Origin of the sequence: Marinococcus halotolerans DSM 16375 (assembly GCF_000420725.1) — a bacterium.
Lineage (GTDB): Bacteria > Bacillota > Bacilli > Bacillales > Marinococcaceae > Marinococcus > Marinococcus halotolerans.
On the sequence record NZ_ATVM01000002.1, the window covers coordinates 1 to 57,671 of the forward strand.

The 57,671-nt window shown below is 50.6% G+C and carries 55 protein-coding genes and 2 pseudogenes (1 of these 57 running past the window's edge); 31 read left to right on the forward strand and 26 right to left on the reverse strand.

Annotation, left to right across the window (positions count from 1 at the left end):
• The first annotated feature begins 330 nt into the window (after nt 1-330).
• From G548_RS17015 to istB, 4 genes are all read left to right on the forward strand, one after another.
• Nucleotides 331-807 carry a transposase family protein gene (locus G548_RS17015; protein WP_022792367.1) on the forward strand — a complete coding sequence of 159 codons (477 nt, stop codon included), beginning with the start codon at nt 331-333 and terminating at the stop codon, nt 805-807.
• 37 nt (nt 808-844) lie between these two features.
• Nucleotides 845-1,762 (forward strand): transposase, encoded by a 918-nt coding sequence (locus G548_RS0101435; protein WP_022792368.1) that lies wholly within the window; start codon nt 845-847, stop codon nt 1,760-1,762.
• Between the two features lie 211 nt (nt 1,763-1,973).
• Nucleotides 1,974-2,468 (forward strand): hypothetical protein, encoded by a 495-nt coding sequence (locus G548_RS0101440; RefSeq protein ID WP_022792369.1) that lies wholly within the window; start codon nt 1,974-1,976, stop codon nt 2,466-2,468.
• A complete protein-coding gene (gene istB, locus G548_RS0101445) occupies nt 2,458-3,201 on the forward strand; it encodes an IS21-like element helper ATPase IstB (RefSeq protein WP_022792370.1) in 744 nt (247 codons plus the stop codon). Before G548_RS0101440 ends, istB begins: the two co-directional genes overlap by 11 nt.
• A gap of 83 nt (nt 3,202-3,284) precedes the next feature.
• Here istB and G548_RS18950 read toward each other — a convergent pair.
• Nucleotides 3,285-3,428, reverse strand: a pseudogene (locus G548_RS18950) (helix-turn-helix domain-containing protein); the annotation flags it as partial.
• Nucleotides 3,429-3,594: 166 nt separating this feature from the next.
• Nucleotides 3,595-3,792, reverse strand: a pseudogene (locus tag G548_RS18955) (transposase); the annotation flags it as partial.
• A 399-nt stretch (nt 3,793-4,191) separates the two neighbouring features.
• Between G548_RS18955 and G548_RS0101455 the strand changes: the two are divergent.
• From G548_RS0101455 to G548_RS0101490, 8 genes are all read left to right on the forward strand, one after another.
• Nucleotides 4,192-5,526 (forward strand): ABC transporter substrate-binding protein, encoded by a 1,335-nt coding sequence (locus tag G548_RS0101455; RefSeq protein WP_022792372.1) that lies wholly within the window; start codon nt 4,192-4,194, stop codon nt 5,524-5,526.
• A gap of 59 nt (nt 5,527-5,585) precedes the next feature.
• A complete protein-coding gene (locus G548_RS0101460) occupies nt 5,586-6,497 on the forward strand; it encodes a carbohydrate ABC transporter permease (protein WP_027847127.1) in 912 nt (303 codons plus the stop codon).
• On the forward strand, nt 6,494-7,342 hold the full coding sequence (locus tag G548_RS0101465; protein ID WP_022792374.1) for a carbohydrate ABC transporter permease: 849 nt from the start codon (nt 6,494-6,496) through the stop codon (nt 7,340-7,342). Before G548_RS0101460 ends, G548_RS0101465 begins: the two co-directional genes overlap by 4 nt.
• Nucleotides 7,343-7,414: 72 nt before the next feature.
• Nucleotides 7,415-9,454: a beta-galactosidase gene (locus G548_RS0101470; RefSeq protein WP_027847129.1), complete on the forward strand. Its 2,040-nt coding sequence runs from the start codon at nt 7,415-7,417 to the stop codon at nt 9,452-9,454.
• A gap of 11 nt (nt 9,455-9,465) precedes the next feature.
• Complete coding sequence (locus G548_RS17020; RefSeq protein ID WP_022792376.1) at nt 9,466-12,510, forward strand: glycoside hydrolase family 2 TIM barrel-domain containing protein; 3,045 nt, start codon at nt 9,466-9,468, stop codon at nt 12,508-12,510.
• A gap of 85 nt (nt 12,511-12,595) precedes the next feature.
• On the forward strand, nt 12,596-13,795 hold the full coding sequence (locus G548_RS0101480; RefSeq protein WP_022792377.1) for an ROK family transcriptional regulator: 1,200 nt from the start codon (nt 12,596-12,598) through the stop codon (nt 13,793-13,795).
• A gap of 86 nt (nt 13,796-13,881) precedes the next feature.
• Entirely contained in the window at nt 13,882-14,235 is a 354-nt protein-coding gene (locus G548_RS0101485; RefSeq protein WP_022792378.1) for a hypothetical protein, read from the forward strand.
• 149 nt (nt 14,236-14,384) lie between these two features.
• On the forward strand, nt 14,385-15,551 hold the full coding sequence (locus tag G548_RS0101490; RefSeq protein ID WP_022792379.1) for an MFS transporter: 1,167 nt from the start codon (nt 14,385-14,387) through the stop codon (nt 15,549-15,551).
• Between the two features lie 20 nt (nt 15,552-15,571).
• Here G548_RS0101490 and G548_RS17025 read toward each other — a convergent pair whose 3' ends face one another.
• The 3 genes from G548_RS17025 to G548_RS0101505 all read right to left on the reverse strand — a co-directional run bounded on the left by G548_RS17025 (nt 15,572) and on the right by G548_RS0101505 (nt 17,878).
• The gene (locus tag G548_RS17025; protein ID WP_022792380.1) at nt 15,572-16,585 is read right to left on the reverse strand and encodes a CobW family GTP-binding protein; all 1,014 of its coding nucleotides are present in this window, start codon (nt 16,583-16,585) and stop codon (nt 15,572-15,574) included.
• A gap of 15 nt (nt 16,586-16,600) precedes the next feature.
• Nucleotides 16,601-16,927, reverse strand: a complete 327-nt coding sequence (locus tag G548_RS0101500) for a hypothetical protein (protein WP_022792381.1) — start codon at nt 16,925-16,927, stop codon at nt 16,601-16,603.
• 72 nt (nt 16,928-16,999) lie between these two features.
• Entirely contained in the window at nt 17,000-17,878 is an 879-nt protein-coding gene (locus G548_RS0101505; protein WP_022792382.1) for a polysaccharide deacetylase family protein, read from the reverse strand.
• A gap of 377 nt (nt 17,879-18,255) precedes the next feature.
• On the opposite strand from G548_RS0101505, the gene G548_RS0101510 reads away from it, so the two are divergent.
• From G548_RS0101510 to G548_RS0101520, 3 genes are all read left to right on the forward strand, one after another.
• Nucleotides 18,256-19,509 (forward strand): L-lactate MFS transporter, encoded by a 1,254-nt coding sequence (locus tag G548_RS0101510; RefSeq protein WP_027847130.1) that lies wholly within the window; start codon nt 18,256-18,258, stop codon nt 19,507-19,509.
• Nucleotides 19,510-19,566: 57 nt separating this feature from the next.
• Nucleotides 19,567-19,923 carry a Na-translocating system protein MpsC family protein gene (locus tag G548_RS0101515; protein ID WP_022792384.1) on the forward strand — a complete coding sequence of 119 codons (357 nt, stop codon included), beginning with the start codon at nt 19,567-19,569 and terminating at the stop codon, nt 19,921-19,923.
• A gap of 126 nt (nt 19,924-20,049) precedes the next feature.
• On the forward strand, nt 20,050-22,410 hold the full coding sequence (locus G548_RS0101520) for an FdhF/YdeP family oxidoreductase (protein WP_022792385.1): 2,361 nt from the start codon (nt 20,050-20,052) through the stop codon (nt 22,408-22,410).
• Nucleotides 22,411-22,470: 60 nt separating this feature from the next.
• Here the strand turns inward: G548_RS0101520 and G548_RS0101525 are convergent, their stop codons facing one another.
• Nucleotides 22,471-23,553, reverse strand: coding sequence for a GGDEF domain-containing protein (locus G548_RS0101525; RefSeq protein WP_022792386.1), 1,083 nt, complete (start codon nt 23,551-23,553; stop codon nt 22,471-22,473).
• Between the two features lie 298 nt (nt 23,554-23,851).
• On the opposite strand from G548_RS0101525, the gene G548_RS17030 reads away from it, so the two are divergent.
• The 5 genes from G548_RS17030 (at nt 23,852) to G548_RS0101555 (ending at nt 29,927) form a co-directional block, all read left to right on the forward strand.
• Nucleotides 23,852-26,281, forward strand: coding sequence for a bifunctional diguanylate cyclase/phosphodiesterase (locus tag G548_RS17030; RefSeq protein ID WP_022792387.1), 2,430 nt, complete (start codon nt 23,852-23,854; stop codon nt 26,279-26,281).
• Nucleotides 26,282-26,545: 264 nt separating this feature from the next.
• Nucleotides 26,546-27,016 carry a hypothetical protein gene (locus G548_RS0101540; RefSeq protein WP_022792389.1) on the forward strand — a complete coding sequence of 157 codons (471 nt, stop codon included), beginning with the start codon at nt 26,546-26,548 and terminating at the stop codon, nt 27,014-27,016.
• Between the two features lie 24 nt (nt 27,017-27,040).
• On the forward strand, nt 27,041-27,832 hold the full coding sequence (locus G548_RS0101545) for a hypothetical protein (protein WP_022792390.1): 792 nt from the start codon (nt 27,041-27,043) through the stop codon (nt 27,830-27,832).
• A 40-nt stretch (nt 27,833-27,872) separates the two neighbouring features.
• A complete protein-coding gene (locus G548_RS18670; RefSeq protein WP_022792391.1) occupies nt 27,873-28,772 on the forward strand; it encodes a hypothetical protein in 900 nt (299 codons plus the stop codon).
• A 120-nt stretch (nt 28,773-28,892) separates the two neighbouring features.
• Nucleotides 28,893-29,927, forward strand: coding sequence for a hypothetical protein (locus G548_RS0101555; RefSeq protein WP_022792392.1), 1,035 nt, complete (start codon nt 28,893-28,895; stop codon nt 29,925-29,927).
• A 68-nt stretch (nt 29,928-29,995) separates the two neighbouring features.
• Here the strand turns inward: G548_RS0101555 and G548_RS0101560 are convergent, their stop codons facing one another.
• Nucleotides 29,996-30,484 carry a cupin domain-containing protein gene (locus tag G548_RS0101560; RefSeq protein WP_022792393.1) on the reverse strand — a complete coding sequence of 163 codons (489 nt, stop codon included), beginning with the start codon at nt 30,482-30,484 and terminating at the stop codon, nt 29,996-29,998.
• Between the two features lie 117 nt (nt 30,485-30,601).
• Here G548_RS0101560 and cypC point away from each other — a divergent pair, with 117 nt between their 5' ends.
• On the forward strand, nt 30,602-31,858 hold the full coding sequence (gene cypC, locus G548_RS0101565; protein WP_022792394.1) for a CYP152 family fatty-acid peroxygenase CypC: 1,257 nt from the start codon (nt 30,602-30,604) through the stop codon (nt 31,856-31,858).
• 18 nt (nt 31,859-31,876) lie between these two features.
• Entirely contained in the window at nt 31,877-33,037 is a 1,161-nt protein-coding gene (locus G548_RS0101570) for an alpha-hydroxy-acid oxidizing protein (protein ID WP_022792395.1), read from the forward strand.
• A gap of 46 nt (nt 33,038-33,083) precedes the next feature.
• Here G548_RS0101570 and G548_RS0101575 read toward each other — a convergent pair whose 3' ends face one another.
• Nucleotides 33,084-34,523, reverse strand: coding sequence for a DUF2254 domain-containing protein (locus G548_RS0101575; protein WP_022792396.1), 1,440 nt, complete (start codon nt 34,521-34,523; stop codon nt 33,084-33,086).
• Between the two features lie 168 nt (nt 34,524-34,691).
• On the opposite strand from G548_RS0101575, the gene G548_RS0101580 reads away from it, so the two are divergent.
• Both G548_RS0101580 and G548_RS0101590 read left to right on the forward strand, forming a co-directional pair.
• Nucleotides 34,692-35,480: a carbon-nitrogen family hydrolase gene (locus G548_RS0101580; RefSeq protein ID WP_022792397.1), complete on the forward strand. Its 789-nt coding sequence runs from the start codon at nt 34,692-34,694 to the stop codon at nt 35,478-35,480.
• Nucleotides 35,481-35,964: 484 nt separating this feature from the next.
• Entirely contained in the window at nt 35,965-36,345 is a 381-nt protein-coding gene (locus G548_RS0101590; RefSeq protein WP_022792399.1) for a DUF488 domain-containing protein, read from the forward strand.
• A gap of 13 nt (nt 36,346-36,358) precedes the next feature.
• Here the strand turns inward: G548_RS0101590 and G548_RS17040 are convergent, their stop codons facing one another.
• The 5 genes from G548_RS17040 to G548_RS0101615 all read right to left on the reverse strand — a co-directional run bounded on the left by G548_RS17040 (nt 36,359) and on the right by G548_RS0101615 (nt 40,276).
• Nucleotides 36,359-37,249, reverse strand: a complete 891-nt coding sequence (locus tag G548_RS17040) for an alpha/beta hydrolase (RefSeq protein WP_022792400.1) — start codon at nt 37,247-37,249, stop codon at nt 36,359-36,361.
• Between the two features lie 121 nt (nt 37,250-37,370).
• Nucleotides 37,371-37,841 carry a thioesterase family protein gene (locus G548_RS0101600; protein WP_022792401.1) on the reverse strand — a complete coding sequence of 157 codons (471 nt, stop codon included), beginning with the start codon at nt 37,839-37,841 and terminating at the stop codon, nt 37,371-37,373.
• Complete coding sequence (locus G548_RS0101605; RefSeq protein ID WP_022792402.1) at nt 37,831-38,802, reverse strand: 3-hydroxyacyl-CoA dehydrogenase NAD-binding domain-containing protein; 972 nt, start codon at nt 38,800-38,802, stop codon at nt 37,831-37,833. The genes G548_RS0101600 and G548_RS0101605 overlap by 11 nt, the downstream gene beginning before the upstream one ends.
• Nucleotides 38,803-38,819: 17 nt before the next feature.
• A complete protein-coding gene (locus G548_RS0101610) occupies nt 38,820-39,701 on the reverse strand; it encodes a beta-keto acid cleavage family enzyme (protein ID WP_022792403.1) in 882 nt (293 codons plus the stop codon).
• Nucleotides 39,701-40,276 (reverse strand): GbsR/MarR family transcriptional regulator, encoded by a 576-nt coding sequence (locus G548_RS0101615; protein ID WP_022792404.1) that lies wholly within the window; start codon nt 40,274-40,276, stop codon nt 39,701-39,703. The genes G548_RS0101610 and G548_RS0101615 overlap by 1 nt, the downstream gene beginning before the upstream one ends.
• 273 nt (nt 40,277-40,549) lie before the next feature.
• Between G548_RS0101615 and G548_RS0101620 the strand changes: the two genes are divergently transcribed.
• From G548_RS0101620 to G548_RS18675, 5 genes are all read left to right on the forward strand, one after another.
• A complete protein-coding gene (locus tag G548_RS0101620) occupies nt 40,550-42,031 on the forward strand; it encodes a BCCT family transporter (RefSeq protein WP_022792405.1) in 1,482 nt (493 codons plus the stop codon).
• A 91-nt stretch (nt 42,032-42,122) separates the two neighbouring features.
• Entirely contained in the window at nt 42,123-42,962 is an 840-nt protein-coding gene (locus G548_RS0101625; RefSeq protein ID WP_022792406.1) for a YitT family protein, read from the forward strand.
• 1 nt (nt 42,963) lies between these two features.
• Entirely contained in the window at nt 42,964-44,508 is a 1,545-nt protein-coding gene (locus G548_RS17045; RefSeq protein WP_022792407.1) for a CocE/NonD family hydrolase, read from the forward strand.
• A gap of 72 nt (nt 44,509-44,580) precedes the next feature.
• On the forward strand, nt 44,581-45,030 hold the full coding sequence (locus G548_RS0101635; RefSeq protein ID WP_022792408.1) for a universal stress protein: 450 nt from the start codon (nt 44,581-44,583) through the stop codon (nt 45,028-45,030).
• Nucleotides 45,031-45,188: 158 nt separating this feature from the next.
• A complete protein-coding gene (locus G548_RS18675) occupies nt 45,189-46,235 on the forward strand; it encodes an HD-GYP domain-containing protein (RefSeq protein ID WP_022792409.1) in 1,047 nt (348 codons plus the stop codon).
• A gap of 77 nt (nt 46,236-46,312) precedes the next feature.
• Here G548_RS18675 and G548_RS0101645 read toward each other — a convergent pair whose 3' ends face one another.
• Nucleotides 46,313-46,999, reverse strand: a complete 687-nt coding sequence (locus G548_RS0101645) for a DUF2306 domain-containing protein (RefSeq protein ID WP_022792410.1) — start codon at nt 46,997-46,999, stop codon at nt 46,313-46,315.
• Nucleotides 47,000-47,358: 359 nt separating this feature from the next.
• On the opposite strand from G548_RS0101645, the gene G548_RS17055 reads away from it, so the two are divergent.
• The gene (locus G548_RS17055; RefSeq protein ID WP_022792411.1) at nt 47,359-48,060 is read left to right on the forward strand and encodes a peptidoglycan-binding protein; all 702 of its coding nucleotides are present in this window, start codon (nt 47,359-47,361) and stop codon (nt 48,058-48,060) included.
• 44 nt (nt 48,061-48,104) lie between these two features.
• On the opposite strand, the gene G548_RS0101655 is transcribed toward G548_RS17055, so the two are convergent.
• The 12 genes from G548_RS0101655 to ureA are packed head-to-tail and all read right to left on the reverse strand — an operon-like array spanning nt 48,105 to nt 56,403.
• The gene (locus G548_RS0101655; protein WP_022792412.1) at nt 48,105-48,518 is read right to left on the reverse strand and encodes a hypothetical protein; all 414 of its coding nucleotides are present in this window, start codon (nt 48,516-48,518) and stop codon (nt 48,105-48,107) included.
• Nucleotides 48,511-49,323 carry an energy-coupling factor ABC transporter ATP-binding protein gene (locus tag G548_RS0101660; protein ID WP_022792413.1) on the reverse strand — a complete coding sequence of 271 codons (813 nt, stop codon included), beginning with the start codon at nt 49,321-49,323 and terminating at the stop codon, nt 48,511-48,513. Before G548_RS0101660 ends, G548_RS0101655 begins: the two co-directional genes overlap by 8 nt.
• Nucleotides 49,320-50,069 carry a CbiQ family ECF transporter T component gene (locus tag G548_RS0101665; RefSeq protein ID WP_022792414.1) on the reverse strand — a complete coding sequence of 250 codons (750 nt, stop codon included), beginning with the start codon at nt 50,067-50,069 and terminating at the stop codon, nt 49,320-49,322. The genes G548_RS0101660 and G548_RS0101665 overlap by 4 nt, the downstream gene beginning before the upstream one ends.
• Nucleotides 50,070-50,089: 20 nt before the next feature.
• Complete coding sequence (locus tag G548_RS0101670; RefSeq protein WP_281163390.1) at nt 50,090-50,722, reverse strand: CbiM family transporter; 633 nt, start codon at nt 50,720-50,722, stop codon at nt 50,090-50,092.
• Entirely contained in the window at nt 50,722-51,363 is a 642-nt protein-coding gene (locus G548_RS0101675; protein ID WP_156847893.1) for a hypothetical protein, read from the reverse strand. The genes G548_RS0101670 and G548_RS0101675 overlap by 1 nt, the downstream gene beginning before the upstream one ends.
• A gap of 23 nt (nt 51,364-51,386) precedes the next feature.
• Nucleotides 51,387-52,187 (reverse strand): urease accessory protein UreD, encoded by an 801-nt coding sequence (locus G548_RS0101680; RefSeq protein WP_022792417.1) that lies wholly within the window; start codon nt 52,185-52,187, stop codon nt 51,387-51,389.
• Nucleotides 52,180-52,821, reverse strand: a complete 642-nt coding sequence (ureG, locus tag G548_RS0101685; protein WP_022792418.1) for an urease accessory protein UreG — start codon at nt 52,819-52,821, stop codon at nt 52,180-52,182. Before ureG ends, G548_RS0101680 begins: the two co-directional genes overlap by 8 nt.
• A gap of 23 nt (nt 52,822-52,844) precedes the next feature.
• Nucleotides 52,845-53,531 (reverse strand): urease accessory protein UreF, encoded by a 687-nt coding sequence (locus tag G548_RS0101690; protein ID WP_022792419.1) that lies wholly within the window; start codon nt 53,529-53,531, stop codon nt 52,845-52,847.
• A complete protein-coding gene (locus tag G548_RS0101695; RefSeq protein WP_022792420.1) occupies nt 53,521-53,976 on the reverse strand; it encodes an urease accessory protein UreE in 456 nt (151 codons plus the stop codon). The genes G548_RS0101690 and G548_RS0101695 overlap by 11 nt, the downstream gene beginning before the upstream one ends.
• Before the next feature lie 30 nt (nt 53,977-54,006).
• Nucleotides 54,007-55,722, reverse strand: a complete 1,716-nt coding sequence (gene ureC, locus G548_RS0101700; protein ID WP_022792421.1) for an urease subunit alpha — start codon at nt 55,720-55,722, stop codon at nt 54,007-54,009.
• Complete coding sequence (locus tag G548_RS0101705; RefSeq protein WP_022792422.1) at nt 55,722-56,087, reverse strand: urease subunit beta; 366 nt, start codon at nt 56,085-56,087, stop codon at nt 55,722-55,724. Before G548_RS0101705 ends, ureC begins: the two co-directional genes overlap by 1 nt.
• A gap of 13 nt (nt 56,088-56,100) precedes the next feature.
• Nucleotides 56,101-56,403 carry an urease subunit gamma gene (gene ureA, locus G548_RS0101710; RefSeq protein WP_022792423.1) on the reverse strand — a complete coding sequence of 101 codons (303 nt, stop codon included), beginning with the start codon at nt 56,401-56,403 and terminating at the stop codon, nt 56,101-56,103.
• A gap of 358 nt (nt 56,404-56,761) precedes the next feature.
• Between ureA and urtA the strand changes: the two genes are divergently transcribed.
• Nucleotides 56,762-57,671: the 5' portion of an urea ABC transporter substrate-binding protein gene (urtA, locus tag G548_RS0101715; protein WP_022792424.1), read on the forward strand. Its footprint extends 392 nt past the window's final position; the window shows 910 of its 1,302 coding nt (coding positions 1-910); the start codon lies at nt 56,762-56,764; the stop codon falls past the right edge of the window.

Sequence of the window (57,671 nt, forward strand, 5' to 3'; positions counted from 1 at the left end):
ACCAGATCCCCCTCGGGGATCATGGGTTCCAAACTCATTGGAATCGGGAAGCTCTGTGTGTTATCATCGGTAAACATAAGAAATCATCCTTGTCGTATGGAAAGTGTCGTGACTTCACCATATCATCGAAGGATGATTTCTTTCTTTATTTGCGCACAGAAAAGGGGGCTGTCCTATTTTTGGGACAGCCCCGATGATAAACTGGTTCTCCCGAACTTTTGGTGAAGGAAAACGTAAGTGTAGACGTCAAGTCGAATTGGCTCTTACGTAGTTTTGGGGAGAGTGAAAATAAACAGTATCGGGAAATAGTAACAAAAAGGGGTATAGACGATGGAAACCTTGCCTGCTTTCTACGAACCGATCAAAGGATTGCAAGTCGTGGCTTCCCAAGAAAAGGCCGAAGGGATCGAAGTGATTGCCTTTTCAATGAAAAAAGCAGCGGTTTGCCCGCGCTGTGGTTGTACCAACAACCATAAACACAGTCGCTATTGGCGGACGTTACGAGACCTGCCGGTCTCTGGAAAACAAGTGACCCTCGTTCTCCGATCGAATAAGTGGTTTTGTCTGCACCGTTCTTGTCCCGTTCGTGTATTTACCGAACGACTGGAAGGCATCTCTTCCTCGAAACGAAATACCGACCGCCTGCAGCTGGTGCTGCAGGAACTGGCTTTTTCGATGAGTGCCAAAGCGGCCGAACGATGCAGCCGAGCCATGGGCACTCCCACGAGCCACGACACCTTTCTTTATTTGATTCGCGCTGCGCCGGAAGCACCGATCGAAGAGAGTCCCTTTCGTCGCTATCGATGATTTTGCGCTGCGAAAAAGGTTTCGTTACGGTACCCTGGTGGTTGATTTACGTACCCATCAGCCCATCGATTTATTTTCCGGACGGACGGAGGAAGCAACAAAAGCCTGGCTGAAAAATCATCCTTGTATTCAGGTGGCAAGCCGGGATGGATCGAGAGCGTATGCAAGAGCCCTTCGGGAGACTTCCGAACAGATTATCCAAGTTACAGACCGATGGCATATCTTAAAGGGATTATTTGAAGCGGTCAAGGAAGAAATCTATCTCCACTTCCCGGCTAAACTAGCGAACCCGCCGATTACCCCTCGATCTCCCCCTTTTTCCTCGAAGAGGAAAAGCGAGCGTGTTCGAGAAGAAAATGAAGCCAAGCGCTGGAAAGTGATCCAGCAGGTCCAGGAACGACGGGAGGGTGGAGAGTCCATTATGGGATTAAGCCGTGCTTTTCACCTTTCCCGGGGGACGATTTATCAGTATTTAACCATCAAACATCCGCCAAGTCATCAACGAGGATCTAAGTACGACTCCTATCGTGCTCAAGTCCATGATCTGATCCAGCAAGGGAAAAAAGCACAAGAAATCGAGGTAATATGTCAACAATCCGGTTATACTGGTTCTCGTTCCACCCTTAATACCATGATTGCCGAGGAACGGAAAAGGGTGGCTCCCCCAATGCTTTTTATCAAACCTGGAAAGGTGTTTAACCAGTTATGGAAAATGTCTCATCCTGGAACACCTACAGGACATATTGAAGAAGCATGGAAAGCTTCCTGGCCTCCTATTCAGGATCTTTCTCGTTTTCTGATTGCTTTTCGACAAATGCTGGCGCAGGCAGATATCTCTCCTTTTGATTCTTTTCTCGGCCTGGAACATTATGTCCTCTTTCCGGCCGTGCAACGTTTTATCCGTGGTCTGAAAAAAGATAGACAGGGCGTGTACAATGCCGTCCTGCTTCCCTAGAGTAATGGAGTGGCAGAGGGGCATGTGCATCGCCTGAAAGTTCAAAAAGCCATGATGTATGGTCGTGGATCCTTTGATCTTTTGCGGAAACGAGTATTGTACCGTTCGGCCTTTGTATAACATGCGGAAATCATTATGGTAAAAAAGAAAGATAACGACATAGAAATACAGCACTAGGGCTTCCCCAAAACTACGTAAGAGCCTATTCTACTTGACGGTTACACAAACACTGGTCGTGGAAAAACGTTGGAAGGATGTCACCTTTTATCCCCCTTCGGGGGAAGCCCTCTACTGCACCGAACGGGCGTATATGGGCAAACGCCAAGCGCTGCCGTGGTCGAATATTTTGAGCCACTGGAAACAAAAACCGCGGGCTGTGCCTTATTCCCGGTATATTTCCTACCTTCCGGAGCCGGTCCAAACGTATCTTCTCGACGAGCCTAATCAGACTAAAACCCGGGTCTGTCGGTTACTGGCGCTGGTTGATGAAGGATACGAATGGCTGGCGATCGCTGCTTTATTTACCATTCCCGGACGTGGGGAAGTGACTACATCGGAATTACGGGCCATGATGCAGGAACGATCGTTGGCCTTCCCTGAACCCTGGGAGGAACTCCATACCCCTTCGGCCATCGTTGGTGTAGAGACGGATTTGTATTCGTATGATGCCTTAGTAGAAAAGGGAGGGCTGTTCGATGAACGATGACTTACAGCAACTGTGTAAAACCCTTCATCTGGCCCATCTGCCGGAAGGTGTAGAGAAGGTCCCCTTTGACGACCCGAGGTCGTTTCTGGCCGGTGTGTTGCGCCAGGAAGTGGAAGGACGCCACCAAGCCCGAATTGCGCGCCTAATCAAAAAAGCCAAGTTTCGGGAACGAAAAACCTTGGAGGCCTACGAATGGACCGATACGGTCCAGTTACCAGCGACTTTAACCCAGCCGTCCCTGACCTCGCTACAGTTTATCGACCACCAGGAAAATGTCATTCTGATGGGATCCTCAGGCACCGGAAAAACGCATCTGGCTACCGCCCTGGGACAGGAGGCCTGCCAACAGGGCAAAGAAGTCCGTTTCTTCCAGGTCGCTTCGCTCGTGCAGCAGTTGGAAGAACACTTTCGTGCCGGTACACTGGGGAAATTCAAACGGGGACTAGACAAGTGCGACGTGCTGATTCTGGATGAATTGGGATATGTCCCCTTTCAAAAAGAAGGGGCGGAATTATTATTTCATTTAATTACCGACTGTTACGAACGCAAAAGTGTTATCGTGACAACGAATTTAGAATTCGGACAATGGAACCGTATTTTTGGAGATAATCGATTAACCGGAGCCCTGGTGGACCGCTTGGTCCACCACGCCCATATCATTGCATTTAAAGGGGAAAGCTATCGATTAAAGCACGCCCTTTCCCATCAAAAGAGCATACATTCTTCTTCCTAAAGAAACGACATGCCCCGCTGGCAGGGTTGTGTACAAAAGCCTGCATGATTATGTACTTTTTCATTGCATAAAACACTTCGATGGGGTTGCTCGATGAAGGCTCGTGCCTCCTGCAGCGTCATCTCTAAATATTTGTAGACCGTCGGTCTGGATATCTTTAACTCTTGAGCGATCTGGGTGGCTTTCAACTTTCTTTTGTGTAATTCCTGAATCTTGACATGTAACACTAATTTCTCCTCCAAATTCCTGACCTCCAGTAAAATAACGTTATCATCTATTTTACTAAAGGATCAGGTTGATGGAGCAAAAGTGTAAAATCGAATCAAGCAAAATCTGTCAACTTTATTCTAGCGTTCACAGTAAGCTTATGTAAGATCAAAGATTATTTTTTCTCTATACCTTTGGCCAGGTATAGAGGACTTTCTGACGCAACAGATCGACGTTGGTCCGACCATACATTAGACGTTTCATTACTTTAATACGGTTCACGTGGCCTTCCACTAGCCCATTACTCCAAGGGAAATGATAGATATTGGCGAAGGCTTTCCAGTCCGAATACAAGTAGGTGCTGACGTTTTGCATTTCGGGAGTTTGACTTCTCCGCCTTTTTCACAGTTAACATTTATGGTTTGTATGACTATGAAAGAGTAACCGAAGCGATCACCAATCTGTAGCTGATGGCGCTCGACTAGATAGAGCTGAACTTTAAGCCTCTCGACGGCCGGAATGTGTTAATAGATGATGAGACGTGGTGGTTCTCTATCAACTGGTGCGGTGATTTAAATAAAAAGCGGCGTAACATTACGAGCAATTCGGATAACATAGTTAAATTTCACAATAATCTAAATAATTTTATTGACACCACCCCCCAAATACTGTTTAATAAATACTAAGTTAATTAATTTATTTTACTAACTTTTGAAAACGCTTTAATTTATTCTACATATACGACTTTCAAAAGCTAGTATCACATTTAAGGGGGATGGGTTCATGAAAACATCATATTGGAAATTGGCAGTAGCGGGGGCAGCATCGGTAGGCCTGTTAACAGCATGCAGTGGCAACAGCGGGGGCGGAAGCGGTGACAGCGGAGGCGACGGCGGTGGAAGCGGCGACGGTGAACTGAGCGGTGAGGTGGAAGTATGGTCGTGGAACGTCGCGGCTGCTTCGCTGGAGCAGGCAGCCGAGCAGTTTATGGAAGAGCATCCGGACGTGGAAATCACGGTTCAGGACAGCTCGACCGATGACGTGTACGAGCGGCTGACGGTTGGTCTTGGCTCCGGTGGTTCCGGCCTGCCGGACGTAGTATCACTGGAGTCCTCCCAGCTGGAAAACTACAAATCCCAATTTCCGGATGGATTCATGAACCTGTCGGAAAACGGCTTTGATGAGCATGCGGACAAATTCACCGAATTTAAAGTGGATGCTGCTCAGGACGAAAACGGCGACTTTGTTTCGATGCCGTGGGATATCGGCCCGGCGGGCGTATTCTACCGGGTGGACCTGTTTGAAGAGGCTGGCGTGAATGCGGACGATATTGAAACGTGGGATGATTACGTAGCCGCGGGTGAAAAGGTCGTGGAAGAAACGGATGCGTTCATGCTGCCGGTGCAGGTGACCTCTGATGATTCTCCGTATCGGGTGTTTTTGAACCAGCAGGGCGTCAACTACTTTAACAAGGACGGCGAAATCCAGCTCGACACCGATGAAGCCCAGGCGGCGATGGATCTGATGGCGGAAATGAGTGAGAAGGAATTAATCTATAACGCCAACACCTGGGATGCAATGGTCGGGGCGACCGTGAACGGCGATGTAGCCTCGGTGCCGACAGGCGCCTGGTACAGCGGCACCATTATGGATCAGGCTCCCGACATGAGCGGGCAGTGGGGCGTGATGGAGCTGCCGACGTTTGAAGAAGGCACGCCGCAGGCAGCCAACTCCGGCGGGTCGGACCTGGCGGTGCTAGAATCCTCTGAAAACCAGGATGCAGCCTATGCGTTTGCCGAATACTTTACCACCAATGAAGAAATTCAGCTTCAGGCCTTTGAAGATTACGGCCTGTTCCCGTCCCTTACGAGCACGTACGAAGATCCAATCTTCGAAGAGCCAGTGGAATACTTTAACGACGAGCCGGCCTACGGTCTGCTTGCCGGTACGACCGACAATATTGAATCTCCAATATTTAACAGTGACATCCCGCGGGCGGAAGACGTGATAATGGACGCGCAGTCCTCAGTCATTCTCGAGGGCAACGATCCAAACAATGTCATGAACAACGCCGTCGAACGGCTGGCCAGTGAAACCGGCCGGGAAACATCACAATAACGAATGAAGGGGAGAGCGCCTGCTCTCCCGTTTTTATAAGGAGGTACAATATGTCGAACATGGAAAACGTCAATTCGGAGCACGCCGAAGAAAAGACGAAAACCAAAAAGAAATGGATCACCCCGAAAACCTTTCCTTACATTCTCGTTTTTCCGGCCGTATTTCTGTTTGCCGTCTTTACGGTTTACCCGGTTATTTCTTCCTTTATCTTAAGCTTCCAGGCCAGTGAAGGGGGAGAAATGAGCTTTATCGGCTTCCAGAACTACATACGGCTCTTTAATGACGGCCTGTTTTACCAGTCGCTTATTAATACATTTACACTTTTGATCATCCAGGTGCCGGTAATGATCACGCTTGCGATCCTGCTTGCGGTTACGCTCAATTCCGCGCTTGTTCGCTTTAATGGTTTTTTCCGAATAGCATTTTTCCTTCCGTCCGTTACGGCACTTGTTACGGCTTCTATCATTTTTATCATTCTGTTGGACAGTAACTACGGCATCGTGAACTACGTGCTTTCGAGCATTGGCCTTGAAAAGGTTTCGTGGCTGAACGATCCGTTCTGGGCGAAGGTGTCAATTATGCTTGTGGTCACCTGGCGCTGGACCGGCTACAACATGGTCATTCTGCTTGCGGGTCTGCAGAACGTGTCCCAGGAGCTGTACGAGTCCGCAAGCATCGACGGTGCCGGCAAACTGCGCCAGTTTTTCCACATTACGCTGCCGCAACTGAAGCCGGTTATCCTGTTTACGGTCGTGCTTTCCACGATCGGCACGCTTCAGCTGTTTGACGAGCCGTACATTTTAACGAACGGCGGACCGAACAACAGCACCCTTACAGTTATTATGTACCTGTACGACCAGGGCTTCCGCTACTTTGACTTCGGCTATGCCTCGGCGATTGCGTACGTGCTTGTAATTATTATCGCTGTATTGTCCTGGATACAGCTGAGACTTGGGAGTGATCGGGATTGAGTACTTCAACAGCTAATCCGCAGAGAAAACACCTGCCGAAAAAAATCGCGCTGTACAGCCTGCTTGCGGTAGGCGTCATTATTTCCATTTTTCCGTTCTACTGGATGATCATCGGGGCGACTAATCCGTCGGGGGAGATCTTCAGCATTCCCCCTTCGCTGATTCCCGGCACCTATCTGATTGAGAACTTTATTAACTTAAATGAGTCGATCGGTATTCTGCGCGTCGTGTTCAACTCGCTCTTTATTGCCCTGTCGTTTACCGTGCTCAGCCTGCTCATATGCAGCGCGGCGGGCTACGCATTCGCAAAGTTTACATTTAAAGGCCGCGACGCTATCTTTTTCATCCTGCTGCTGTCGATGATGATTCCGTATCACGTAACGCTGATTCCATTATTCCGGATCTTTGTGGAGCTCAACTGGCTGAACACGTACCAGGCGGTTATTCTGCCGCAGCTTGCGTATCCGTTTGCGATTTTCCTCATGCGCCAGAACATGCAGGCGATCCCGTCGACGCTGCTTGAAGCCGCGCGGGTGGACGGCGCCGGGGAGTTCCGAATCTTTTTCAAAATTGTGCTGCCGACGATGCGTCCGGCGCTTGCGGCAGTAGCCATCTTCCTGTTTATGTTCCAGTGGAACAACTTCATCTGGCCGCTCGTCGTCTTAAACTCCGGGGAAATGTACACGCTCCCGGTGGCGCTTTCGAGCCTTATCGGGCTGTCGGATATTGACTACGGACAAATCACGCTCGGGGCTGCGATTTCCGTTGTACCGATCATGGTCTTCTTCCTGATCCTGCAGAAGCAGTTTATTGCCGGGATTCTGGGTGGTTCTGTGAAGGGGTAGATTGTTCAGGAAGGATCAAAATATAATTTAGCGGTGAAAGGATGATACATCTTGGAACGCGACTATCAGTCCATGTTCCCGACGCCGGGAACGCTTCTGCACGGGGCGGACTACAACCCCGAGCAGTGGCTCGACTATCCCGACAAGCTTGAAGACGATATCCGGCTCATGAAGAAAGCCAACTGCAACGTGATGTCGGTCGGCATCTTTTCCTGGGCAAGCCTCGAGCCGGAGGAGGGGACGTTCACGTTCGACTGGCTCGACCAGATTCTCGATCAGTTCGAGGCGAACGGTATTTACGCCTTTCTGGCATCGCCAAGCGGTGCCCGGCCGGCATGGATGTCGGAAACGTATCCCGAGGTGCTGCGGGTAAACGAGCACCGGCAGCGCAACCTGCACGGGCTGCGCCACAATCACTGCTATACATCGCCTGTTTACCGGGAAAAGACAGAACAGATGAACGCCCGCCTGGCCGAACGCTACGCCCATCACCCGGCGGTGATCGGGCTACATATTTCAAACGAATACGGCGGCGAGTGCCACTGTCCGCTCTGCCAGGCAGCGTTCCGTCAGTGGCTGAAAAACAAATACGGCACGCTCAAGCAGCTGAACCATGACTGGTGGACGACGTTCTGGAGCCACACGTATTCCTCCTGGGAGCAGATTGAATCCCCGGCGCCGCACGGCGAAACGATGGTGCACGGGCTGAACCTGGACTGGAAACGGTTTGTTACCGAGCAGACGATTGATTTTTACGAGCACGAGCTCCGCCCGTTTCGCGAAGCGAACCCGAAGCTGCCGGCGACCGCCAACTTTATGGAGGCCTTCGACGAACTGGATTATGCCAAGTTTGCTAAAGTCGTCGACTTTATTTCCTGGGATTCGTACCCGACGTGGCACTACGCGGGTGATGACACGGATCTGGCTGCCTGGGTCGGCATGAACCATGACTGGTTCCGGGCAATGAAGGACGGGCAGCCGTTCTTTCTAATGGAAAGCACGCCGAGCACGACCAACTGGCAGCCACTCAGCAAGTTGAAAAAGCCGGGGGTCCATATGCTGTCGTCCCTGCAGGCGGTGGCGCACGGCTCGGATTCGGTACAGTACTTTCAGTGGCGGAAAAGCCGCGGGTCGAGCGAAAAGTTTCACGGCGCGGTGGTGGATCACGCCGGACACGAAGAAACGAGAGTGTTCCGGGAAGTAGCTGAGCTTGGCCAGGCGCTCGAAGCGGCTGGCGAGCTCGCTGGTACGACGGTGCAGCCGGAGGTGGCGGTCATTTTTGACACCGAAAACCGCTGGGCGGTCAAGGATGCCCAGGGACCGCGAAACAGCGGCATTCATTACGAAGCTACCGTCAAGGACCACTACAAAGCGTTCTGGAAGCAGGGCGTGCCGGTGGACGTGATTGATATGGACAAGGACCTGTCACCGTACAAGGTGCTTGTCGCCCCGATGCTGTATATGGTCCGGGAAGGCGTCGGCGAGAAAATTACCGAATTTGTGAAAAACGGCGGCACGCTGATCACCACGTACTGGTCCGGCATCGTGGATGAACACGACCTGTGTTTTCTCGGCGGATTTCCGGGCCCGCTCCGCGAGGTACTCGGCATCTGGTCCGAAGAAATCGACAGCCTCGGCGACGGCGAAGAAAACACCATGGTCAAACGGGCGGATGTACCGGAGCTCGGGGGTGAATATACGCTGACGGAGCTGTGCGACCTGATTCACACGGAAGGGGCAGAGGTGCTGGCTTCGTACCGGGATGATTTTTACGCCGGCCGGCCAGCACTTACCCGCAACCGTTACGGCAGTGGACAGGCATATTATTTGGCCGCCCGCGCCGAAGAATCGTTTTATGACGACTTTTACGCCTCTGTCCTGCGGGAAAGCGGGGTGGAGCGTCTGGTGGACGTTCCGCTCCCGCACGGTATGACCGTACAAAAACGCGAAAACAACAGTCACCAATACCTGTTCGTCTCCAATTTCAGCGAGCGGGAGCAGAGCCTGACATCCAGGAAACTGAGCGGAACGAACCTGGTGAGCGGGGAAGCGGTTCATGAAACGCTCACGCTCCCGCCGCGCGGCATCACCATTATTAAACAGTCCAAGTAGGAGGCATTGCTATGCAAAAAGATTGGGAAGACTTAACGACGCTGCAGCGAAACCGCCGGGCAGCCCGGGGCTCATTCGTATCACAGAGCGAAACGGGAGGTGCAAGCGGCATCACGCCGTTAAACGGCGACTGGAAATTTCATTACGCGCCGTCGCCGGAGGAGGCTCCGGAGGGCTTTCATGAACCGGACTTTTCCGATGCGACCTGGGATACGCTTGCCGTGCCCTCGCACTGGCAGCTGAACGGCTACGGGCGTCCGCATTATACGAACGTGATTTATCCGTTTCCGGTGGATCCGCCAAACATCCCATCCGAAAACCCGACCGGAAGCTACCGGCGGACCTTTGAGCTGGCGGAAGTGCCGGAGGACCACACGGTGCTGCTTGCCTTTGAAGGCGTCGACAGCGCCTTTCACGTATGGGTGAACGGACAATTAGCCGGCTACAGCCAGGGCAGCCGGGTGCCGAGTGAATTTGATGTAACGGAGCTTGTGAATCCCGGCACCAATCATATCGCCGTGCGGGTCTACCAGTGGTCGGACGGCAGCTACATCGAAGATCAGGACATGTGGTGGATGAGCGGTATTTTCCGCGATGTTTCCGTGCAGGTGAAGCCGCCCGTCTATGTGAATGACTTTTTCGTGCAGACCCAGCTTGATGACGAATATCGGGACGCGGTCTGCCGGATAGACATACAGACGAACCGATCGGAGGAAGCCTATGCGGTGGACGCCTATCTGTATGATGGAACGGAGGAGGTCGGCACCGGTCAGCTGCCGGCGGACAGCTCGGGAGCGAGCGTGGACATACGTGTAGCGAATCCCGAAAAGTGGTCAGCGGAATCGCCATATCTGTACCAGCTCGTGCTCGTGGTGCGAGACGACAGCGGGGAAGAGGCGGACCGGGTTGTCCACGACGTGGGCTTCCGGTCCGTGGAACTGAAGGGCGGCGTCTTTCTCGTGAACGGCGTGCCGATTACATTGAAAGGCGTGAACCGCCACGACCACGATCCGGAAACCGGACGGGCAGTCAGTCGGGCGCGCATGGAGGAAGACGTGCTTTTAATGAAGCAGAACAACATTAACGCCGTGCGTACCGCGCATTATCCGAACGCGCCGGCCTTTTACGACCTGTGCAACCGTTACGGACTGTATGTGATCGACGAAGCGGACCTGGAGTGCCACGGCTTTGACAAGGTAAACGACTGGAGCCAGCTCAGCCGGGATCCGGAGTGGAAAGAGGCCTATCTGGACCGGATGGTGCGGATGGTCGAACGCGACAAAAACCACCCGTCGATCATTATATGGTCGCTCGGCAACGAATCCGGCTTTGGCCCGAACCATCAGGCGATGGCCGACTGGGCGAAGGATCGCGATCCGGGGCGGCTCGTGCACTACGAAGGCGAAACACGCCAGCTGATGAACGAAGCGAAGGTCCGGAACCAGCCCGACCATGATCCGACTGCCTCCGACATGTTTACGACCATGTACACAAGCATTGAAGTGATGGACCGGCTCGGAGCACGGACGGAGTATGAAAAACCGCATATTCTGTGCGAATACGCGCACGCGATGGGCAACGGCCCGGGCGGACTGAAGGAATACTGGGAAACGATCCGCCGCCACGACCGCCTGCAGGGCGGATTCGTCTGGGAATGGATCGACCAGGGCATTTTAAGCACCACCGACGATGGCAAAAAGTACTTCGCCTACGGCGGCGACTTCGGAGAATACCCGCACGACGGCAACTTCGTCATCGACGGCCTGCTGATGCCGGACCGCACGCCTTCGCCCGCGCTTCGGGAATACAAAAAAATCATTCAGCCGATCTGGGTGGAAGCGGATAATGACGGGGAGTACCGGATCGTGAACGAGTATGATTTTCTCGGCACACAACATCTGGCGGTCCACTGGCAGGTGAAAATCGACGGTACGACCGTTCAGGCAGGCGAGCTCCGCGGTATCGAGGTGCCGGCACGCTCGTCGCAGACGCTCAGCATTCCGTATGAAATCGTGGAGGCGGAAGCTAATGAAGAAGTAGTGCTCTCGTTGGAATGCTCGCTGAGGGAAGATGCGCCGTGGGCGCCGGCCGGCCACGTTGTGGCCTGGAGTGAGCACGTGCTGCAGGAGGCGGTGCTTCCGGGAGACGTAGCGGATGAAAGCGGCGGCGGAACTTCGCTTGCAGTGACAGAAACCCCGGCCGAGTGGATTATTTCCGGGGAAATAACGCATCTGGCATTCTGCAGGCAGACCGGAAAAATCAACGCATGGACCCACAACGGTGAACCGCTGATGGAGCACGGGCCGAAGCTGAACCTGTGGCGGGCGCCGATTGACAATGACCGCTGGGGGCAGAAGGAATGGAAGCCTGTGCCATCCGAAGAAACATGGAAGACCTTCGGACTCCATTACCTGCTTACCCGGACGAACAAAGTCGAAGTGGCCGAGCACGGTGAAGCGGTGCATGTGACCGTTCAGGAAAGCGTCGCGCCCCCGGGTCTTGCGTGGGGGATGGACGTCGAGTGGACGTATGTGGTCGCACCTTCGGGAACAGTGGACGTAGATGTTTCAGTTACCCCTCGTGGCGACTATCCGGAAACCCTGCCGCGGGTCGGCATCGAATGGACCGTGCCCAAAACCATGCAGCAGGTGGACTGGCTCGGTCTCGGGCCGGGAGAAGCCTACCGCGACAGCCGGCAGTCCGTGCGGCGCGGCCAGTGGTCGCTTCCGGTGCCGGAGCTGATGACCCCTTACATTTTTCCGCAGGAAAACGGCAATCGTCACAACGTGCGCGAAGTGACGATCAAAGGCGGAGCGGTTTCATTAACGGCCGAAGCTCGCGGCGAGCGCTTTGACTTTACAATTCAGGAGTATACCCGCGAAAATATGGAACAGGCCCGTCACCGTCATGAGCTGGTGAAAGCGGACTATGTGACGGTGCAGATAGACCACCAGCAGCACGGCCTCGGCTCAGCCAGCTGCGGTCCGGACGTATTGGAGCCGTACCAGCTTTACACGAAGCCTTTTCATTTTCAGCTTCGTCTGCGCGGGGAATAATGATATAGAAAATCCGCGCGGATAGTATTTACAGCATTAGGGCACGTGGATGAGGAACCAGGGGCCGCGAAACGGGGGAACAGTTATGCAAACCGGCAGTTTTCAATGGATGAAGTCCATTAACAAATCAATTGTATTAAACAAAATCCGTAGCGAGGGCCCGATCTCACGTGCCCAGATTGCGAAAGAAACCAACCTGACCCCGCCGACGGTGAGCGCGAATGTGCGTGAACTAATCGAGCAGGGAATTGTGAAAGAAAGCCGTCTCGGCGATTCGCAGGGCGGCCGGAAGCCGACGATGCTTGTGATCAACAGCAGTGATTTTTATATTATCGGTCTCGACGCCGGCCCGACGGAGGTGGAGTTTGGCCTTGCCGACCTGTCAGGCACGGTGATTCATCACCTGAGGGAAAGCATCAGCCTGACGGAGGAATCGGAATTTTTGGATGTCGTAAAAAAAGGCATTCATGATTTATTAAATGAAATTCCGCTCATGCGGGATAAAGTCGTCGGTATTGGAGTGGCTATGCACGGGGTGGTCGATGTGGCCACAGGAACCTCGCTGTTTGCGCCGAACCTGCACCTTCGAAATATTCCTATTAAAGAAGAGCTGGAAAAAGAGTTTGGCTTTCTTGTGAAAGTAGAAAATGATGCGCGCGCCATGGCGCTTGGCGAAGCCTGGTTTGGAAGCGGGGAAAACGTTACAAGCATGGTCGCAGTCAATGTCGGCCGCGGTATTGGTTCCGGCATTATCATCAACGGCGAGCTGTATCACGGGGAATACGATATCGCCGGGGAGCTCGGCCATATGGCGATTGATGTACACGGCCGTCGCTGTGCGTGCGGAAGCAACGGCTGTCTGCAGACGGTCGCTTCCGGACCGGCCGTCGCTGAGCGAACCGTGGAAAGTCTGAAAGAGCATCCCGACAGCCATATTTGGGAGCTGATTGAAGGAGACCTCGAGCGTGTGAGCGGGGAGGTCGTGTTTGCCGCGGCTGAAGCAGGCGATCCGCTTGCCATCGATATTCTCCGGCAGACGGGTGAATACCTCGGCATCGGCCTTACTAATTTAATTCATATCATCAACCCGACCAAGGTTATTATTGGCGGCGGGGTCTCGGAGTCCGGGGAGTACGTGCTCGAGCCGGTCCGGCGTATCATTCAGGAGCGCGGACTCACCCAGCAGGCCAAGCAGACCAAAGTGGTCCTTACCGAATTTGGCAGCAAGGCCACCATGCTTGGCGCCGTGGCGCTGCTGCTCGTGGAGCTGTTTCAGCCGCAGTGAATGGAAACGTTTCTTACAAAACATTCACCATTCATGACTAACTTTCCTTTCTTTTGGGAATAGAGGGAGGAAAGGAGTTGTCACAGATGAGAAACACATTCATTGCAGCCCAGGTCCGTTCGGATCGTTGGGAAGACATCGGCTCTCTTTTTCGTGATAGTGCAATTGTTAACTTCGAACAGGCGAAGCAGTGGAAGGAAGGATTACTTATTCCCTTCTTTTACGACGAATATATGATGTGGAAGCCGGAAACGTACGAGCTGCTGGAGGAACTGCAGGGGCGCCCGGTGCACATAGAGGAGCTGGCCTCCTGCCGTTTGACCGGTTTTCGGCACGAATTGGTGCTTTCGATCACCAATTGGGAGATTACCCCGGAAGGCATCATGGCCAGGCAGTACCAGAATCACGAAAAAACGACACCCAATGTGCAGCTGATATAAATGAGAGAAGGCAGGACCCGGTTTGGGTGCTGCTTTTTTCGTGCAGGCAGCATATCGTTTTCAATGTAAGGTTCGTGTTAGAATGAAATAGAAGATTTTAGGATAGAAAGGGACGGAAGACGAAGGAGTCTTTCGAAGGTCGTTGTGTTATGAATTCACGTGTTTACTTACTGGCGGTGTCGGCGTTTATTGTCGGCATGGTCGAACTGATTATCAGCGGCATTCTTCCGCTCATTTCGGACGATTTAGGGGTCTCTATTGCGATTGCCGGGCAACTGATTACGATTTTTGCCCTTGTGTTTGCGGTGGCGGGGCCGCTATTGCTTTCGTTTACGTCCAACGTGGAGCGCAAAACCGTCTACATGTGGGCGCTTGCCGTGTTTGCCATCGCGAATATCGGCGCAAGCTTTGCTCCGACGTTTGCGGTGCTGATGGCAGCCCGGTTCGTCACGGCGGCCAGCGCTGCGCTCATTATCGTGCTCGCGCTCACGATGGCCCCGAAGCTCGTGGAAGCGAAGTACCGCTCCCGCAGCATCGGTCTCGTCACGATGGGCGTGAGCTCAGCGCTCGTGCTCGGGGTGCCGCTCGGCGTGCTTATCGGCGAGGCGTTCGGCTGGCGCATCATCTTTGTGATGATCGCGGTGCTCACGGTACTGATCGGTGCGCTCATGGTCCGCTTTCTGCCGCGCATGCAGCCGGAGCAGGTGGTCACGGTCGGCCAGCAGATCCGCTCGCTCAAGGATATCAAGATCGTCGGCATCCACAGCGTGACGCTGCTCGTGCTCGCGGGCCACTACACGTTGTACGGCTATTTTAATCCGTTCATGCAGGAGACGATGGGACTGAACTCGTTCTGGATCAGCGCCATGTTCTTCATCTTCGGGGCAGCTGCAGTCTCCGGTGGGGGCGTCGGCGGCTGGCTGACCGACCAGTTCGGCTCCAAAAAAATGTCCCTTACGTTCATCGCCTCGTTTGCGGTCATCCTCTTCATCCTGCCGTTTGCGACGAACTCGATGGCTCTCTTCATCACAGCCGTCATCATCTGGGGCATTCTCAGCTGGTCGATCGCCCCGGCGCAGCAGAGCTATTTGATCGCGGTCGCCCCGGAAACGTCGGACATCCAGCAGAGCGTGAACACCTCGGCGCTTCAGGTTGGCATTGCGATCGGATCCATTCTCGGCGGGATCGTCGTGGAACAATCCGTCGTCGCGGCTACCTCCTGGGCTGGAAGCGCGCTTGTTGTGGTCGCCATGGCGATTGCGCTGATGGCGTACCGGGCGCCGCGGGTGCGGGGAAGTGAAGCGAAGCCGCATTAAAATACAGGTGGAACGGATCCTTAATTGTTTAAGGATCCTTCTATTTGCTCGCGGTATTCCAAAAGCTCGACGTCGCTGCCAATGTACTTTTGAAATACTGATAGAGACTGTTGAATCAACTGGGGGTTAATATCACGCAGAATGAATACAAGATAGGATTCAAAGGCATCTGTCGGCCATTCATTCAGATGGGCTGGTGGATGGATAAGATGCTGCACGCCGTTTAAGCTTACAGGGAAGTCCTCTCCGGTATTCAGCAGGCCTTTCACCCGAAGAACGTTTTCACCGTGGGCATGAAGCAGCATGCTGAGCCATAAAGTAAAAGCCGTCCAATCAATTCTTTGATCAAAGGTGAATGAGATGGATTGAACGCTGGAAGCGGCAGGTTCGGTGGGAGCAGAGAAAAAAGAATGCGGACGGGTGCGCTCTAAAGGCTGAAGCAGCGCTTCTATATCTGTTTTTCCGTTACGGGCTTCTACAATATGAGCCAAGGGCTGAATACTTTGAACGAGCGTTTGAATACGTATTTTTTCTTCATCGTCAACAAGGTCGGCTTTTGTCAGGACGACACGGTCAGAAGCGCTCAATTGTTTCACAAATTCAGGACTTCTTTTCATTTGGATGGAAGCGTTTTGAATATCCACGGCCGTAATAATGAGATGTATGGAGAAATGGTTCGAAAGCATAGGGTGATGCAAAATAGTGTAAACAATAGGAGACGGATCTGCCAGCCCGGTCGTTTCAATGATAATATGATCAAAAATATGCGTTTGCTGTTCATGGGCGAATAATAGCTGCTTTAATTCCTCTTCCAGATCCTCCCGGGCGTTACAGCATACACATCCTGAATTGACGAGGGAAATTTTTTCTTCGGAGGAGCTCAGGAGGTGATGGTCCACGCCAGCTTTGCCAAATTCATTTACGACTACCGCAAAACGCTCGTGTGCCGTGTTTTGAAGCAGGTAATTCAAAATGGTAGTTTTCCCGCTCCCGAGACAGCCGGTAATGATAGTGATGGGAATTTTTTCACTCATGTACATACCTCCCAATTATTTTTGCTTTAGGGCTTCGAGCAGCTCAGGGTCGAGAGGATCCACGGGGGCGCCAATAAAGGATTCCGCCTCTTGCCACACCTGTCCAAGGTCGTGAATGATCCGGGTTTTTCCGGTGCTGTTTGATATAATGAATTTACTATTATTCCACTCCTTCAATTTAATGCTGTAGCCGGATAAAATATCGCTGCATATTTTGGCACGAAGGTTTCTGGCACGTTTTCTTTCCCGTTGGTACTGGCCGGCAACGACTGTATCCACCTTCTGCCTTTCCGTGTCTGTCCAATGGACTTGTTCTATAAATTCTCCGCAGAGTATACACATATAAATACTCCCTTCAAAAAGATGAACTACAGAGAGAGCTGTCTCTCTCCCTGCAGTTAAAGCAGCTTTACATTATTTTTTCGGAAAACGCTGGATGAAGTCATCAGCAATTTCATCAAAGGTGGCCCATTTTACGCCTTCATGGGAGTTGAAATGTTCAATTAAACGTTCGTGCATTTTAAGCACCTGAGGACGGCCGCTTACATCAGGATGAATGGTCATCGTGAACACGGCATAATCGAGGTTTTCGTAAACCCAGTCGAACTGGTCCCTCCACAGCTCTTCAATGTCCCTCGGGTTTACAAACCCGTGGCTGTTTGGTGATCCTTTAATAAACATCATTGGCGGCAGATCATCTAAGTACCAGTTAGCCGGCAATTCAACCAGGTCGGTCTCTTTGCCGCGCTTCAAAGGCTTCATCCACTCTTCAGCTGTCTTGCTGTAATCAATTTTTGTCCACTCATCGCCCACACGTACATAATAAGGTGTGAAATCATTATGCATCAGGCTGTGGTCATACTTGATGCCGTGCTTATGAAGAAGCTCATTGGTCACTGTCGAGAATTCCCACCACGGAGCGACATAACCCGTAGGCTTCTTCCCGGAATACGATTCAATAAGCTCCAGAGAACGAAGGAGCACATCTTCTTCCTGTTTTGGAGTCATGGCAATCGGATTTTCATGGGAATAGCCATGGGCGCCGATTTCGTGTCCGGCGTCGATAATCATTTTTGTCTGTTCAGGAAATGTTTCAATCGAGTGGCCAGGCACAAACCATGTCGTTTTCAAATTATATTTTTCAAATAAATTCAAAAGACGTGGCGTACCGACTTCTCCGGCAAATAATCCGCGGGAGATATCATCCGGGGAATCCTCTCCACCGTAGGATCCCAGCCACCCGGCTACAGCATCCACATCCACTCCATAAGCGATATATATTTCCTTTGCCATAAAAACCCCTCCTTGAAAATAATGGTTACAATAAAATGATGCGGTTTTTGTTTAAAAATTGCAAATAATAAAAAAACAGATGAGTATAAACTGAACTCCGTCCCCCTGTTGATATAAGTATATATTGTTTAAAAAACAATTGAAATTCGGTCCAAAAACAGCTATGATAAAGGTGTTCATAAAGCTGTAACATTTAAACATCGTGGCAGCGATCCTGCTGGCGGTTTTAAATGAGTATATTTTTGGAAACGATTACATTGGTATTTCGGCAGAGGTCCTGCCTGAAGCTAAGCGTCGTTCTGTTTCTGTCTGGGGTTTTTTCCCCGGCGGGCACAGGCGGCGCTTTTTTTATTATTACATATTGGGGAGTGAGAGAAATGGGTAAAACAAAAAATCGCTGGCTGATTGCGCTCGCGGCTGTCGGGATTCATATTTCCATCGGCTCGGTCTACGCCTGGAGTGTCTTCACCAATCCGCTGATTGATACGTACGGCTGGAATTTAAGCGCGGTGTCGCTGACGTTCAGTATTGCGATTCTGTTTCTGGGGCTGTCGGCTGCCTTTATGGGCCATTTCGTTGAAAAGCATGGGCCGCGGGTCTCTGGAATGGTGGCTGCGAGCTTTTTTGGCTTCGGCATGATCGGATCCGGAGCAGCCACGATGCTGGAGTCCCTGTGGCTGCTGTACATAACCTACGGAATGCTTGGCGGGATTGGCCTTGGCATTGGCTACATTACGCCGGTATCGACGCTTGTCAAATGGTTCCCGGATCGCCGGGGGCTCGCGACCGGCCTTGCCATTATGGGATTTGGCTTTGCGGCGATGATCGCAAGCCCGGTAATGGCGTCGCTCATTGAAGGCGTCGGCATCCCGCTCACGTTCTTCATTTTAGGGGCGGTGTATTTTGCGGTAATGATGAGCTCGGCGCTGTACCTTGAGCGTCCGCCGGAGGGCTACATGAAGGAATACGCGGCTGCCGGAAAGCAGAAGCCGGATCTCGCGCAGCTGACGGCAAACGAGGCAGTCAAAACGCGCCGCTTCTGGTACCTGTGGGTGATGCTGTTCATTAACGTGACGTGCGGGATTGCGATTTTATCGGTCGCTTCTCCGATGGCGCAGGAAATCGCCGGTCTGTCGGCGGCCGCTGCGGCAACGACAGTTGGCCTGATGGGCTTTTTCAACGGCGCCGGGCGCATTGCCTGGGCGAGCATTTCCGACTATCTCGGGCGCCCGAACGTGTACACGGCGTTTTTCCTGATCCAGATCGTCACCTTCTTTGCGCTGCCGAACCTGACCGTGGCGCTCCTGTTCCAGCTGGCGCTATTTTTGATCATGACGTGCTACGGCGGAGGCTTTGCTTCCATCCCGGCCTACATTGGCGATATTTTCGGCACCAGGCAGCTTGGCGCGATTCATGGCTACGTGCTGACCGCCTGGGCAGCGGCGGGGCTTGCCGGGCCGCTGCTTGCCTCCTGGATCCGCGGCGTGACCGAAAGCTACGCGCTCACGCTTTCGATTTTTGGCAGCATGTTTATCGTCGCGCTTCTCGTATCGCTGCTGATCCGTATCGACATCCGCCAGCTGAAGCAGGCGAACGCTGAGCCGGCCAAAAAAGAGAGACTTTCGAGTTGATTTTTCCGGCTGCCGGGCATAAAATTTAGAGAGCTTACAATAGTAAAGGTGAAAAAAATGAACAAATACGAAGCTGAGTTCAGCAATCTGGTCAAAGCGTTCCGCAAGCGGCATATGGGCAAGGGACCGGGCAAAATCAACACGACCTTCTGCAAGCACTGGGCCATCTGCGAGATGGAGGGCAACCTGTCGCCGGTGGAAAAATTCATCGCCGCCGCCGACAACGGCGAACAGATGCTGCGGGCGGCCCGGACCGAGATGGTGAAGGACATGTACAAAAAGAACCATCCGGTGGAGATGGAAGAGTTTCTCGGCAGCACGTTCGTCGATTTGTACGTGGATATTGATATCGAAAAGGATTTTGGCATGTCGATCTTTGTATTCAGTGACAACATTCAGGAGAAATTCTGTTAAACATACAGCCGGTTAGGCACTTCGCAGCGACCCTGCAAAAGACTCAACCGCTTTGCGCTCCGGGCGATTCAGGCTCCGGGGCGTGAAGTGGTTTTTTTATTATTACACATAGAGGAGTTATCGATTATGGGAGAGACAAAGCATCAGGGACCAATGAAAAAAGCAAAAATGCCGGCGCCGGAGCACTGGGTGAGCCCGATTCCGTTCGGCCTCGGCAAGGTAAAGCCCAAGCATATCCGCGATTCGATGAAAATTGCCTGGGACAACAAGGATAATCTCGGCTACGCGAAAAATATTATCACAAAGGGCGTCTGCGACGGCTGCGCGCTCGGGGTCTCCGGGCTGTACGACCAGACGCTCAGCGGTCCGCACATCTGTACGACGCGGCTGAACGTGCTGCGGCTGAATACGATGCCGGCGGTGGAGGACGAGATTTTAAACAAGGATATTGATGAGCTGCGTGAATACTCGAGCACCGAGCTCCGGGAGCTCGGCCGGGTGCCGTATCCAATGATCCGCCGCAAGGGCGAACGCAAATTTTCCCGCCTCAGCTGGGACGATGCCATGGACACCATCGCGGATAAAATGAAAGCACTCGATCCGAAGCAGTATGCGTTCTACCTGACGTCGCGCGGCATTACGAACGAGTCGTACTATGTGGCTGCCAAGGTTTCGCGGTTTCTCGGGGCAAATCATATCGACAACGCCTCGAGAATCTGCCATTCACCGAGTAAGACCGCGATGAAGCGCTCGGTCGGCGTCGGGGCATCGACCGCCAACTACCAGGACTGGATCGGCACTGACGTATTGATGTTCTGGGGAAGCGTCGCCTCCAACAGCTCGCCGGTTTCCACCAAATACATGCTCGAAGCGAAGAAAAAGGGCACCAAAATTATCGTCATTAACCCGTACCGCGAGCCGTCGATGGACGAGTACTGGATTCCGTCGAACCCGGAGTCGGCGCTGTTTGGCACGAAGGTGGCGGATGATTTTTACCAGATTAATATCGGCGGCGACATTGCGTTCATGCACGGCATCATGAAGCACTGGTTCGACATGGAGGAAGAGGCAGCGGGCTCCGCGATCAATCATGAATTCGTCGACGAGCACGTGAACGGCTATGAGGAGCTGAAGCAGCAGGTGATAGCGCAGTCGTGGGAGGAAATTACGGCGTCATCCGGCGTGAGCCGGGAGCGCATCATCGAGCTGTCCGACCTGCTCGCCCGCAGCAAAAATGCCGTGTTCGCCTGGGCGCTCGGGCTCACGATGCATTCATTTGCGACCGACAACATCTCGCAGGTGGCCAACCTGGCGCTTTTGCGCGGCTTTCTCGGGCGCCAGTACAGCGGCCTAATGCCGTTTCGCGGCCACTCGAGCGTGCAGGGAAGCGGGGAAATGGGGGCGGACCCGTTTGTGCTTCCCGGCGGTGACTTTAAAGGCGACAACATCGAACGGATCGAAAAGCTGTGGGGCTTTGACGTACCGAAATGGCAGGGCGATGTGGTCGGGGTGACGCTTGAAAACATTATGCTTCCGGAAGACCACGAGCGGAAAATCAAAATGTACTATTTGTCCGGCGGGAATTTCCTTGAAACGATGCCCGATCCGGACTTCGTGGAACAGGCGCTCTCGGAGCTTGATGTACGCGTGCACCAGGACATTATTCTGAACACGTCAACGCTTGTGGATGCGAAGGAGGCGGTGATTGTGCTCCCGGCCAAGACCCGCTACGAGCAGGAGGACGGAGGCACCTCAACGTCGACCGAGCGGATGGTTTACTTTTCTCCGGAAATTGAAGGCAACAAAAACAAAATCGAGGAAGCGCGGGCGGAATGGAAGATCTACATTGATCTCGCCAAACGCGTGAAGCCGGAAACGGCGCATCTGGTTGATTTTAAGGACGGCTACGAGGTGCGCGAGGAAATGGCGAAGGCAAACCCGAACTACGACGGCGTCCAGCATTTGAAAAAGCAGGGCGACGTGTTTCAGTGGGGCGGTGCGTGGCTGTGCGAGGGCGGTGTCTGCCCGACGCCGGACGGCCGCGGCAATCTGATTCCGGTCGAAATCCCGGACCTGAACCGGCAGCCGGGAGACTTTTACCTCACGACCCGGCGCGGCAAGCAGTTTAATTCGATGGTGTATAAAACGACCGACCCGATCAACGGCGCGGAGCGCGACGATGTACTGATGAACAAAGCGGACGCCAAAGACAACCGGCTCGCCGAGGGTGAAGCGGTGGTGCTGTACAACCGGTACGGCGTGTTCCAGGGCCGGGTGCGCATCGCTGATATGGCTTCTGGCAACCTGGGCGTCCATTTTCCGGAGGGCAATTTCCTGCTGCCCAAGGGTCGCTACGAGCAGTTTGCGAAAATCCCGGATTACAATGTCGGCGTGAAGGTGGAAAAGGCCGAAAAATTCAACGCCCGCAAGGATACCGAGTATCTGGAAAAACGGGTGGATGACCTCGAGGATACGCCGGGGGCGTAGGGGAAGACTAATAGTATTAGCAAAGAGCTGCCCGTTCAACGGACAGCTCTTTTGGTGTATCTAACCGGCTGGTTCTGGCGAACAGACGCAGTTGCGGCCCTGTCGCTTAGCCTGGTACAGCGCTTTGTCTGCCAGCTCATACAAAGCATGGACATTTTTTCCGGGCTCGGGGTAGGATCCCACCCCAATGGAAACGGTGATGAACTGGGGAGCGGGGCGCCCGGCAACGATAAACGGGGTGCGGGCGACATCGGCACGGATGCGCTCGGCAATGGTTAACGCGTGGGTCTCGTCGCAGTCGTAAAGAATCACTCCGAACTCTTCGCCGCCGATGCGAAAGGCCACATCGTCCGGTCGGATAGAGGCAACGATTACATGGCTGAGCTGCTTTAAAGCTATATCCCCCTCTAGGTGTCCGTGCGTATCATTGATCTGCTTAAAATAATCGATATCAAGCACTAACAGCGACAGGGAGCGGCTGCCTGCCGGGTATTCCTCTGCAGCCTGTCCGATCAGCTCCTGAAAGGCGCGCTGGTTGTACAGTGCCGTTAAATTGTCCCGGTACGCCTGATACTGGTAGCGGTTAAACATCTGGTTCACCCTGTTCAGATGAACAAACATATAAACAGCGATGGCTGTGCCGGTGAGGGAGGCGAGGAAATAAACTCCTGCAACCGTCAGCCAGCTGGTTAAAGGCATCATGAAAAGCAGAAAAGTCATATAAAGGTTAGTCAGCAGAACCATCCAGGCCGCCCGCCGCCAAATAGTTCGCACCGTCGTATGGACGATCCAGCCTGACATTACGCTGAGCGCGATGAGAAGCAGGGCAGGAAAGGAAGAAGGGCTGAAGTCCATGAGCAGCCGTCCGGCTGCGATAATAAATCCGGTAATAACAGTCGGCACCCAGCCTCCAAAGACAGCCATCAGTGTAACCGGCACGAGCCGGAGGTCGATGATAGTCGTTTCGTTCAGCGGGATGGTATAGGCAAGGAGGACGAGCCCCAAGAGCCCGCTGGCAGCGCCGGCTGCTATTTTTTGTTTTACCGGGGAAGCCGTGCTTAAAGGTGTTTTATAAAGCAGGCGGTGAAACAAAAAGATAAAGGATATAAGAATGGTTATATTTATAAAAAATCCTGATAGCATAGCATCCCCCCGTCGCAGCTTTTCTCGAAATGAACCTTAGATTCAAATAAGAGTTTTATCCCAATGATAGCACCTCTGTGACACAAAAAAATGAGCAGGAACAAAAAGGTGAAAATGAGTAAATACGAACGATACGGTGAAACGCACATACGTTAGTTATAAAGCACTAACGCGGTTCTGACGTGTATAATTTCAGCTGTAATTGTCCGAGATTCAACTATATTGACTTTCCCGCCGATAAAAGATATAGATAATTTAATATGACATACTCAGAAAATGGAATAATACAGAGGTGAACATGGTGGACCTTACTTATGAATCGTACAGCCTCTGGCTGGTGGCGCTGTCTGTGCTGATTGCAGTACTCGCTTCTTACACATCCTTTCATGCAGCCGCACGCTTAAACACGTCCGGTTCGAAGCATAAAGCTGTCTGGGCCATGATCGGGGGCCTGTGTCTTGGCGGCGGCATATGGTCGATGCATTTTATCGCCATGCTCGCACTCGATATGGGAATGACGGTTACCTATGACCCAGGGCTGCTCGTTCTGAGCATCGTGTTGGCGGTGGCCGCGAGCTGGCTTGCCTTTTTCATTCTTTTATTTTTCAAGCCGCGCGTTCAATGGCATCTGCTCGGAGCTGTGTTTATCGGGAGCGGGATTGTGTCGATGCACTACATCGGTATGGCTGCCATGCAGATGAATGCAGAGGTTCAGTACAGCCCGCTGCTTGTAGCGCTGTCTGTCGTGATCGCTTATTTAGCCTCGTTTACTGCTCTCCGGCTGCTTTCGGCCGTGCCTTCTATCCGCCGGCGGCTGCAGCAGGAGCTCGGATTTATCGGAAGCTCGCTTTTGATGGGGGCAGCTATTTCGGGGATGCACTACACGGGTATGGCCGGAGCCTCGTTTGAGCACGGAAGCGCCGGGACGGGCATGGATGGCGGCGCCGTTCAGACGGAGCTTTTGTCTATTTTTATCGGTATCGGAATTATGACGATTTTAGTTATTACGACGATTGTAGCCGTGTTTGACCGACAGATGGAATTTAAAAAGGAGCAGCTGGATTATATCGATGATTTGTACCGGGGTATTATTCATACGGCAAACGATGCGATTATCACATCCAATATGGATATGATGATTATTTCATGGAACGCTGCCGCAGAACGTATTTTCGGGCACCGGCAGGCGGATGTTGTCGGCGAGCCGCTTTCGGTGATTATTCCAAGTGCATATCAGAGAAGGGTGGAGTACTTCCACAAAACCGGCGAAGAGGTGGAGCATGCTTCTCTCGTAGAGCTTGAAGGGCTGCACCGTGAAGGCCATACGTTTCCGCTCGAGCTCTCCTTTTCCATGCAGGGCACTGGAGCTCAAAGGGTGTACACGGGGATTGTCCGCGACATTTCGGAGCGGGCGAGGCAGAACGAGCGTATCCAGGAGCTGATCTACCGGGATGATTTAACCCGGCTGCCGAACCGGCGCATGCTGAATGAACACCTTACTCACATTCTTGAGCAGCGGTCTCTTGAGAACCTGGCTGTGCTCTTTGTCGATCTGGACCGGTTTAAAAACGTAAACGATGTCTACGGTCACCGCATTGGCGATGAACTTTTAATCATTGCAGCGGAACGGATGAAAAAGCATCTGCGGGAAACGGATTTTCTGGCCAGGCAGAGCGGGGATGAATTTGTCATTATTCTCCCGGAGTCGACCGGCTACCGGGCGGGAAACACAGCTCATTCGCTCGTGCAGGTATTGAATGAACTGATCATCATTGAGAAAAATGAATTGTTCATTTCAGCCTCGATCGGCATCAGTGTTTTCCCGGAGGACGGGGAAACAGCAGAGGATTTGTTAAAGCATGCCGATACGGCGATGTACAAAGCGAAAAGCAGCGGGGCGAATCAATACTGCTTTTTTACCCCGGACATGAACGAAGAGGTATCCAAAAAAATGCTGCTGGAGTCCGGGCTGCGCAAGGGCATCGTCAGCGAAGAATTTCTTTTGTACTATCAGCCGCAGGTGGACGTTGGGAGCGGGGAGGTCAAGGGCTACGAGGCACTTGTGCGCTGGAGGCATCCGGAGCTTGGGATGGTGCCGCCGGGGGAATTTATTCCCCTTGCTGAAGAAACCGGGCTTATCATTCCGCTCGGACGCTGGATTCTTCAGGAGGCGTGCCGGCAGATGGCAGAATGGAAGGCGGCTGGAAGCACAGTGGACAGAATGTCGGTGAACATTTCGACCCTGCAGTTTCAGCAGCCGGACTTTTTGAAAATGGTGACCTGTATCCTGGAAACCACCGGCCTGCCCCCGGAATACCTGGAGATTGAGCTGACCGAAAGCATTGTGCAGGATCCACAACGGTCGGTGCCGCTTATGGAGCAAATACGGGCCAAAGGCATCCGCATTTCCCTCGACGATTTTGGCACCGGCTATTCGTCGCTCAGCTACCTGAAGGATTTTCCGCTGAATACGCTGAAAATTGATAAAACGTTTATGGATAACATCGAGGACGGCCAGCGTGAGGAAGCCATCGTGGAAAGCATCATTCATATGGCCCAGCGCCTTGGCTTTAACGTGATTGCTGAAGGCATCGAAAAAAGCTCGCAGCTGAGCCTTCTGTCGGAGAAAGCCTGCCAGGAGTACCAGGGCTACTACTTCAGCCCGCCGCTCCCGGCTGAAGCAATTGAAGTGCGCAGGGAGCAAAGAGATGAAGAACGCACATCTTAATAATGGAAGAAAGCCCGCGCAGACATAGGCTGCACGGGCTTTTTGTGCTCGTTGGGAAGGGGCCTGGGATATGGAACAAGGGGTGGTTTGGCTAAAATTGGTGACTGAAAAAGATAGAATCAAATCTATAGAAATGAATTTTTTCTATTTTTTTCAATTTTATAGTAGGAAAATGTAAATTATTTTTCTATAATAGGTATATGAGACTAAGCTTAAATAACTATATCGGTTATAAGCATTAAATCTTTTAAAGGGGGAATCGCGGTGAGCGATGAAAACAACAAGAATCAGGAGAATGAAGAGACCCGGCGTACATCCGGCACAGAAAACAAGGAAGACGCTAATGTGAAAGCTCCGCCTCTTGAACCAAAAAATAAAGGAATTGGCGGCCTGCACTGGGTTTTTGCAACCACTGGTCTCGTGATGGGGGCAGTAATTATGTTTTTTATTTCTGCCTCTACAGGTTTGGAAGCAAGCGGCGTATCTGAGAAGGAAGCAGTGGCTGAGGCCCATGCTCTTTATGAAGATAATTTAATCAGCCCGTCAACGGCTGAATGGGCTCCGCTTGAAGACACGGAAACGGAATACTTGGGAGATGATCGTTACTATACAAAATCGTATGTAGATGCCCAGAACGAAAATGCTGTACAGGCTCGGGAAGAGTTTGAAGTTTGGTACGAATACGATGGAGACGAAGAAGAATGGGTTATGGAAGACTGGATTGTAACGAACTAGCAGCATAACGGAGGAGGAACCAGCATGGGTATTTCTGAGATTATGTTACTGGCCGTTACCGTCATTGGCGCTATTCTTCTTGCCCTCAGTATATTTTTGTTTGTGAAACGAAAAGGGGCTGTCGGCGGACCGATGCTTTTAGCCGGGGTGCTTGCTTTTGGTCTCGGTTCATTTTTCTTGTTTGCCTCGCAAAACGAAAATCCAGTAGCGCCAGGCAGTGCGTCGAGTGAGGAAAAAAATAATGACAATGATTCGAATCAAAGCGCTTCACAGGAAATGGGAGACATAGAAGCAAATGAAGATGCTGCGGAAAGCGGCAGCGACTCCAACGTGAATTCTTCAGGGGGCAGCGGTGCTTCTGGAAAAACCTATGAAGAGCAGGCAATTACAGACCTTACTGAACTTTTAGTTCAAATCGAACAGCTTTATGAAGCTCTCCACATTTATTATGAGGATGAGGGCTACGATTACAGTACGTATGAACAGGCGCACGAAGAAATACTGCTGTTAGATGAGCAGATTTACGCGATTTACCCTGAAGAAACGGCGTCTGCAGAATATGAAGAATTTGAAGCGGACTATGCAGCCTTTTTGGATGAATTATATTATCTGTCGGGAGAGCTTTACACAGCCGTGGAAGATTATTATAACAATGAAGATTATTACGGTGCCTTAGCCACTTTTCTTTACGAAGAACCTGAATATTTAGTGGAGGCAGCAGATGCTTTGGAAATGAGCGCTGAGGAAGCGTTCAAACACTATGGCTTTGTGGAAGAAGTGGGTGGCGAAGACTGGGAAGAGTCTAATTACTATTAAAGCTTTGGTTTGAAAATGCTTAAACAAAGGAGGGAACCCCTTGGAATGGATGTCTATACTGCCGCTTGCCGGCATTGTACTTGGAGCAATTTTTTTAGCCTTTAGTATTTTTCTGTTTATCATCAAAAAAGGAGGAGTAGCCGGACCTATGTTAATGGTCGGTGTACTCGCTGGCGGCCTCGGTTCTTATTATTTTGTTACCGGGGAAGAAGCTGCTCCTGAAACTACTGCTTCATCGGAAGAGGAAACGAAGGGTGAGGAAGAGAAGAAGGAGGAAACGGAAGAGGAGGACGATTCGGAGAAGGAATCTGTGGCAAGTGAAGACGAAGAAGAATCCTCTAAAGAATCTTCAGCTGAAGAGACCGGAGAAAATGAAGAAGCAGAGTCGGAAGCAAGTGATGAAGAAGAGGGAGACTCTGAATCAGACAGGGAGCAAAGTAAGGAAGAGGAAGAACCAGTAACAGGTGATGCAGGCGGTGGAGCGGAAGAATATGAGTACACAGCTTTATACCATCTCAACGATGTCTACGAAGAGCTTGCCTATGTCGCTGTCTCCTCGGAATCCTACTACAACAGCGCGGATATAGATAGTGAATATTATAACAGTGCCACCACCGATATTTATTCCATGGACGAAGCAATCGAAGAGGCAAGAGAGCTTCAAAATCCGCCAGAAGGTTACGGCAAGTTTCAAATGACCTATCAGGAATTTCTCGATGAAATGCAGGATTACTCTGATAAGCTGTACAACGCAATTGAAGAGTATGAGTACAGCTATTATGAAGATGATACCCTGGAGGAGATAATTACAACTACCAACACACCGGTAGTGGATGCAGTCGAAGTCATGAATACCGAATCGGATGAGGTGTTTGAACATCTGGATCTTCGTTATGAAACGCAGAATGCCGAGTGGGAAGAGGATTTTTATTACGATTAAAGCCAACATTAACTATCTTTATCTATGCAAAAAGCTAACATAAGAATAAACCTCCTAATGCTACAGGCTCAGGTGGTTTATTTTTTGCTTTAAATATTTTAATTCCAGTGGAGGTTTATTATGTCTGAGGTTCATTATTTCCCAAGGTATTCACAAAAAGAAAATATGGTCACGAATAACACCCTGCTTTTGTTCAATCGTTTGTATAATCACAGTGCAGATATATTTAATCAGTTTTTAAATAATTTAATTGAAAAAGAAAATCACGAAATCGATACAAGACTGTCATTTGAACAACAGGTGAAAGCAAAAGAGAGCGTGCCGGATGGAGTAATTCATCAGCAGAGCTTTAAAATCATTATCGAAACGAAACTATATGGCCAGGAGCATATTCAGCAGTTAATAAAGCACCATAACTCATTTAACAACGAAGACCAGCAGCTGCTTCTTTGGGTGAATAAAACCCCTATTGATAAAGCTTATTATGAAAAAATCACAAAAGAGTTAACGGCGATTAATGAGCAACGCGATAATAAAATTATGTTCGTACCGGTAACGTTTAAAGAAATTTGTGATAAAGCAGCAGAAATCATCGAAAATCAGCATTTTGGACTGGGAGAAGTAGTAGAGGATTATGCAGCGTTTTGTAATGAAGCGGGGCTGATTGATAACTCGCATACAAAAATGCGGGTGGTGCTGGCAAGCAGATCTCTGGAGCAGAACATGGAGCACGGAGTGTACTATGCTCCCTCATCCCGCGGCTATCAGCAGCATAAGTACTTAGGTTTGTATGGAAACAAAGCAGTACGCGGCATCGGTCAAATCACAAATAGTGCCGATATAGAATACGATGAAGCTACCGGTGAACTTTCGGTAATTGCGACGCAAATTGAAGATATTACTGAGGCGCAAAAAAGTATTGTTAAACAAGTTATTCAAGAAGGGAAACGAGAGCAGGGCTTCTTAATTGCCAAGGACCACCGTTTTTTCTTTGTCGATAGGTTTGAAGAAACAGAATACAAAAAACCAACTCCAGGCGGGCTTATGGGGCAACGATATTTTGATTTGGCAGATCTCCCAGGATTTACTTCTGAATTAAGCACAAAAGAAATAGCTGAATTGTTGGATAATAAAGTATGGGAGATGAAAAACTAAATCCTCCAAAGCGCAAGTTATTAAACTTAAGCCCGCACAGGTAAGGTATGTGCGGGCTTTTTTGTGTTTTACCACGTCAGCCGTTCAATGACCTCCCGGTGTTCGGGGTAAGCGGCGGTGAGCTCATCGCGTGCAAGCAGCTCAAAGTCGGCAAAATCAAAGCCGGGAACGACGACACAGCTGACCAGCGCGAACTGCTCCGGGGTACGGATTTCAGCGCCGAAAATGACGCCCTTCGGTACGACACCCTGGAGCACCTCGCCATCTGCGGGATTTGGACCAAGCGTCAGGATGTCATGGCTCCCGCTGTCCGGGTGAATCATATGCACGTCAAGAGGAGCACCGGTGTGGTAGTACCACATTTCATCTGACTCCAGTCGGTGCAGGCGCGACGGTTCACCAGAGCGGACGAGAAAATGAATACTCGTATACCTGGCACGGTTTCTTCCGTCAGCTGTCGTAATAGTTTCATCCGATTTCATTGTCTGCCGGAAAAAGCCGCCCTCTGGGTGCGGCTCCAGCTGAAGCCGGTTAATCCAATCGTTGGCAGTGGACACGGGGACCCCTCCTTTTATGTGCAGTTTTCAGTATAATAAACGTTCGCCGGTTTGAACATGCTGCGTACTGGAAACATATACTGTAAATCTGAATTCCAATGGAGGGCGGCACATACTATGCCAGAATCAAAGCAGATACCGCGCGAAGAAGGCATTGAGCATACGCTGGATTTTTTGAAGGAAGGGTATTTGTTTGTTTCCAACCGCAGCCACGGCTTTCAGTCCAATATTTTTGAAACAAGGCTGCTTGGCGAGCCCGTGATCTGTATGCGGGGCGAAGAAGAAGGACGGCTGTTTTACGATGAAAGTAAATTCCGACGCGACGGCGCAGCCCCCAAGCGAATATTAAAGACGCTGTTCGGGGAAGGCGGCGTACAGACGCTCGACGGAGAGGCCCATAAACACCGGAAAGCAGCGTTCATGTCGCTGATGAGCGGGGAACGCCTTGAGGAAATGCGCCGGCTGGCCCGGCAGCGCTGGGAGGAAGCGCTCACCCGTTGGGAGCGGCGGGAAGAAATTGTGCTGTACGATGAGGCATTGACGCTGCTGTTTCAGGCCGCCTGCGACTGGGCCGGGGTGCCGTTTCGGCAGAATGAAGCGGACGAAAAAGCACAGATGCTCCGGCTGATGATTGAGTCGACATCCTCCATCGGTCCAAAGCACTGGAAAGGGCGGAGAGCCCGTGCCCGGATGGAAGAGTGGGTCAGGGAGCTTGTCACAGACGTACGGGAAGGCAAGCTTCATCCGCCGGAGCAGACGGCGCTCTATGTATTCGCCTGGCACCGGGATCTGGACGGAGAGCTGCTGGACACACATACGGCGGCGGTGGAGGTGCTGAACATCGTCCGTCCGATTGTAGCGGTGGCGATCTATGTGGATTTCACCGGTCTTGCTGTGTATCAGCATCCGTTGGCACGGGAAAGGCTGGCGTCGAAAGACGAACAGGAGCTGAAGATGTTTGTCCAGGAGGTGCGTCGCTTTTATCCGTTTTTCCCCTTCGTGCCGGCAAGAGTAAGGGACGGATTTACCTGGGAGGGATACGCCTTTCCGAAAAACCGGCTCGTGCTGCTGGATCTGTACGGAACGAATCATCATCCGGATCTTTGGGACAATCCGGAGAAATTTGATCCCGCCCGTTTTAAGGAGTGGAAGGAGAGCCCGTTCAGCTTTATCCCCCAGGGCGGCGGTGACTACGACTACGGGCACCGCTGTGCAGGAGAATGGATTACAGTGGAGATTATGAAAGAAAGCCTGGATTACCTGGCCAACCGGATGACGTACGAAATTCCGGAGCAGGACGTGAGCTACAGCTTTAACGACATGCCGACGCTGCCGCACAGCAAAATAGTCATGAAGCACGTAACCCGGAAGTAAACAGAAAGGAAGGATGCTATGGCCGGCTACGGCAACGACGTCCAGTTTAAGATCTACCACCCGGAGACAAAAAAGCAGGAGCTGCCCGTATCGTTTGAAGACTGGGAGCAGCAGGCCAGGGAGCAGCTTGCAGACGGTCCGTACCACTACATTGCCGATGGAGCCGGGAGCGGAAACACCGCTGATGAAAACCGGCGGGCCCTCGACAGCTGGCGGCTGCTGCCGCGGATGATGGTGAACACGGAGGAGCGGGATCTGAGCGTGCAGTTGTTTGGAGAGCAAATCCCGTTTCCAGCACTGATGGCGCCAATCGGGGTGCAGACGATTGCCCATGAAGAAGGGGAGCTCGCGGCCGCCCGGGCGGCGAAGCGAATCGGCGTACCGTACGTGGCAAGCACCGCCTCGTCGTTTACGATGGAGCGTATTGCCGAAGAGCTTGGCGACGCGCCAAAATGGTTTCAACTGTACTGGGGCAAGGACGAAGACGTAACAGCAAGCTTTCTGCAGCGGGCCGAGCACGCCGGCTATACGGCGATTGTCGCAACGCTTGATACGCAGATGCTCAGCTGGCGGGAAAAGGATCTGGAAAACGAATATCTACCGTTTCTGCAGGCGGAAGGCATCGCCAATTACCTGTCGGATCCGTCATTTCGTGCGAAGCTGGAGCAGCCTCCCGAGGAGGATATAGCGGCAGCGGTGCAGCAGTTTGTGGAGATCTTTACAAATGCTGCGCTGTCCTGGGAGGACCTGGCCTTTTTACGCCGGCAGACCGATCTGCCGATTATTCTAAAAGGCGTGCTGGACCCGGAGGATGTAAAAAAAGCCCTTGATTACGATATTAATGGATTAATTGTATCCAATCACGGCGGCCGGCAGGTGGACGGAGCCGTAGCGGCGATTGACATGCTGCCGGAAATGGTGGAAGCAGCCGGCGGAAGGGTACCGGTGCTGATGGACAGCGGTATCCGCCGCGGTGCGGATGTCATTAAAGCGCTGGCGCTTGGCGCAGAAGCCGTGCTGGTCGGACGTCCGTACATTTACGGCCTGGCCGTGGACGGGGAAAACGGTGCCTGTGAAGTGATGCAAAATCTTTTGGCTGATACCGATCTAACCATGGGACTGACCGGGCGTGCGCGTATTCAAGATATCGACCGTTCGCTGCTCCGTCGGCGAAAGTGAATAGAAAAAACTCCCGGCAAAAGCAATTGTCGGGAGTTTTTCCTGTTTATGAACCTTTTCCCTCTCCATACGAGGCGGGGAGTGTGCCTTTTTCGATAAATTCCTGCACGAGCTTCTGGAAGGTCTGCGGGTCACGGGCTTCAACAGAAAGCGTACGCAGATGAGTGTAAAAAGAGCGCTGCTCGAATTCATAGGCGAATTTCTCCGCGAACGACTGGGCGACCACCTGGCCGTAGCTCCAGCAGATTGGTTTTTTATCCTGTGGCAGTGAACGGGCAAGAAGCACGAGTGTCTCAAGCAGCATGTTGGTCAGAACGGGATCGTTTTTAACATACACGCTGATGTGCCCAAACGCCGTGTACAGATAGTCGGAAAAATACTCCTGCTTCATAACGACACGCAGCGTATTTTCCCCGTCGGATAAATACGGCGTAAAGGAGGTTACTTTGGCGATGGACAGAAGCAGGTCAATCAGCTGGTAGAGCGTGTCCTTCAGCGTCCCGGGCTCGTCGTTTGAGACCGCCTTTACGGCAATATCCTTCAGCTTCTGAACGCCGAAGCTGAGATCCTGGATTTCGTTTTGCCGGTCTCCGAGAAACAGCATGCGCCGGTATTTCTGTTCATCGATTTCTTCGACCGGAGTTTCCTCGGTCTTCCAGTAGGAAAAAAGCGTCAGGTCCGGAAGCAGAAAATCACCGATGCTGCAGTGCAGCTGGAGAACGATGCCGTCCTTCTGTGCTTCCTGGATCAGTTTGCCAAAATCAATAATCTGCAGGTATCCGGATGTTTCACAGGCTACCTTCTGCGCCTTCTCCTGCTGTTTTTGCGGCAGATAAGAAAGGCTGAGATGGTCCGGGTTATCGGCCCGGTACTTTTCAAGGTCGTAGTAGAGCGTATTCAAAATCCGTTCCTCGGACTGCTTTTTCATATCCGTGGTAATACTCGGCGGCTGCATCCATTTGGTGGCATGATTAATGAACAAAATGAAATTCAGTACCGAAAAGGCGGTCGCGAGCACGCCGGCAATCGGAAAGACTGTGTACTGGCTGATCGAGGAGTCCAAAAAGAAAAATACGATCAACAGATAGAAAAAACAAAGATTGAAAATGCCGATGGCGTGCTGGGTGCGGCGGTTGGAAATGAAATTGAGCAGCACCCGGGGCGTGAACTGGTTCGACATATTCGTCAGCACCATCAGCATGGAGTTAAAGGTGAACGCGTTGAGCGTCAGGACGCCGGAGAGCATCGTGCTGTACATCGTCTGGGTGAGCGAGTACTCCGTCGTGAATGCTGAAAGCAGCGTCCATCCGGGCCGCAGGCTAAACTCAATCCAGAATGAAATAATTGATAAAAGTACGGCAATGAAAATATAAATGGCCGGCAGCACCCAGAGGCTGGCGCGTGTTTCATGCCAGCGCTGGCGCGAAGACATACTGATCAGCCGCTTGACCGGCGCCGGCATCATTCGAAACAGCATATGAAGCATCGTTTCACCCGCTTTCTTTTCTGGGAGTTGTATTATTTCTGCTACAGTTAAGCATAAAGGTTTCCGGGGGGAAATGAAATAAGCGTTGGTAAATCGGCCCTGTTTCTGCTGCAGTGCCCGGTGGTATATTGAAACGTAATAGGATACATAACCATGAGGAGGAAAACAATGAATATTGCGGTTTATCAAATGGATATTGTGGCGGGAGACCCAGAAGCGAACCGGCAAAAAGTAAGCCGGTGGCTAAGAGAGCAGGACCTCGGCAGGGTGGATATGGTGATGCTTCCGGAAATGTGGACGACGGCGTATACGCTCCCGGAGCTCCGTGATATTGCGGAGGATCCTGCGGACAGCAAGACGATCCGCTTTTTACAGGACGCAGCGAAGCGCTATCACGTTCATATCATGGGAGGGTCGATGGCGGTTAAGCAAAACGGGAAGGTGTACAACCGGGCCATTGTGATAAATAACATCGGGGAACTTGTTTATGATTATGACAAAATGCATCTCGTGCCGATGCTGAATGAGCCGGCTTATTTAAGTGGCGGGCGTGAGCCGGTGAAGGTGTTTGAGCTGGACGGTGTCAAAATGGGGGTCGTGATCTGCTATGACCTTCGTTTTCCGGAAATCATCCGTAGCCTCGCCCTGCAGGGGTGCGAGCTGCTGTTTATCCCGGCAGAATGGCCGGACAGCCGCCGGAGCCACTGGGATGTGCTGAGTATGGCGCGGGCGGTGGAAAACCAGATGTACGTCGTGACGTGCAACCGTCCGGGCTCCTACGACGGCATTACGTTTGCCGGCTCCTCGGCGTTTATCGATCCGTGGGGCAACGTGCTTCAGAAGGGAAGCGTGGAGAACGAGGAAACGCTCCGGGAAACCCTGGACCTCTCCAATGTGGCAGACGTCCGCAAAAACGTGCCCGTTTTTGACAGCCGGGTGCCGGAGTTGTACGAATAAACTTAACTCTGGGCGTTAAAGCCGCATGAGCTTGAATGGCTTCGTCCTGTTGTGGTATAATTCATTTAACGAAAAAACGGCCCGTGCGCTAACACGGACCGATAACAGCAGTACTGACCCTTCAAAGGGGTCGGCCATGGGAGAAAATAAACCAAAAGAGCCGCTAACTCAAAGGTGGTTTATTTTTTTTGCTTAAAATAGTCTGCTAACATCACGCTTGCGTAGATCGCTGTTAAAATAGAAGCGGCGACGGTTACGGCGTCTATTAGCATCACGGCATCCCCCCTTTCATAAGGGAGTGCCGACCACCTTTGAGTTACAGTATGCTGTAGTAACAAAAACCAACTGATATTTCGAATGTTAATAGAAATAAAAACTTATTTTAAATGGACCATACTTTTTTAACTTGCACGTTTGCCCGTCTTCCGGGAAAGGAAAGAGCCGGGATGCGAGATCCATACTATACAGAAGAAGGATGATCACAATGCCAATATACTGCAAGCGGCTCTATAAGAAAGCAGATACGGATGACGGCTACCGGATTTTCGTTGAGAAGGAATGGCCTAACGAAGTCGAAGAGGTGCGCGCCGACATCCACGAATGGGTAGACGGCATTGCACCGTCGAAGGAACTCCAGAAGGCGCTCGATGAAGAGCCGAAAAAGTTCGAAAGCTTTAAGGAAGCGTACAAGGTAGAGCTTGAGCAGGATGAGCTCAAACGCGAAGAAATGCACCGCTTAAAAGAAATTGTGCGGATGCAGGACAAGGACGTGACGCTCGTATTTTCGTCGGAGGACGTAAAACGAAATCACGCCTGGGTGCTGAAGGAGATTCTCGACCAGCAGCCGGCGCACCCGAGAGAGTAATACGAAGGCCCGCCTACAGCAGGCGGGCCTGAAGCGTGGAGACGACGAGTCCCCACGCTTTTTTTGCGGTGCTTTTTCGTCCCACGTGGGTAAACGCATGAAGCGTCTTCGGAAACATCCGATACTCTGCGGGCACGCCTTCCCGTTTTAAGCGCTTCGCGTACCGGAAGGCTTCCTGGGCCAGGGAGTCGTATTCCGGCGTAAACACAAGTGTCGGCGGCAGCCCCGCGAGCGATCCCGCCCGCAGTGGGGAAACGTACGGGTGGTCGGCGCTCTGGCCCGTTTCCAGGTAGCTGGCCGTAAATAAATCTGCCACAAAGATTGGGATAGCCCCCGGAAAGGACGGTTTTTCGCGGGGGTCGGTCGCGAGGTCAAGAATTGGCGAGTCCAAAATTTGAACTGCCGGCATCGGCGCTCCGGTATCGCGTAAAAGCAGCAGTGTTGATGCTGCGATATTGCCGCCGGCGCTGTGGCCGCCAAGGGCAAAGCGCTCCATATTCAGACCAAGCAGCTCCTCCTGGGCGTGCAGCCACATGAGCACGTCCCGGACTTCAAATATAGAGAACGGAAACCGACTGCGCGGGGCGAGGTGATAATCAATGTTTACTACGGCGCAGGGCGTGAGCTCGGCCACGTGCCGGCCCCAGCCTTCATCATCGGCATAGCTTCCCATGAAAAAGCCTCCGCCGTGCAGGTTTACAAACACCGGAAGAGCCTGACCTTCGGCTGCTTCTGGATAATAAATGTGTACGGGCGTCGCGCCGGCAGCCGTTTCCACGATGTAGGAATCCGTGCGAACGGTATCTGCTGCGGGCGGGGTAATGTGAGTCGGCGAATAACGGCGGAGTCGTATTTGAAATGCGCGCAGCAGCGCGGTTAACAGGTAGGTTCTCCATGCAGGCATCCGTGCCACTCCTTTCTTCTCTCTACGTGCCTATTCCTGCCGCGGGCTGTTGTTAAGCTAAAAATTGACCAATATAAAAAATCAGCCGGCGCTCCCTCGGAGAGTACCGGCTGATGCTGTGTTATTTTCGTTTAATTCCAATCGAGCGACCGGCTTTGGCTGGCCAGTTTTCCGGAGTAAGAACCGGAACGTCGGCCAGGCCCTGCTGAAGCGTTTCGGGAAACGGGGCAGGGCGTCCGGCGGCCTGATCCATTCCCATGACCATTTGCTCGCTTGTGGCGATGGCCTCGTTCTGGTCGTTCAGCATTTCAAACCACAGATGCAGCCGCTTGGCGTCCTGGTCAAGAATCACCGCTGACACAGCGAGCGGCTGGTCCTGGTGGGCTTCCGCCAGGTATATCAGGTGCGTTTCGAGGGTGAATACGGTGTACTGCTCCTGTTCGATAAAGCGGGCGGTCAGGCCGGCGTCTTCAAGCAACTTGTCCAGCGCGCGGCTGAAAACAAGAGCGTAGGCTGCATCGTTCATGTGCCCGTTGTAGTCCACCCATTCCTGCTGCACACGGCCGCTCCATACGGTATGGTTATCTGTCATGGCTCTCCACCTTTTCAGCCGGCCAGTAGCTGCCTTCGTGCAGCAGGTTCATCAGCTTTAAAAGAAACTCATCGCGTCGCTCTTCAAGCTCGGCGACGCTTTTGTCTCCGGACTGCTCCTTCGTGCCTTCGATGACCTTTTCGCTCAGCTCCGGGGTGAGCTCCGGTGCTTCAAGCTTGGTCCACGGCGCTTTCAGGGCCGGGCCGAACTGCTCGAGCATGTGGGTCATGCCTTTGTCGCCGCCGGCCAGATGGAAGGTTAAAAACGGTCCCATCAGCGCCCAGCGGAGACCGGCACCGTAAACGATCGCCTTGTCGACTTCCTCGGTGGTGGCGTGGCCGTCATTCACAATATGAAGGGCTTCGCGCCAGAGGGCTTCCATCAGGCGGTCGGCAATATGGCCGTCCACCTCGCCCTTCATCGCAAGCGGCTTCATGCCGGCAAGCTCATATATCGCCTGCGCGCGTTCCATTTCAGTATTCGTCGTCTGCTCGCCGCCGGATAGCTCCACAAGTGGAAGCAGGTACACGGGATGGAACGGGTGTGCAACAATGACGCGCTCCGGATGACGTACGCAGTCGCTCTGAAGCGTCGTCGGCTTATAGCCGGACGTACTCGAGGCAATGATGGTTTCAGCCGGCGCGTAAGCATCAATCTGGGCGAGCACGCTTCGTTTGATGTCCTCGCGCTCGGGCACGTTTTCCTGCACAAGCGCAGCATCCGCTACTGCCTCTTTGATGTCTTTCGTAAAGGTAAGCTTATCGATGGAAGCATCGTCGTGCATGCCGTTTTCCTTCAGCTTCGACCACAGCGACGCGACGGTGCTGCGGGTTTTTTCCTCGGCGCCGTCCGCCGGATCACAGGCGATGACGTGAAAGCCGTGCGCGAGGAAACGGGCGATCCAGCCGTTTCCGATCACACCGGTCCCGATGACGGCAATAATAGTTGTTGTGGGATTCATGAGGTCCTCCTAAAGATTTAAGATTGCTTTGTCAGGCCGAGCGTCTCGCGCGCTTCCTGCGGGGTCATTGGTTCTACGTTCAGCGTCTGCAGCAGCTGCACGGCTTTATCGACGAGCTGGGCGTTCGTGCCGAGCACGCCTTTTTCAAGGTAAAGATTGTCCTCGAGGCCAACGCGGACGTTGCCGCCAAGAAGAGCCGCCTGGGCGACCATCGGAATCTGCATGCGGCCGATGCCAAAGGCGGACCAGTTGGCGCCCTCCGGCAGGTGATGTTTCATGTGAAGCATCGTTTCCGCATCGGCTTCTGCGCCCCACGGAATGCCGAGGCAGAACTGGTAGAGCGGATCGCCGTCCACAAGGCCTTCGCGGACAAGCTGGTTGGCAAAGCGGACGTGGCCGGTATCAAAGCACTCCATTTCCGCCTTCACGCCGCTCTGCTGGATCAGTGATGCCTGCTCGCGCAGCCAGCCGGCCGGGCCGAGATACACCTGATCACCGAAGTTCAGGCTGCCGCAGTCGAGGGTGCATATTTCCGGTAGATATTTTCCAACCGGAAGGTGGCGCTCCTCCGGGGTCTGGATAAAGGTGCCCTCGCCGCCGGTGGCCGGGTGCTTCTGGTCGGGCACAAAATCGCCGCCACCTCCGGCTGTAAGGTTCAGTACCACGTCGGTATCGCTTTCGCGTACGCGCTCCACGACCTCCTGAAAGAGGGCGGGGTCAAAGCTGTATGCGCCTGTTTTTGGATCGCGCACGTGAATGTGGGCGACCGCGGCGCCTGCTTTGGCCGCTTCGATGGCATCACGGGCGATAGCTTCCGGCGTGACCGGCACGTGCTGGCTTTTGTCCGTCGTTTCTCCGGCTCCGGTGACGGCGCTTGTAATAATTGTTTTCTGGCCCATTATTTATCCTCTCCTTTATCGTTTCTCTCTATTGGTACAGCGTCGAAAATATCTCCGCTTTCGAAAAATTCAACGAGGCGGCTGATCCAGTTGTAATACGCGACCCATTCATCGAGCTCTTTGCGGAGCTCGGTAATTTTCTGGTCCACTTCTGGTGAACCGTCGCTTGCAGCAGCGATCTCGTCGATTTCGCGCTGCAGCTTGTTGGCAAACTGGCGGTTTTTGCTGATCACTTCCCGCCAGTTTGTCGTAAACAGGGACACAAACGTCTGCACATAATCGTTTTCCACATTGTAATGCTCCTTGCGGCTGCCTTTCACATGCTCTTTTTCGGCGATGTTTAACGAAATCATCTGACGCATCACCTGGCTCATCCGGGTCTTGCTCATTCCGGTCGCTTCGGCTAGGTCATCGAGCGTCATCGGCTCGCGGTTCATGTAAATAATGCCGAGCAGCCGCCCGATCGTCGACGACACGCCAAACGTATTCATATTGTCGGAAATGCGGTCGGCAATCTGCCGTTCGGTTTCATTCAATTGTTCAAGCAGCTGGTTTTTATCCCCTGAGGCACTCATGGCGCTCCCCCTTTATCAAGCTTTCTCTGTTTTCCACGCGTCTAACTGTATCACGTTTCAAAAAAAAGGCAAAAACGCAGGTCAGGGTCACTGACAGCGAAAAAGGAAGGAAATATAAGATAATGAATCATAAACTCTGTGCAATAAAAATTGCATAGATTTTACGACGTTTTTTGCGGGCTTATGCGTTTTTCCTTTTCAACAGGCTTTCTCTATAATGAAGGACGTTGTGAACGACTGCAGGGGAAAGACTATGGAGGAGGTACATACATAATGAGAAAAATGACGACGGTTTTAAAAGTGTCGATCGTTCTTATCCTATTGTTCTTAGCATTCGGCGTGTTTTTTACTGCGCAGCTTGAAGCAGCAATGACTGCTGCTCAGGCGTTTGTATTTGTGCATTTTGGCTGGTATTTTCAGGTTTTAGTGACGCTTTTGTTAATTTTCGCCGTCTATCTGGGATTTAGTAAATACGGAAAGGTAAGGCTCGGAAAGCCGGATGAAAAGCCGGAGTTTAACCGGCTCACCTGGTTTACGATGCTGTTTTCTGCCGGGATCGGGATCGGCCTCTTGTTTTACGGCGTGTCCGAGCCGATCGGACACTTTTCGAGCCCGCCAAACGGCGAGGGCGGCGCGGAAAGTGATGCGATCCGCGGCGTTTCCTCGACATGGCTTCACTGGGGGCTGCATGCCTGGGCGATTTATGCGCTGGTGGCGCTGGCGCTCGCCCTGCAGCAATTCCGCTACCAGGCGCCGGGGCTGATGAGTACAACACTCCGGCCGGTGCTCGGAAAATATGCGTACGGCCCGGTCGCAACCGTTGTCGATATTATTGCCGTATTCGCTACATTATTCGGGGTCGCTGCCTCGCTCGGACTCGGGTCCCAGCAGATTAACGCCGGCCTGCAGTTTATTTTCGGCGTGCCGTACAATCTCGGTGTGCAGTTCATTATCATGACGATTGTGACGATTATCTTCGTGACGTCAGCAAGCACGGGGATTCAGCGCGGCATTAAATATTTAAGTAATATCAATTTGAGCCTGACCGGCATTCTGTTGTTGTTTATGCTGATCGCTGGACCGACGCTCTTTTTAATTAACATGTTTGCTTCCGGTCTGTCGGATTACGTACAGAACTTCCTCGGATGGGGACTGCGCATGGATCCAATCGATGAGCAGGAAGCATCGTGGACGCAGAACTGGACCGTCTTTTACTGGGCCTGGTGGATATCCTGGACGCCGTTTGTCGGGATGTTTGTTGCCCGGATTTCGAGAGGACGGACGATTCGTGAATTTATGGCCGGGGTGCTGCTCGTACCTTCGATCGTTTCATTCTTCTGGTTCAGCACGCTCGGCGGAAGCGCGATTTTCCTCGAGCTGTTCGAAGGACGCGAGGTGTCCTCACAGTCGCTGGAAACGGCGCTGTTTTATGTGCTGGAAACGTATCCGCTCGGAGGCATTATGTCCGTGTTTGCCATCATCGTGGTGACGATCTTTTTCGTGACTACCGCGGACTCTGCGACATTTGTGCTCGGGATGCAGACGACCGGGGGCAGCCTGAACCCGCCGGTGTCGATTAAAATTATGTGGGGCGTTTTCTTTGTCTCCGTCACCGCAATCCTACTGGTGGTCGGCGGGCTGAGTGCCTTTCAGACCGCCATCGTGGTCAGCGCACTGCCGCTCTCAGTCATTGTCATTTTAATGTGTGTAGGCATTGTCAAGACCTTAAATCTCGATCAAAAACGCGGAAAATAAGGGCGGGCAGGAACGCAGGCTGCGTTCCTGCTCTTTTTTGCGTTATAATATAGTTTTGTCTGAAAAAATATATGTGGGGGGAGAAGAACGTATGAAAAATATAATGTACATTGTTATCGGCACGCTGCTGTTTGCGCTTGCGGTGACACAGCTTGCGATGCCAAACTCCATTGCTGAGGGTGGTATTGTCGGGATGTCGCTTTTAATCTATTACGGGCTCGACATCTCGCCGAGTATTTCGACACCGATCATTTTTATTCTGCTGCTCGGTATTGGAATTCGCTATCTGCCGCGTCATATGGTGTATAAAACAATTTTTAACGTGGCGCTGTTTTCGTTTTTCATCTGGATTTTTGAAGGAGTGTACGCCCAGCCGATGGAGGATCCGCTGCTTGCGGCGATTTTCGCCGGGGCCATTACCGGGGTCGGATTTGGCTTTATTTATCAGGCCGGAAGCTCTGTCGGAGGCACATCCATTATTGCCCGTGCCTTTAATCAGCAGCTGGGCTGGGATTTGACCGGCATGACGCTCGTTCTGGACGCGCTTGTCGTTATTGCGGGGATTTTCATCATCGGCCCGGTGTCTACCATGTATACCCTGATTACGCTCTACATCGGCAAGGTCGTCACCGACTTTGTGCTTGGCGGCTTTGACTCGAAAAAAGCGCTCAACGTGGTGTCTCCCTACTCCGAGCAGATCTCAGAGCGTATTACAAAGGAGCTTGCCTCTAGTGCGACCGTTTTTGACGGGCGCGGGGAGTATATGAAGGAACAGCGCCGCGTGCTCTATATTGTGATCCACTCGCACCGTCTGCTTCGCCTGAAACGGGTGATTAAAGAAGTGGATCCGAACGCATTTATTGTGGTGCATAACGTCAAGGACGTGTCGGGCGGAACATTTTCGATCGGCCACGAGGAAGTGCGTTCGTAAAATGCGTATGGAAAAGCAGGCGGAAGGACGGATGCGTGACGGTACCGTGCTGCTCGCAGACGTGTACCGTTCGGATAGGGCCGGCAGCTGGCCGGCTCTTTTGCTCCGGCTGCCGTACGACAAAACGACCCGTCATTACCGGGAAACGTTCGTTGATATCGAACGCCTGACAGCGGCCGGATACGTGGTTGTGATTCAGGACGTGCGCGGCCGGTTTGCCTCCGAGGGGGAGTTTTATCCATTTATCTATGAAGCCGCTGACGGCTGCGATTCGGTGGAATGGGCGGCACGCCTCCCGGAGGTGAACGGAAAAGTCGGCATGATCGGCATGTCGTATCACGGCTTTACCCAGGTGGCAGCGGCCGCCGGACAGCCGCCGTCGCTGCAGGCAATAGCGCCCATGATGGCCTTTGCGGACGGCTGGAGCACGATGCGGGGAGGCCGGGGCGTGTTTGAGCTCGGCAAATGGCAGTCGTGGGTCGCCGAGTCCATGCTTCCGGATCACCTGGAGCGGGTGGAAGGACCCGAAGGCCCGGCACGTATCAGCGGGTATCTTGAACATCTTCCGTCCTGGCTCGGGAAAGGGGATCCGCTCACGTGGCCTCCGGTCACAGCTGCCGGCCTGCCGGCGTATTATAAAGACTTTCTGCTTGGAGACGTTTCCGAGGAAACGAGGCAGCAGATGCAGGCCGCCCCGGAGAACATTAAAGTGCCGGCCCTGTTTCTCGCCGGATGGTATGATTGCTTTCTGGAGGAAACGATCGATTTATATCAACGAACGTCCGGACCGGCAGAGCTCTGGATCGGGCCGTGGACGCACGAAGACCAGAGCGGCCAGGCGGGAGACGTCTTTTTTCCGGAGGCGCAGATAGACCGGACCGGGCTGTTTCTGAAATGGTTTGACCGCTGGCTGAAGGGCGAAACAGCGCCGCCCGGGGATTCGGTGCACTATTACGTGATGAACGCCGGTGAATGGAGAAGCGGGGCGGACATACCGGAGGGAAGGACCGAGGCGGTGTTTTATCTGCAACCAGACAGCCTGCTGTCCGGGGAAGCACCGAAGCAGGAGGCACCCGGCCGGAGGGTGCGGCATGACCCGGATCACCCGGTCCCGACGAGCGGTGGAAATATTTTAATGAGCGGCTTTCGGGCGGGAAGCTTTGACCAGCAGGAAATACAGAAGCGGGGGGACGTGCTGGTGTATACGAGTGCGCCGCTCAGTAAAGACTGGGAAGTGCTCGGCACCGTACAGGCGCATCTGCGACTGACATTGAGCCGCCCGGGTCTTACAGTCGGACTGCGGGTGAGCGAAGTAACGCCGGACGGGTCGTCGTGGAACGTGGTGGATACTGTGCAGGCTGGGGAGCGCACTATCGATATCGGCAGAACCGCATACCGGTTTTTGGCAGGCAGCCGGCTGCGCGTGGAAGTATATTTGAGCAGTTTTCCACGCGCGGAAAGCAGCCTGGAGCCCGTCTGGGCAGAAATCCACGGGGATTCAAAGCTGCACGTTTCCGCCGGGACGTCTCCTGTTTTCCAGGATTGATGCATACATTTTCCGGTAGATGGGAATAGGCGTAATACGCATTCCATATACTTAATAAGGAGGCGTATAAATATGGAACTATACAAAAACATTTTAATCGGCGTACATCCAACGGCAGGCGTGCCAGAGCATGTAGTGGAAAAAGGCTGCGCCTTGGCTGAACTCCATGGCGCGGATCTTCATTTAGCATCCATGGTCGAGGAAAAAGGCTACGGGCCGTTTGCCCGCTACGAAGAAGATGTCTTGAAAAAAGCCGAAGAAGAAGCAACCGAGACACTTCACGCCGTGAAGCAGAAAGCAGAGTCTCAGGGGCACGGGAAGCTCGATGCGAAGCTGATCGTCGAGCACGGAGCGCCGACGCAGACGCTTCTGCAAAAGGTAGTACCGGACTATCAGATTGATCTGGTGCTGCTTCCGCAGACGAGCAAAAACAAAATGGACCGTACGCTGATGGGCAGCTTCTCGGAAGCCGTCGTCCGTTCGGCCAGCTGCGATATATTGATCGTAGACAGCAAGGAATAATAGCAGTATCTGCCGGAAGCATCCAGCTTCCGGTTTTTTTATGGGAATAATTCGCATATTACATATTGATTTTAAAGGGAAACTAAAGTACTGTGAATATATACCTAATATGCAGCTGGAATACTTGAATATTAATACGACAACGGGCGGTGGGGATCATGACGGAGAGACTGATCAAAGACTTGAGGCCGGAAGACGTGTTGGGGGAGGATGTATACAAAGGAAATGCCCTGGCGTTGAAAAAGGGGAAGGTGTTAACAAAGGAATGGATTGATAAACTGCACAGATGGGGCATTGAAAAAGTAGAGGTTCATCAAAATGGCAGGACGAGCGAACAAAAACAAGAAGGAAAACAGTTAAGTGAGCAGGAGTTAAAACGTCTGTTTCTGGAAAACGTGATTGGCCTGGGCAATGAGTATCGTTTTGGCTTTGCGTTGAATGACCAGAGCCGCTATGAATGGCTGGAAAACTTATTTTGTTCGATTATGAAGGAACCGAAAGTAAAAGCACTGATGGATAAGCTAGAGGACTGGGATCCGTATACGTACCAGCACTCGTTTGACGTTTTTATTTTAGGGGCGCTGCTCGCGTACGAATCCGATTTTCCGAACGTCCGGGAAACAGCGGTCGGCTGTCTGCTTCATGATGTGGGCAAGCTGAAGGTGCCACAGGAAATACTATGGAAAAATGGTGCTTTAAACGGCCAGGAAATGGGGATCGTTCAGTCCCACACGATCCATGGCTACGAGCTTCTTAAAGAGTTTAAATTTTCTGAAAGTATAGCGGCGATGGCCCTTGATCATCATGAGCGTTTAAACGGCAGAGGTTATCCACGCGCTCTTGCCAGCGGGGACATCGGGGAGTCCGCCCGGCTGATTGGCGTGGTAGACATATATTCAGCGCTGTCGCTCGAACGGCCGTACCGAAACGCGGTCTGCTCCCATAAAGCCCTGCGTATTATTGTGAACGAGGAAAGCGTAGATATGAAATACGTGAAGCTGTTGTGCGAGACGCTGGAAATTTTCCCAACAGGGGCCAGAGTGGAGCTGTCAGATGACCGCATTGCAACGATCGTTAAAATTGACGATAAACTGCCGACGTTTCCGTTACTCAAAGAAGAGCATTCGTCGAAGGTATTTTACGTGCCGATGAACCGCAGACTTCGCATCAGGCGCATGCTGGTCAGAGAACAAACGGAGAAGTAGCTGATTCTTTTTATTAGGATCAGCTTTTTTTATGCTGAAACAGCCCGGGTTTTGCAGACAGGAAAGGAACAAACCGCTTATTTGCTGACAGGCGGGTTAAATTTCCGCTGGTAGTGGCAGGAGAAGCCGATGATGAGCGGCAGAAGCAAAAAGGTCGGAAGTATCCAGATGAACAAGGACACGTCTTCCATGTTCAACAGCTGCGGCGCCCCGAACACCGTGAAGGCCGTAATCGTAGCAATGGAACAGCCAATCATGCTCCCTAAATGCTCATAAATCCAGTGCATGCGCTCGGCTGGGGGACGGAGCCAGTAATACAGCTGGAGGCTGCCAAGAACGACGCCGATGAGGGGGAAGTAGGTAATAAGAGCAATGCCCTGCACGAAGCCGTATAAGCAGGCGGCCAGTCCGGAGACGAGAAGAAGGAAGGAAATGCCGATGTCGACAGGGTGGCGGTGGACGGTCTTGCGTTTTTTGAAACGAAGGACCCGCATGCCGTGCCAGGCGGTGGCAATGCTCAGCACAGCGATAAATAAGAGGAAATAGGAAAAGGCGTCTTCGCCGGGCGTGCGGCCGGCAGAGATAAACAAGCGGTAAAAGGAAAGATGAAAGGCGGTAAAAGCGACGGTCATCATAGCAAAAACGAACACCCAGCCGGCACGTCTGTGCGCACGTCCTCCTTTTTTCGTCACTAACGGTATCCAAAACACGCCAAGAGCGAGAAAGCCTGCAGTTATATGAACAATCAGACTGCCAGTAAACATGCCGAAGCACCCCTTCGGTTTAGTTTGAGAATCCCTGGGCCGTTTACTTACTACTTTCGTGAAAAAAAGCAAATTTCCTGTAACAGGAACAAAAAAGCTTTTGTAATAGAAGAAAAACGAAATCCTGTTCCTGCTGGTATAAATAAGAGTTACCAAGCAGCTGTAAGTCCCCAGTCATGGGGCGGTGGCTGAAAATAAGAAAAAACAGAGGAATTGTTACGCTAATTTATCAATCATTAGTAATAATTACATAGAAATTACAATGTAATTACAATTAACTAATAAGCTTGAAGTCCCCCATGACGGTTCGTTATAGTTCTTGCTGTGAGAGAAATTCAAACAGTTGGGGGTATTCATATATGTTTTCTGTACGTCAATCGATGAAGTGGGCCGGTGGTTTCGCACTCGGAACAGGGCTTATGGCAGCAGCACCGGCCGTGTCGGACGCAGCAGACTTATTAAATAAAGGCGACCGCGGGGACGACGTGTCCGAAGCACAGTCTGTTCTTGAGGATGAAGGCTATTACGACTACGCCGTAGACGGCATTTACGGACCGATCACAGACAGTGCCGTACGCAGCTTCCAGCGTGATCAGGGACTTGTAGTGGACGGTATTATCGGGCCGAACACCCGCGCAGCGCTCGATGATGTGGACGGCGGCGAAGCCGTGGAAGGAGCTTCCACATCTGAATCCTCTGAAAGCAGCTCCTCCGAAAGCGAAGACAGCAGCTCTTCGGAAGCATCAACCAGCAGCGATGCAGACAGCGGCGGTGAGACCATGACGATGGAGGCTACTGCCTACACAGCTGAATGTGCCGGCTGCAGCGGCATCACCGCTACAGGGAAGAATCTGAACAACGACCGTGACGCTAACGTGATTGCCGTAGATCCGGACGTGATCCCACTCGGCTCCACCGTGAAGGTCGAAGGCATGGGCACGTATGAAGCGGCTGATACAGGCGGCGCCATCAATAACGACCGCATCGATATTCACGTACCGACAAAATCGGATGCTTACGCATTTGGTCGCCAGGATGTAGAAGTAACAGTAGTAGACTAATAGAAGAATTTAAAAAGCCTGTCCCAAATTTTGGGTCAGGCTTTTTAAGTATAAACAAACTTTCTTTTTATTATCCAGGCTATGCTTACAAATAGAAAGCTTAGTATTACCCCTCCAACAATACTCCAAGTTGAGTATCCATTTTCATCTGAAGTTAAGTTATCTATTTGTACCTTGGCTTGATGCCCCATGCCGTCTTCAGCGATAAGGGTTTCCGCTTTATCTGCGTGCGGCGCGTAAGAAAAGGTTCCCTGGTCATTCAGGGATCCAGAGGTTAATTCGTCCCCTTCTTTATCAAGGACGTGAACCGTAGTTCGTTTGGAAAAGCTGCCATCATCATATTGAACTTGGACCGTATCTTCCCGTTCGTTATCGATCGTCAGTTTATGAGCTTCCACGCTCTGGGCCGGAAAGAAGCAGACCATTACGACCATCAAAGTGACCAGCCATTTAGACACATGGACCACCTTCTTCAGAGAACATATAGGACCGGGCTTCTTCGACGGTTTTTGGGCGCTCGGCGGTGTGCTGAAACAGACGGTAAAGCATGGGGAGCTTTAAGTTGGCCTCCTGAACCATCGACTCGTTTTCCAGTACTTCAGTCCCTCCGTGAGCGAGAAGGGTGCCCTCCTTCAATAATAAAAAATCGTCGGCCCATTGATAAGCGATGTCGACATCATGCGTCGTTAAAATAATTTGGTGTCCGCGTTGTTCCAATTGATTCAGCGTATCGATCATGGTTTGCAGCGAGGCGGGGTCCAGGCCGGAAAACGGTTCATCAAACAATAGCATATCCGGCTTCATGGCAATCACGCCGGCCATCGCGGTTTTCTTCTTTTGTCCCAGGCTCAAATGGTAGGGAGAATGGTCGAGCAAATCCGTAATGCGCATGAAGGAAGCTGCTTCATAGACGGTCTTCGTCACCGCTTGCTTGGACATTCCTTGATTTTTAGGGCCAAACGCAATATCCTCAAAGACCGTAGGGGCAAACAGCTGGTTTTCTGGGTGATCAAAAACAAACCCTATATGTTTTCGGATGGCTTTCGCCGAACGCTGGTGAACCTGTTGATGATGAATCGTAATCGTTCCTTCATTTGCCTCGAATAACGTGTCTATTAAATGAAGGAGGGTTGATTTGCCACTGCCGTTGGCTCCAAGAATCGCTGTCTTGGAAGAAGAAAAATCATAGGTGAAATGTCGCAGCGTGGGCGCTGTCGGGTCTTGGTAGGCATAGGAAACATTATCAAAAAAGCAATTCGTCATCGAAACCACCACCTATCTAAAATAACAACGACTAACGTCATACTGATAAAAACCGCACTGATCAACCCATCTTTGATGGGTATTCGGGGGGGCTCGTAACCGGTGCTCATATCCTCGTTAAATCCCCGGGCAGTCAGGGCTCGATAGACGTGTTCAGCCTGGTCAAACGATTTGATAATCATGCCTGTCATGATGGAACTATAGACACGGATCGAAGGACGCCACCCAGAGAAGGAAAAATGCCTGGAAGCAAGAGCTAAACGGAAGGTACGCAGTTGAAAAAACAGCTGATAAATATAGTACGCGGCCAGGAGGATGATCGTAAGTATCTTCGGCGGAATGTTTAGGTCGTAGAAGCTTTGCATTAATTTCGGAAACGGCTGCGTAAAGCATAGGAATAAAAGCAAAAAAAACGAGCTGGAAGCTTTTAATACGAGCACACTTGTGAAAATGATCTTTTCCTGGGCAACGGGCCATCCGTTACTGAAAAGAATAGGCACACTCAACAACAATAAAAAGGGAAGGACGACCAGGAACCGAAAAAAGAGATACGATAACTGAAACCGGGCGGATAAACATAGGAGGACAGCTCCTGTACAAACGAAACTGAGCATGAGCGGTGACTGCATCATCGATACGAAAAAAATGATGACAAGGAAACTGAGCATTTTTATCCGGGGATCCCAATGGAAGGCCCATGATTGATGGGGCCGCCAATATTTCCATTCTTTCATGAACACTTCCATATCTTAGGGCTCCTTTCGTTCTATCCAGCGGCCACTAATTGTGGCCGAAATTTAGCTAATTGGCCGATGACAAAACCCGTCAACAGCATTTCGATAATGGCAAGGGGAAGGTGACTGAGGGCCAATAAGCGAATGGTGGAAAATGTTCCTTCGCTGTAAAAAGACGAAGACAGGGAAAGCAGCAAGGAACCAATACCCACGGCTGTAAGAATACCAGCGAAACCACAACATCCCGCGACAAACGAGGCGTTCCATTTCCATCTCGCTCCCATCCATTGATAGATAAAATGGCAGAGGTAAGCCGGCAGGGACAAAATTAACAGGTTGGCCCCGAGTGTTGTGATCCCTCCATGTTGAAATAACAGCGCATGGAAAAGAAGGCCGATACCTATAGCAAGAGCACTTCGGCGGCCTGCCAGGATGCCGATGACTCCGCATAGAAGGGGGTGGACGGTACTTGGTCCTAAAGGAATATTGATCAAAGCTAAAATAAAAAAGACCGCCGTAAGCAGACTAATAGCAGGGATCTCTTTCTCCCTGATATGCTGCACGGAGTACCACAGGACACCTCCAGCAGCAACGCTCGTGGTGATGATAAGAGGGAGGCTGAGAACGCCATCAGACAAATGCATAGAATATCCTTCGTTCTTTATTAATGCGTATGCGTATCGCCGTCATCATGCGTGTGCTCCTTTTCTGTATCAGTGGAATCTTCCTGGCGCTGGCCTTTGTCATAGGATGCTTCCCGTTGAGCTTCTAGCGTTTCCTGTTGGTCGTTGGTAATCGACATTTGATGTTCTTCCGGGTCCTGGTTCAAAAAGACGGCGTAGGTACCTGCATCGATGGTAAAGGTGTACGAGGTGGACTCCTTTAACGTATAGGCATACTCATGCTCGGCTTGAAACGTCTTATGGTCTGTTACCTGATCGATGTCTTCTGCTTCCATCATATGAGCCGCATGGTGTTCCACGTCTTCAATGTTCTCGTCTTTCTGGATAAACCCAAGGGTGATGGGTTCAGGATCGTCGGCAGACGTTGTCACCGTATAGGTCGTTCCTTCCTGAAAACGATACTCCCCTTTCCACTCATAAGGGAGGTCGTCATGGTGGGAAACCTCACTGTTCTCTTTTTCTGCAGTATCTTCGTGGGAGGCAGATGCTTCCTCCGATGAACTGGATGCTTGTTCTTCCTGATCTGGAGCATTTTCCGCGTTGCTTTCGGCATTGTCCCCTGTGCCACAGGCTGCCATAAAGGAAAAGGAAAGAAGGCATCCACCTAATAGTATTCGTGACATAATTTTTCCCCTTCTACTTTATGTTATAAAATATAAGTCTCTAATGTATCGGCTGCTAGTTTCATTGCTCGTTTTAATTCAATAAGGTCATCACTCAACCAACGGAGGCAATATAGATTTTTGGTTACTTGAGTGACCGCGCTATTAGTGGTTAATGAAGCTTCTAATGCTAGTTCATTAATAACATTATCATTAAAATGAGGAGAGTACGCCCAAAGGGTGGCGTAATAAGCAGCTCCATCCAATATTCCTAATTGTTTATATGAAGTATTGTAGGGAGAAAAGCGAAAACGATCATAAGCTGAAAGTGTACTGTCTATATAAATCGAAGTATTAATATCTACAAAACGGTAATGATAATTTTCCCCTTTTCCTTTACGCCCGGAGGCAAGTATTTCTCCCCACAAGAGGTGCGAATCTCTGGTTAACTCAAGTCTTGTAACACTTGTCAATTCTGCATCCTCATATAAAATAATCGATTCAGGAATAAGACGTAAATATGAGTACGGTGAAACGCTTACTTCAGTAATTTGTTTAGTGGTTTCTCCCTGTTTGCATGGATACACCTTTGTGGCTGATTGTTGAATAAGAGTTGCTTTAGTGTCCTGGGATAATTGTACATAATATTTACTGCTGTCTCCGGAAACCATTCCGCCGGATGTTTCCATTAAATAAATGAAAGCATGTTCTGCATCTTTTGGATATAAAGCGTGGCTGGCGTGCAGAGGTGAGGTCTGCTGCAAAGAAGTTATTACTGTTTTTTGATTATTGTTTTGGAGTTCAATACTTAAAGACCCGTGTAGCTGTCTTCCTTGATTAAGCACCGCTTTTCACGTCCTTGGTCCATTCTATGTCCTCTAAGAGAAGAGAATGCTGAATCCAGGAAATAACACCATCCAATCCAATTCCTTCTTTTTGATTAGCTAATACAAAAGGTCTTTTTCCTCGAGCAGCGAGAGCATCTTTTTCCATACGATCGAGATCAACCTCTACATAGGGAGCGAGGTCAATTTTATTAATTACGAGAAAATCAGAACGAGCTACTCCTGGGCCGCCCTTACGAGGTATATCCTGTCCTTCGGCTACATCTGTAACGTAAATATAGCCATCAACGAGTTCTGGACTAAAAGTAGCGGATAAATTATCGCCTCCGCTTTCCACAAAGATGATATCGAGGTTAGGGAAGCGGTGAGTTAATTCATCGATAGCTGCAAAATTCATTGAAGCATCCTCGCGAATTGCCGTATGTGGGCATCCACCTGTTTCTACTCCAATAATACGTTCGGCTGGAAGGACGCCGTTCACAGTTAAAAATTGGGCATCTTCTTTTGTGTATATATCGTTTGTGATAACGGCTACTTCATATTGTTGATGAATGGCTCGGGTAATTTTTTCGACCAGCGCGGTTTTTCCAGAGCCTACAGGTCCTGCGATTCCTATTTTTACAGGTTTATGCATAATGAAATCCTTCCTTTCGTGAATTAAGATATAAATAAACGGACACGTAAATATTCATGACGCATAGAAGCCAGTTCGAGCCCGGCTGCGGAATTTCCGATATCATTAATATCCAACTCCAGTACTTTTTGAGCTGCTTGTTCAAAGTACGGCAGGAGCTCATATATTGTTTTTACTCCGGTTGTCTGGCCGAGTGGTACCGCCCGAACAGCGTTGTGTACCATCCCAGTAGTACATGAATACAAAAATGCTGTTAAAGATTCGAGCAGATTAAACTCTTTAAATAGAGAGTACAGCCCGTAAATGATTGGGTAATGAAATTGAATATTTTCTTGTTTTAACAGCGAAGAGATACGTTCGCCGGGACCATCAATTTCCAGCATCTGAATAGTTTTTAAAAACTGGCTGCCCATTTGAATGCTTCCATTCCGTGCTTCTTTTGCCAGCTTAGAAGCGTGACATAACGAAGCGATATATTGTAGGTTATTCCAATTCTTTTCTCTTTCTAGTTGCATAATTTCTTTTACTACTATACCGTCGCCGTAAACTAAATTCTGCTGAAGGTAGGATAAGCAATGCTCTGTTAACGACTGTTGATCCACAATTTTATCTTCTTGAATATACGTCTCCATCCCAAATGAATGTGTATAAGATCCAATTGGAAAAGCAGAGTCGTGTAACTGCATTAAATGTAATTGCTTAGTGTTCATGTGTGTGGCTATGTCCTTTATACTTGAACGGCTGATTAAATCTTCTTTTTTCATTCGCAAATGTTACGTTAATATCTTTCAAAAGGGGAGGAATTGTTGAATCATATCGCACGATGATTTCTTTATCCTGGATCAAACAAGGGGTATGGCGGTTGCCAAGTTCGAAAGCTGCCCGCCCCATCTCCTCTACGGAAGCGGGATAAATAATAATTGCGTCCTCTAAAACAGTATTTATAACGATTTTCTTATTTTCATTTTCGAATAAAATATCGCCAGGGTGAAGATATATCTCTTCCTCAAGAGCAATGGCAATATCCTCTCCATTATTTGATTTCTTTCGAAGGATTCTTTTTCCGAGTTCCTCCCATTCTAATTCCACATAATCGATAAGCTTCGTTTCTTCTGAATTTTCGTCGAGGCGCCCTAGAGGTTTAGTGATTTTCATGTTTATTACTCCTTAATTTTTCTAGTATATTCAGAAAAGAAAATAGCGCTGAGCCATAGCAACCTCTTCAAGAGGTTCGCATTCAACTAGTTCTCCATTTACTTTTACTTCATAAGTTTCTGGATTAATGTCTATATCCGAGACGTTATCATTATGCTTCATATCTTTCTTTCCTATATTTCGGCAATTTTTAACGGGAACTACTTTTTTTTGTAATTGCAATTTTTTATGAATATTATTTTCATATGCTGCTTTTGAAATAAAAGTTAAGCAGGTAGTATATTTAGATCTTCCGAAGCTCGCAAACATTGGTCTTGGGAAAACAGGTTGAGGGGTAGGTATAGAAGCGTTGGGATCTCCCATTTGTGCATAAGCAATATGCCCCCCTTTAATAATCGTTTCTGGTTTAACGCCAAAAAATGCTGGCTCCCACAATACTAAATCAGCAAATTTGCCTTCTTCTACAGAGCCAACTTCTTCATTGATTCCATGGGCTATAGCAGGGTTGATAGTATATTTTGAGATGTAACGTTTAGCGCGAAGGTTATCATTTTCATTTTCGGCATCATTTTGGAGATAACCACGTTGCTTTTTCATTTTATCTGCTGTCTGCCATGTCCTAATAATGACTTCGCCGACCCGTCCCATAGCCTGAGAATCGGACGAGATAATGCTAATCAATCCTATATCGTGAAAAATATCTTCTGCAGCAATCGTTTCCGGTCTTATACGGGAATCAGCAAATGCTACATCTTCTGGTACATTTTTATCTAAGTGATGGCAAACCATTAACATATCTAAATGTTCGTCAATTGTATTTTTAGTAAAGGGTCGGGTCGGATTAGTTGATGAAGGAAGTACATTTGGATAAGAAGCAATTTTCATAATGTCCGGAGCGTGTCCTCCGCCAGCGCCCTCTGTATGGTATGTATGAATTACCCGGTCACCGATAGCATTAATGGTATCTTCTACAAAACCTGCCTCATTAAGAGTGTCTGTATGAATGGCTACTTGAACGTCGTATTCATCTGCTACTGAAAGACACGTGTCAATAGCACCTGGTGTAGTGCCCCAGTCTTCATGCAGTTTTAAGCCTAGGGCCCCAGCTTCTATTTGTTCGGCAAGAGGAGATTTATGGGAACCGTTACCTTTACCAAGAAAGCCCATATTCATTGGAAATTCTTCAGCAGCTTCAAGCATTCTTTGAATATTCCATTCTCCAGGCGTACAGGTGGTGGCATTAGTACCAGTAGCTGGACCAGTTCCGCCTCCGAGCATTGTGGTAATACCTGAGCATATGGCTGTTTCAATTTGCTGGGGGCTGACAAAATGGATGTGGGCATCTATTCCTCCTGCAGTTAAAATTTTACCTTCTCCGGCAATAACCTCAGTGGAAGCTCCGCAAATAAGCTCGGGATGTACGCCGTCCATAGTACCTGGATTGCCGCTTTTCCCAATTGCTTTTATTCGTCCATCTTTAATACCGACATCGGCTTTGAAAATTCCACTATGGTCTACAACTAAAGCATTGGTAATTAAAAGGTCTACCACGCCTTCAGAGCGTGTAGCAGTTCCATTTTGACCCATGCCATCTCTTAGAACTTTACCTCCGCCAAATTTAGCCTCATCTCCGTAAAAAGTAAAATCCTTTTCAACCTCTATCCAAAGATCTGTATCTGCAAGCCGAACTTGATCTCCGGTAGTTGGACCATATAAACTGGCATACTGTTTCCGGTTCATCTCCATTAAGAATCTTCTCCTTTGAAACCTTTTGATTCTGCAAGCTCAGTTAATTCCTCAGGGTGAGAGATAGAACCATTTGTGAGATTATTTAATCCAAAAACCTCCCTTGTGCCACCCATCTCCACAAGCTCTACCTCCGTTTCTTCGCCCGGTTCAAAACGAACAGCGGTACCCGAAGGTATATTTAAATGTTTGCCAATACCAGCTTGTCGTGAAAATGCAAGGAACCGGTTAACTTCAAAAAAATGAAAATGAGATCCTACCTGAATTGGCCGGTCGCCTGTATTTAAAACTCTAATAATTAAAGTGTTTCTATTTTTATTCCCATGTATGCTTTTTGAGGCAAGGCGATATTCACCCGGAATCATTACAATTCCCCTTTCAGTTTATAGGCTGGTGCACAGTAACTAGTTTGACACCGTCAGGAAAAGTAGCTTCTACTTGAACGTTGTCTACCATACTCGGCACGCCTTCCATTACCTGTTCTTTTTTTAAAACTTGTTTCCCTTCACCCATTAATTGGGCTACGGATTTTCCTTCACGTGCACCTTCGGCTATGTAAGAACTAATAAGGGCAATAGCTTCGGGATAATTTAATTTGATACCCTTGTTTTTTCTTTTCTCAGCTAATTCGCCGGCTAAGAAAGTCATTAATTTTTCTTGTTCCATTGGTGAAAGTTTCATCCAGGCTCTCCCTTCAATGAATATTAATTATTTTGTGTAAGTATATCTGACATAAAAGTTGATATCGAACATGATGTTAATTTTTCTCACATACTTTTTTCGAAAATAGTTTTGGCTGGCAAATTCGTATCAGGTGATAGAACAAATGTTATTTGGTTATATCTAAAAATTTTGGAGAAATACTTCAGCATTTAAAAATTTTGGAGAAACCCTAATTTCGCAGTCTTTTTTTATTCCAAAAGGAAAATATAAGAAAAGAAAAAGCTTACTTAAATGTAAGCTTTTCTTACATAAATAAAGATAATCTTTTTCTGCTGTGTTACTTTAACGAACAGAGTGAAAAGGGGGATTTTATACGATGTCAGTAAAAAAGAGCGGTCAAGTGCTTTTTATGATTATGTTTACTTGTCTGTTTATTTTCATTGCGGGTTGTAGCACGAATCAAGAGGATTCAAGAGCTGAAACCCCGGACGATGAAGTTGAAAACACAGAGGTAGAAGACTCGGGTGAAGAGGTAGAAGTAGAGGATGATCAAATCCCTGTAGGTATTCTGCATTCACTAAGCGGAACAATGGCTATGAGCGAATCTTCAGTAAGGGACGCGGAATTGCTGGCCATTGAAGAAATCAATGAAGAAGGCGGAGTGCTGGGAAAAGAACTAGTGCCGGTAATAGAAGACGGAGCCTCCGATTGGCCGACTTTTGCAGAACGCGCCAGTAAACTTTTACAGCAAGATGAAGTTCCGGTCATCTTTGGCGGTTGGACTTCGGCAAGCCGTAAGGCGATGAAGCCAGTGGTTGAAAACAATAATGGCCTGCTGTTTTATCCTGTTCAATATGAAGGAATGGAATCATCTCCGAATATTTTTTATAACGGAGCAGCTCCAAATCAACAAATTATTCCAGCGGTAGATTGGCTGATGGAGAATAAAGGCGATGACATATTTTTATTAGGATCCGATTATGTATTTCCGAGGGTTGCAAATAATGCGATTAGATCTCAGGTGGAAGCTAAAGGCGGCACAATAGCTAACGAACAATATACACCGTTAGGACATACTGATTACAATACAATTATTTCCAGAATCAAAGAAGAAGATCCAGATGTGATTTTTAATACATTAAATGGTGATAGTAATGTTGCTTTCTTTAAACAATTGCACGATGCAGGGATTTCTTCTGAAGACATTCCGGTGATGTCTGTATCAGTGGCTGAAGAAGAGATTCAGGGTATAGGAGCAGACGTTATTGAAGGGCACTATTCAAGCT

Excerpts from the sequence above, each read along its gene's own strand:
- G548_RS0101590 (WP_022792399.1), top strand. The coding sequence starts at position 35,965 with ATGCCAATATACTGCAAGCGGCTCTATAAGAAAGCAGATACGGATGAC.
- G548_RS18675 (WP_022792409.1), top strand. The coding sequence starts at position 45,189 with ATGACGGAGAGACTGATCAAAGACTTGAGGCCGGAAGACGTGTTGGGG.
- G548_RS0101555 (WP_022792392.1), top strand. The coding sequence starts at position 28,893 with ATGTCTGAGGTTCATTATTTCCCAAGGTATTCACAAAAAGAAAATATG.
- ureG (WP_022792418.1), bottom strand. The coding sequence starts at position 52,821 with ATGCATAAACCTGTAAAAATAGGAATCGCAGGACCTGTAGGCTCTGGA.
- G548_RS0101525 (WP_022792386.1), bottom strand. The coding sequence starts at position 23,553 with ATGCTATCAGGATTTTTTATAAATATAACCATTCTTATATCCTTTATC.
- G548_RS0101455 (WP_022792372.1), top strand. The coding sequence starts at position 4,192 with ATGAAAACATCATATTGGAAATTGGCAGTAGCGGGGGCAGCATCGGTA.
- G548_RS0101705 (WP_022792422.1), bottom strand. The coding sequence starts at position 56,087 with ATGATTCCGGGTGAATATCGCCTTGCCTCAAAAAGCATACATGGGAAT.
- G548_RS17045 (WP_022792407.1), top strand. The coding sequence starts at position 42,964 with ATGCGTATGGAAAAGCAGGCGGAAGGACGGATGCGTGACGGTACCGTG.
- G548_RS0101470 (WP_027847129.1), top strand. The coding sequence starts at position 7,415 with ATGTTCCCGACGCCGGGAACGCTTCTGCACGGGGCGGACTACAACCCC.
- G548_RS0101460 (WP_027847127.1), top strand. The coding sequence starts at position 5,586 with ATGGAAAACGTCAATTCGGAGCACGCCGAAGAAAAGACGAAAACCAAA.
- G548_RS0101500 (WP_022792381.1), bottom strand. The coding sequence starts at position 16,927 with ATGTGTATACTCTGCGGAGAATTTATAGAACAAGTCCATTGGACAGAC.
- G548_RS0101570 (WP_022792395.1), top strand. The coding sequence starts at position 31,877 with ATGGCCGGCTACGGCAACGACGTCCAGTTTAAGATCTACCACCCGGAG.
- G548_RS0101490 (WP_022792379.1), top strand. The coding sequence starts at position 14,385 with ATGAATTCACGTGTTTACTTACTGGCGGTGTCGGCGTTTATTGTCGGC.
- G548_RS0101645 (WP_022792410.1), bottom strand. The coding sequence starts at position 46,999 with ATGTTTACTGGCAGTCTGATTGTTCATATAACTGCAGGCTTTCTCGCT.
- G548_RS0101600 (WP_022792401.1), bottom strand. The coding sequence starts at position 37,841 with ATGACAGATAACCATACCGTATGGAGCGGCCGTGTGCAGCAGGAATGG.
- G548_RS0101615 (WP_022792404.1), bottom strand. The coding sequence starts at position 40,276 with ATGAGTGCCTCAGGGGATAAAAACCAGCTGCTTGAACAATTGAATGAA.
- G548_RS0101620 (WP_022792405.1), top strand. The coding sequence starts at position 40,550 with ATGAGAAAAATGACGACGGTTTTAAAAGTGTCGATCGTTCTTATCCTA.
- ureC (WP_022792421.1), bottom strand. The coding sequence starts at position 55,722 with ATGGAGATGAACCGGAAACAGTATGCCAGTTTATATGGTCCAACTACC.
- G548_RS0101675 (WP_156847893.1), bottom strand. The coding sequence starts at position 51,363 with ATGTCACGAATACTATTAGGTGGATGCCTTCTTTCCTTTTCCTTTATG.
- G548_RS0101575 (WP_022792396.1), bottom strand. The coding sequence starts at position 34,523 with ATGCTTCATATGCTGTTTCGAATGATGCCGGCGCCGGTCAAGCGGCTG.
- G548_RS0101505 (WP_022792382.1), bottom strand. The coding sequence starts at position 17,878 with ATGGCAAAGGAAATATATATCGCTTATGGAGTGGATGTGGATGCTGTA.
- G548_RS0101610 (WP_022792403.1), bottom strand. The coding sequence starts at position 39,701 with ATGGGCCAGAAAACAATTATTACAAGCGCCGTCACCGGAGCCGGAGAA.
- G548_RS0101485 (WP_022792378.1), top strand. The coding sequence starts at position 13,882 with ATGAGAAACACATTCATTGCAGCCCAGGTCCGTTCGGATCGTTGGGAA.
- G548_RS0101545 (WP_022792390.1), top strand. The coding sequence starts at position 27,041 with ATGGGTATTTCTGAGATTATGTTACTGGCCGTTACCGTCATTGGCGCT.
- G548_RS0101520 (WP_022792385.1), top strand. The coding sequence starts at position 20,050 with ATGGGAGAGACAAAGCATCAGGGACCAATGAAAAAAGCAAAAATGCCG.
- G548_RS0101605 (WP_022792402.1), bottom strand. The coding sequence starts at position 38,802 with ATGAATCCCACAACAACTATTATTGCCGTCATCGGGACCGGTGTGATC.
- G548_RS0101625 (WP_022792406.1), top strand. The coding sequence starts at position 42,123 with ATGAAAAATATAATGTACATTGTTATCGGCACGCTGCTGTTTGCGCTT.
- G548_RS17025 (WP_022792380.1), bottom strand. The coding sequence starts at position 16,585 with ATGAGTGAAAAAATTCCCATCACTATCATTACCGGCTGTCTCGGGAGC.
- cypC (WP_022792394.1), top strand. The coding sequence starts at position 30,602 with ATGCCAGAATCAAAGCAGATACCGCGCGAAGAAGGCATTGAGCATACG.
- G548_RS17055 (WP_022792411.1), top strand. The coding sequence starts at position 47,359 with ATGTTTTCTGTACGTCAATCGATGAAGTGGGCCGGTGGTTTCGCACTC.
- ureA (WP_022792423.1), bottom strand. The coding sequence starts at position 56,403 with ATGAAACTTTCACCAATGGAACAAGAAAAATTAATGACTTTCTTAGCC.
- G548_RS0101510 (WP_027847130.1), top strand. The coding sequence starts at position 18,256 with ATGGGTAAAACAAAAAATCGCTGGCTGATTGCGCTCGCGGCTGTCGGG.
- G548_RS17040 (WP_022792400.1), bottom strand. The coding sequence starts at position 37,249 with ATGCCTGCATGGAGAACCTACCTGTTAACCGCGCTGCTGCGCGCATTT.
- istB (WP_022792370.1), top strand. The coding sequence starts at position 2,458 with ATGAACGATGACTTACAGCAACTGTGTAAAACCCTTCATCTGGCCCAT.
- G548_RS0101515 (WP_022792384.1), top strand. The coding sequence starts at position 19,567 with ATGAACAAATACGAAGCTGAGTTCAGCAATCTGGTCAAAGCGTTCCGC.
- G548_RS0101690 (WP_022792419.1), bottom strand. The coding sequence starts at position 53,531 with ATGAACACTAAGCAATTACATTTAATGCAGTTACACGACTCTGCTTTT.
- G548_RS0101580 (WP_022792397.1), top strand. The coding sequence starts at position 34,692 with ATGAATATTGCGGTTTATCAAATGGATATTGTGGCGGGAGACCCAGAA.
- G548_RS0101695 (WP_022792420.1), bottom strand. The coding sequence starts at position 53,976 with ATGAAAATCACTAAACCTCTAGGGCGCCTCGACGAAAATTCAGAAGAA.
- G548_RS0101660 (WP_022792413.1), bottom strand. The coding sequence starts at position 49,323 with ATGACGAATTGCTTTTTTGATAATGTTTCCTATGCCTACCAAGACCCG.
- G548_RS17020 (WP_022792376.1), top strand. The coding sequence starts at position 9,466 with ATGCAAAAAGATTGGGAAGACTTAACGACGCTGCAGCGAAACCGCCGG.
- G548_RS0101480 (WP_022792377.1), top strand. The coding sequence starts at position 12,596 with ATGCAAACCGGCAGTTTTCAATGGATGAAGTCCATTAACAAATCAATT.
- G548_RS17030 (WP_022792387.1), top strand. The coding sequence starts at position 23,852 with ATGGTGGACCTTACTTATGAATCGTACAGCCTCTGGCTGGTGGCGCTG.
- G548_RS0101665 (WP_022792414.1), bottom strand. The coding sequence starts at position 50,069 with ATGGAAGTGTTCATGAAAGAATGGAAATATTGGCGGCCCCATCAATCA.
- G548_RS0101635 (WP_022792408.1), top strand. The coding sequence starts at position 44,581 with ATGGAACTATACAAAAACATTTTAATCGGCGTACATCCAACGGCAGGC.
- G548_RS17015 (WP_022792367.1), top strand. The coding sequence starts at position 331 with ATGGAAACCTTGCCTGCTTTCTACGAACCGATCAAAGGATTGCAAGTC.